This is a genomic window from Plantibacter cousiniae (nom. nud.), assembly GCF_977070315.1.
This window is the reverse complement of sequence record NZ_CDRVEU010000016.1, coordinates 55,983-105,107: the sequence shown is the minus strand read 5'-3', so window position 1 is coordinate 105,107 and position 49,125 is coordinate 55,983. Positions and strand designations below refer to the sequence as shown.

General features: G+C 59.0%; 42 protein-coding genes. 30 read left to right on the top strand and 12 right to left on the bottom strand.

Going from position 1 to position 49,125, the window contains the following annotated elements:
- Positions 1-300: 300 nt before the first annotated feature.
- The 12 genes from rnr to azu all read left to right on the top strand — a co-directional run bounded on the left by rnr (position 301) and on the right by azu (position 17,639).
- Positions 301-2,934 carry a ribonuclease R gene (gene rnr, locus ACW55A_RS25580; protein ID WP_498811977.1) on the top strand — a complete coding sequence of 878 codons (2,634 nt, stop codon included), beginning with the start codon at positions 301-303 and terminating at the stop codon, positions 2,932-2,934.
- On the top strand, positions 2,931-3,692 hold the full coding sequence (gene rlmB, locus ACW55A_RS25575; RefSeq protein WP_003317206.1) for a 23S rRNA (guanosine(2251)-2'-O)-methyltransferase RlmB: 762 nt from the start codon (positions 2,931-2,933) through the stop codon (positions 3,690-3,692). The genes rnr and rlmB overlap by 4 nt, the downstream gene beginning before the upstream one ends.
- Before the next feature lie 214 nt (positions 3,693-3,906).
- On the top strand, positions 3,907-4,332 hold the full coding sequence (rpsF, locus tag ACW55A_RS25570; RefSeq protein ID WP_002551828.1) for a 30S ribosomal protein S6: 426 nt from the start codon (positions 3,907-3,909) through the stop codon (positions 4,330-4,332).
- 28 nt (positions 4,333-4,360) lie between these two features.
- Positions 4,361-4,591: a 30S ribosomal protein S18 gene (rpsR, locus tag ACW55A_RS25565; protein WP_002551829.1), complete on the top strand. Its 231-nt coding sequence runs from the start codon at positions 4,361-4,363 to the stop codon at positions 4,589-4,591.
- Positions 4,592-4,630: 39 nt separating this feature from the next.
- Positions 4,631-5,527, top strand: coding sequence for a hypothetical protein (locus ACW55A_RS25560; protein ID WP_498811973.1), 897 nt, complete (start codon positions 4,631-4,633; stop codon positions 5,525-5,527).
- Positions 5,528-5,546: 19 nt separating this feature from the next.
- Complete coding sequence (rplI, locus tag ACW55A_RS25555; protein ID WP_003317208.1) at positions 5,547-5,993, top strand: 50S ribosomal protein L9; 447 nt, start codon at positions 5,547-5,549, stop codon at positions 5,991-5,993.
- A gap of 123 nt (positions 5,994-6,116) precedes the next feature.
- On the top strand, positions 6,117-7,511 hold the full coding sequence (gene dnaB / locus ACW55A_RS25550) for a replicative DNA helicase (RefSeq protein WP_003366338.1): 1,395 nt from the start codon (positions 6,117-6,119) through the stop codon (positions 7,509-7,511).
- 107 nt (positions 7,512-7,618) lie between these two features.
- A complete protein-coding gene (locus ACW55A_RS25545; protein ID WP_003431932.1) occupies positions 7,619-9,928 on the top strand; it encodes a YgiQ family radical SAM protein in 2,310 nt (769 codons plus the stop codon).
- Positions 9,929-10,282: 354 nt separating this feature from the next.
- On the top strand, positions 10,283-13,561 hold the full coding sequence (locus ACW55A_RS25540) for a transglutaminase family protein (RefSeq protein ID WP_455809388.1): 3,279 nt from the start codon (positions 10,283-10,285) through the stop codon (positions 13,559-13,561).
- A 90-nt stretch (positions 13,562-13,651) separates the two neighbouring features.
- Positions 13,652-16,147: a circularly permuted type 2 ATP-grasp protein gene (locus ACW55A_RS25535; RefSeq protein WP_054081313.1), complete on the top strand. Its 2,496-nt coding sequence runs from the start codon at positions 13,652-13,654 to the stop codon at positions 16,145-16,147.
- Positions 16,147-17,040: a transglutaminase family protein gene (locus ACW55A_RS25530; RefSeq protein WP_498811967.1), complete on the top strand. Its 894-nt coding sequence runs from the start codon at positions 16,147-16,149 to the stop codon at positions 17,038-17,040. Before ACW55A_RS25535 ends, ACW55A_RS25530 begins: the two co-directional genes overlap by 1 nt.
- Positions 17,041-17,192: 152 nt before the next feature.
- Complete coding sequence (gene azu, locus ACW55A_RS25525; protein ID WP_003366351.1) at positions 17,193-17,639, top strand: azurin; 447 nt, start codon at positions 17,193-17,195, stop codon at positions 17,637-17,639.
- A 205-nt stretch (positions 17,640-17,844) separates the two neighbouring features.
- Here azu and nadE read toward each other — a convergent pair whose 3' ends face one another.
- From nadE to ACW55A_RS25510, 3 genes are all read right to left on the bottom strand, one after another.
- Positions 17,845-18,672 carry an NAD(+) synthase gene (nadE, locus tag ACW55A_RS25520; protein WP_455809385.1) on the bottom strand — a complete coding sequence of 276 codons (828 nt, stop codon included), beginning with the start codon at positions 18,670-18,672 and terminating at the stop codon, positions 17,845-17,847.
- 26 nt (positions 18,673-18,698) lie between these two features.
- Positions 18,699-19,922, bottom strand: a complete 1,224-nt coding sequence (pncB, locus tag ACW55A_RS25515; protein WP_024662694.1) for a nicotinate phosphoribosyltransferase — start codon at positions 19,920-19,922, stop codon at positions 18,699-18,701.
- A 99-nt stretch (positions 19,923-20,021) separates the two neighbouring features.
- Positions 20,022-20,927, bottom strand: a complete 906-nt coding sequence (locus ACW55A_RS25510) for a LysR substrate-binding domain-containing protein (protein ID WP_003366356.1) — start codon at positions 20,925-20,927, stop codon at positions 20,022-20,024.
- A 500-nt stretch (positions 20,928-21,427) separates the two neighbouring features.
- On the opposite strand from ACW55A_RS25510, the gene ACW55A_RS25505 reads away from it, so the two are divergent.
- The 6 genes from ACW55A_RS25505 to ACW55A_RS25480 all read left to right on the top strand — a co-directional run bounded on the left by ACW55A_RS25505 (position 21,428) and on the right by ACW55A_RS25480 (position 28,026).
- A complete protein-coding gene (locus ACW55A_RS25505) occupies positions 21,428-22,564 on the top strand; it encodes a branched-chain amino acid ABC transporter substrate-binding protein (protein WP_024662692.1) in 1,137 nt (378 codons plus the stop codon).
- Between the two features lie 161 nt (positions 22,565-22,725).
- Entirely contained in the window at positions 22,726-23,640 is a 915-nt protein-coding gene (locus ACW55A_RS25500; RefSeq protein WP_003366358.1) for an ABC transporter permease subunit, read from the top strand.
- A 2-nt stretch (positions 23,641-23,642) separates the two neighbouring features.
- Positions 23,643-24,956, top strand: coding sequence for a high-affinity branched-chain amino acid ABC transporter permease LivM (gene livM, locus ACW55A_RS25495; RefSeq protein WP_498811963.1), 1,314 nt, complete (start codon positions 23,643-23,645; stop codon positions 24,954-24,956).
- A complete protein-coding gene (locus tag ACW55A_RS25490) occupies positions 24,953-25,828 on the top strand; it encodes an ABC transporter ATP-binding protein (protein ID WP_003431920.1) in 876 nt (291 codons plus the stop codon). Before livM ends, ACW55A_RS25490 begins: the two co-directional genes overlap by 4 nt.
- Positions 25,825-26,541, top strand: a complete 717-nt coding sequence (locus tag ACW55A_RS25485) for an ABC transporter ATP-binding protein (RefSeq protein WP_004407872.1) — start codon at positions 25,825-25,827, stop codon at positions 26,539-26,541. Before ACW55A_RS25490 ends, ACW55A_RS25485 begins: the two co-directional genes overlap by 4 nt.
- Positions 26,542-27,261: 720 nt before the next feature.
- Positions 27,262-28,026: an SDR family oxidoreductase gene (locus tag ACW55A_RS25480; RefSeq protein WP_003431917.1), complete on the top strand. Its 765-nt coding sequence runs from the start codon at positions 27,262-27,264 to the stop codon at positions 28,024-28,026.
- 50 nt (positions 28,027-28,076) lie between these two features.
- Here ACW55A_RS25480 and ACW55A_RS25475 read toward each other — a convergent pair whose 3' ends face one another.
- From ACW55A_RS25475 to yghU, 7 genes are all read right to left on the bottom strand, one after another.
- Positions 28,077-29,246 carry an AGE family epimerase/isomerase gene (locus tag ACW55A_RS25475; protein ID WP_498811958.1) on the bottom strand — a complete coding sequence of 390 codons (1,170 nt, stop codon included), beginning with the start codon at positions 29,244-29,246 and terminating at the stop codon, positions 28,077-28,079.
- A gap of 117 nt (positions 29,247-29,363) precedes the next feature.
- Entirely contained in the window at positions 29,364-31,256 is a 1,893-nt protein-coding gene (gene dxs, locus ACW55A_RS25470) for a 1-deoxy-D-xylulose-5-phosphate synthase (RefSeq protein WP_024662689.1), read from the bottom strand.
- Between the two features lie 162 nt (positions 31,257-31,418).
- Entirely contained in the window at positions 31,419-32,306 is an 888-nt protein-coding gene (locus ACW55A_RS25465) for a polyprenyl synthetase family protein (RefSeq protein ID WP_010407759.1), read from the bottom strand.
- Positions 32,303-32,548, bottom strand: a complete 246-nt coding sequence (locus ACW55A_RS25460; protein WP_002551852.1) for an exodeoxyribonuclease VII small subunit — start codon at positions 32,546-32,548, stop codon at positions 32,303-32,305. Before ACW55A_RS25460 ends, ACW55A_RS25465 begins: the two co-directional genes overlap by 4 nt.
- 102 nt (positions 32,549-32,650) lie before the next feature.
- Positions 32,651-33,817 (bottom strand): cystathionine beta-lyase, encoded by a 1,167-nt coding sequence (gene metC, locus ACW55A_RS25455; protein ID WP_455809377.1) that lies wholly within the window; start codon positions 33,815-33,817, stop codon positions 32,651-32,653.
- A 78-nt stretch (positions 33,818-33,895) separates the two neighbouring features.
- On the bottom strand, positions 33,896-34,912 hold the full coding sequence (locus ACW55A_RS25450; protein ID WP_058397713.1) for a PDDEXK nuclease domain-containing protein: 1,017 nt from the start codon (positions 34,910-34,912) through the stop codon (positions 33,896-33,898).
- Positions 34,913-35,114: 202 nt separating this feature from the next.
- Positions 35,115-35,957 (bottom strand): glutathione-dependent disulfide-bond oxidoreductase, encoded by an 843-nt coding sequence (gene yghU / locus ACW55A_RS25445; protein ID WP_044309280.1) that lies wholly within the window; start codon positions 35,955-35,957, stop codon positions 35,115-35,117.
- Positions 35,958-36,215: 258 nt separating this feature from the next.
- Here yghU and ACW55A_RS25440 point away from each other — a divergent pair, with 258 nt between their 5' ends.
- The 12 genes from ACW55A_RS25440 to ACW55A_RS25385 all read left to right on the top strand — a co-directional run bounded on the left by ACW55A_RS25440 (position 36,216) and on the right by ACW55A_RS25385 (position 47,681).
- Positions 36,216-37,040: an ABC transporter permease gene (locus ACW55A_RS25440; RefSeq protein ID WP_498811945.1), complete on the top strand. Its 825-nt coding sequence runs from the start codon at positions 36,216-36,218 to the stop codon at positions 37,038-37,040.
- A complete protein-coding gene (locus tag ACW55A_RS25435; protein ID WP_003366382.1) occupies positions 37,037-37,741 on the top strand; it encodes an ABC transporter ATP-binding protein in 705 nt (234 codons plus the stop codon). Before ACW55A_RS25440 ends, ACW55A_RS25435 begins: the two co-directional genes overlap by 4 nt.
- Positions 37,742-37,807: 66 nt before the next feature.
- The gene (locus tag ACW55A_RS25430; protein WP_248696368.1) at positions 37,808-38,569 is read left to right on the top strand and encodes a glycosyltransferase family 2 protein; all 762 of its coding nucleotides are present in this window, start codon (positions 37,808-37,810) and stop codon (positions 38,567-38,569) included.
- A 1-nt stretch (position 38,570) separates the two neighbouring features.
- Positions 38,571-39,185, top strand: coding sequence for a PI-PLC domain-containing protein (locus ACW55A_RS25425; protein ID WP_455809376.1), 615 nt, complete (start codon positions 38,571-38,573; stop codon positions 39,183-39,185).
- 7 nt (positions 39,186-39,192) lie between these two features.
- A complete protein-coding gene (locus tag ACW55A_RS25420; protein WP_060708619.1) occupies positions 39,193-39,831 on the top strand; it encodes an HAD family hydrolase in 639 nt (212 codons plus the stop codon).
- The gene (locus ACW55A_RS25415; protein WP_455809375.1) at positions 39,828-40,559 is read left to right on the top strand and encodes a glycosyltransferase family 2 protein; all 732 of its coding nucleotides are present in this window, start codon (positions 39,828-39,830) and stop codon (positions 40,557-40,559) included. The genes ACW55A_RS25420 and ACW55A_RS25415 overlap by 4 nt, the downstream gene beginning before the upstream one ends.
- Entirely contained in the window at positions 40,556-40,876 is a 321-nt protein-coding gene (locus ACW55A_RS25410) for a hypothetical protein (protein ID WP_003317241.1), read from the top strand. Before ACW55A_RS25415 ends, ACW55A_RS25410 begins: the two co-directional genes overlap by 4 nt.
- Positions 40,877-40,950: 74 nt before the next feature.
- A complete protein-coding gene (locus ACW55A_RS25405; protein ID WP_498811930.1) occupies positions 40,951-42,654 on the top strand; it encodes a hypothetical protein in 1,704 nt (567 codons plus the stop codon).
- Positions 42,651-43,256, top strand: coding sequence for a hypothetical protein (locus ACW55A_RS25400; protein ID WP_498811925.1), 606 nt, complete (start codon positions 42,651-42,653; stop codon positions 43,254-43,256). Before ACW55A_RS25405 ends, ACW55A_RS25400 begins: the two co-directional genes overlap by 4 nt.
- A gap of 66 nt (positions 43,257-43,322) precedes the next feature.
- A complete protein-coding gene (locus ACW55A_RS25395) occupies positions 43,323-44,354 on the top strand; it encodes a WavE lipopolysaccharide synthesis family protein (protein WP_498811922.1) in 1,032 nt (343 codons plus the stop codon).
- Positions 44,355-44,538: 184 nt separating this feature from the next.
- Positions 44,539-46,830: an autotransporter family protein gene (locus tag ACW55A_RS25390; RefSeq protein ID WP_498811916.1), complete on the top strand. Its 2,292-nt coding sequence runs from the start codon at positions 44,539-44,541 to the stop codon at positions 46,828-46,830.
- Entirely contained in the window at positions 46,830-47,681 is an 852-nt protein-coding gene (locus tag ACW55A_RS25385) for an alpha/beta hydrolase (RefSeq protein ID WP_455809371.1), read from the top strand. Before ACW55A_RS25390 ends, ACW55A_RS25385 begins: the two co-directional genes overlap by 1 nt.
- Before the next feature lie 92 nt (positions 47,682-47,773).
- Here the strand turns inward: ACW55A_RS25385 and ACW55A_RS25380 are convergent, their stop codons facing one another.
- Both ACW55A_RS25380 and ACW55A_RS25375 read right to left on the bottom strand, forming a co-directional pair.
- The gene (locus ACW55A_RS25380; protein WP_455809370.1) at positions 47,774-48,016 is read right to left on the bottom strand and encodes a helix-turn-helix domain-containing protein; all 243 of its coding nucleotides are present in this window, start codon (positions 48,014-48,016) and stop codon (positions 47,774-47,776) included.
- Between the two features lie 407 nt (positions 48,017-48,423).
- Positions 48,424-49,029: a S24 family peptidase gene (locus tag ACW55A_RS25375; RefSeq protein WP_498811909.1), complete on the bottom strand. Its 606-nt coding sequence runs from the start codon at positions 49,027-49,029 to the stop codon at positions 48,424-48,426.
- Between the last annotated feature and the right edge of the window lie 96 nt (positions 49,030-49,125).

Sequence of the window (49,125 nt, the reverse complement as noted above, 5' to 3'; positions counted from 1 at the left end):
GAAGACTCGAACTTCCACGACCTTGCGGTCACCAGCACCTGAAGCTGGCGTGTCTACCAATTTCACCATCTGGGCAGTATCGACAAGCATCAACCTGTCGATGGCGCGCACTATACGGAGCGCTTTTTAGGCTGTAAACCCCAGCGATGAAAAAAAGTCGAAAAAATTCGCGGGCGGTGTGTTTCGGGTGTTGCAGCGTGGTCAGGGAGGCTTTTTGTCCAGTGGTTTGAGCGTGAAATTTCCCGTTTCATGAGGTCTATGCCAAACTAACCCCTATATATACAAGGTGAAAACTATCTAATGGCCGATTGGCAGTCCCTCGATCCCGAGGCCGCTCGTGAAGCGGATAAATACGAAAACCCTATTCCCAGCCGCGAGCTGATCTTGCAGCACCTTGCCGAGCGCGGTTCGCCGGCCAGTCGCGAGCAACTGGTCGAAGAGTTCGGCCTGACCACCGAAGATCAATTCGAGGCTCTGCGCCGCCGCCTTCGGGCGATGGAGCGTGACGCCCAGTTGATCTACACCCGTCGCGGCACTTATGCACCGGTAGACAAGCTTGACCTGATCCTGGGTCGCATCTCCGGCCATCGCGACGGCTTCGGCTTTCTGGTGCCGGACGACGGCTCCGACGACCTGTTCATGAGCCCGGCGCAAATGCGCTTGGTGTTCGACGGTGACCGGGCGCTGGCGCGTGTTTCCGGCCTTGACCGTCGCGGTCGTCGCGAAGGCGTTATTGTCGAAGTGATCTCGCGTGCTCACGAAACCATCGTTGGTCGCTACTTCGAAGAGAGCGGCATTGGTTTTGTTGTACCCGATAACCCGAAAATCCAGCAGGAAGTGCTGGTGACGCCGGGTCGCAACAACGGCGCCAAGATCGGTCAGTTCGTCGAGGTGAAAATCACCCATTGGCCGACGCCGCGCTTCCAGCCGCAAGGCGATGTGATCGAAGTGGTGGGCAACTACATGGCGCCCGGCATGGAGATCGATGTCGCGCTGCGTACCTACGATATCCCGCATGTTTGGCCCGAAGCTGTCCTGAAGGAAGCTGCCAGGCTCAAGCCGGAAGTCGAAGAGAAGGACAAGGAACACCGCGTCGATCTGCGCCATCTGCCGTTCGTGACCATCGACGGCGAAGACGCTCGTGACTTCGACGATGCGGTCTATTGCGAAGCCAAGCCTGGCAAGCTGCGTCTGTTCTCCGGTGGCTGGAAGCTCTACGTGGCGATTGCCGACGTATCGAGCTACGTGAAGATCGGCTCGGCGCTGGATGCAGAGTCCCAGGTGCGCGGCAACTCGGTGTATTTCCCCGAGCGCGTCGTGCCCATGCTGCCTGAGCAATTGTCAAACGGCCTCTGCTCGCTGAACCCGCATGTCGATCGTCTGGCCATGGTCTGCGAGATGACCATCTCCAAGACCGGCGAGATGACTGACTACGTGTTCTACGAAGGCATCATCCACTCCCACGCTCGCCTGACCTACAACAAGGTCAGCACGATTCTGGAACAGCCGAAAACCGCTGAAGCCAAAAGCCTGCGTGGTGAATACGGCGATGTGGTGCCGCACCTCAAACAGCTTTATGCCATGTACAAGGTATTGCTGGGCGCGCGTCATGTGCGCGGTGCGATCGATTTCGAAACTCAGGAAACCCGGATCATCTTCGGTTCCGAGCGCAAGATTGCCGAAATCCGTCCGACCACTCGCAATGATGCCCACAAGCTGATCGAGGAATGCATGCTGGCCGCCAACGTGGCCACCGCGCAGTTCCTGAAGAAGCACGAAATTCCTGCGTTGTACCGCGTCCACGATGGTCCGCCGCCGGAGCGCCTGGAAAAACTGCGTGCGTTCCTCGGTGAGCTGGGTCTGACGTTGCATAAAGGCAAGGAAGGTCCGACACCGAAGGATTATCAGGCGCTGCTTGAAACCGTTCGTGATCGTCCTGACTACCACCTGATCCAGACTGTGATGCTGCGTTCGTTGAGCCAGGCGGTCTACAGCTCGGACAACAACGGTCACTTCGGTCTGAATTACGAAGCGTACACGCACTTCACATCGCCGATCCGTCGTTATCCGGACCTGCTGACCCATCGTGCGATTCGCAGTGTCATTCGCTCCAAGCAGGATACGCCGCACGTTCGTCGTGCCGGCGCTGCCACGATCCCGAAGGCGCGCATCTACCCATACGACGACGCGCTGCTCGACCAGTTGGGCGAACAATGCTCGATGAGCGAACGCCGTGCCGACGAGGCTACGCGCGACGTGGTCAACTGGCTCAAGTGCGAATACATGAAGGATCGCGTCGGCGAGTCGTTCCCGGGCGTGATCACCGCTGTAACCGGCTTTGGTCTGTTCGTCGAGCTGACCGACATCTATGTCGAGGGCCTGGTCCACGTGACCGCCTTGCCGGGTGACTACTACCACTTCGATCCGCTGCACCACCGCCTTGCCGGCGAGCGTACCGGGCGTAACTTCCGCTTGGGCGACACCGTTGAAGTGCGTGTCATGCGCGTCGATCTGGACGAGCGCAAGATCGATTTCGAGATATCCGAAGCGGCAGCGGCTGCAAAGCCGACGGCTCGCAAGCGTCGTGGTCATGACACCGCGGCACCTGCTGCCACGACCACGGCTGAGAAGGACAAGGCACCTGCCAAGTCCGGACGCCGTAGCGCTTCGACCAAGGAAAGCAGCACCGAAGCGTATCGCCCGAGCGATGCCGCCGCGAAAAACGCAGAAGTGCGTAAAAGCCGCGAGCTGAAAAAAGCGCTTCTGGCAGACGCGAAGGGTGGTAGCAAGGCATCGTCGGGAAAGTCTGACAGGTCGGGTTCTGCGCCCTCATCGGGCAAACCGGCCAGCAAGCACCGTAAAGGCTCGTCAAAAACGGGCTCCGCGCCAGCTGCGAAAAGCAGCGGCGCTCGTAAACCCAAGGCCAAGTCATGAGTCAGCTGGAAAAAATCTACGGCGTTCACGCCGTAGAAGCGTTACTTCGTCATCATCCCAAACGCGTCAAGCACATCTGGCTGGCCGAGGGTCGTAACGACCCTCGCGTCCAGACCCTGGTCGCACTGGCGGCCGAAAATCGCGTCACCATCGGGCAGGCCGAGCGCCGCGAAATGGATGCCTGGGTCGAAGGCGTGCATCAGGGTGTTGTTGCCGATGTCAGTCCGAGCCAGGTCTGGGGCGAGGCTATGCTCGACGAGCTGCTGGACCGCAGTGAGGGCTCGCCGCTGCTGTTGGTGCTGGACGGCGTGACCGATCCGCACAACCTTGGCGCCTGCCTGCGTACTGCCGATGCGGCAGGTGCGCTGGCGGTCATCGTGCCCAAGGACAAATCCGCAACTCTTACGCCAGCCGTGCGCAAGGTCGCCTGCGGTGCAGCCGAGGTCATTCCGCTCGTGGCAGTGACCAACCTGGCGCGTACCCTGGAAAAACTGCAGCAGCGCGGATTGTGGGTGGTCGGTACTGCGGGCGAGGCCGAGGTCGAGCTGTATCAGCAGGACCTGACCGGGCCGACCATTATCATCATGGGCGCGGAAGGCAAGGGTATGCGTCGCCTGACCCGTGAGCATTGTGATTATCTGGTGCGCCTGCCGATGGCGGGCAGTGTCAGCAGCCTCAACGTGTCGGTCGCGACTGGCGTGTGTCTGTTCGAAGCGCTGCGCCAGCGCAGTGTCAAGGCTGCCGGCAAAAAAGCCTGATTGCGGCTTCTGGCCAGAGTGAGCAGGTCGCGCCATGCGATCTGCTCATTAATTCACCAATTGCCTTGCGCCTCCCCCGACCCTTCTCTACAATTGCGCCCCTTGCTGTCACGGCAGGCGCGCATGTGCCTGTCCCTGAGCAAGACCAACAGTGTCATTCACTCCTTGTCTGACCGCTATTTGAGCGGCAGGCTACAACCCGTAAGGAGCATTCATGCGTCATTACGAAATTATCTTTTTGGTCCACCCGGATCAAAGCGAGCAAGTCGGCGGCATGGTAGAGCGTTACACCAAGCTGATCGAAGAAGACGGCGGCAAAATCCACCGTCTGGAAGATTGGGGCCGTCGTCAACTGGCTTACGCAATCAACAATGTTCACAAGGCTCACTACGTGATGCTGAACGTTGAGTGCACTGGCAAGGCTCTGGCCGAGCTGGAAGACAACTTCCGTTACAACGATGCTGTGATCCGTAACCTGGTCATCCGTCGCGACGAAGCCGTAACCGGCCAGTCCGAGATGCTCAAGGCTGAAGAGAACCGCAGTGAGCGCCGTGAGCGTCGTGACCGTCCTGAGCACTCCGACAGCGCCGATGGCGATGACGGCGACAACAGCGACGTTAGCGATAACGCTGACGAGTAATCCACGGACCTTTTGAGGAGCCAATTACATGGCACGTTTCTTCCGTCGTCGTAAATTCTGCCGCTTCACCGCTGAAGACGTCAAAGAGATCGATTACAAAGATCTCAACACTCTGAAAGCCTACGTATCCGAGACCGGCAAAATCGTTCCAAGCCGTATCACTGGTACCAAAGCACGTTATCAGCGTCAGCTGGCCACCGCTATCAAGCGTGCCCGCTTCCTGGCCCTGCTGGCCTACACCGACAGCCACGGCCGCTGAGACCAGGTAGTCGACAAAACGTAACAAAGGATAGAAAGCATGCGTGCCCTGGCTGAATTCATCATGCGCGGCCGTATGCAGGCCACTCTCGTAGTGGCTGGATGTGCGGCATTGCCGCTGTTGTTCTGGTTGAGTGCTGCCGCAGGGTGCCTTGTGCTCCTGCGACGCGGGTTCAGTGATGCCGTTGGTGTCCTGTCCTGGGCTCTGCTGCCGGCTTTGGTCTGGTGGTATTTCGGTGAACCTCGTACAGCCATGGTGCTGGCGGGGTCACTGAGTTTGGCAATGGTTTTGCGTGCCAGCGAGTCCTGGGTCCGTGTGCTGCTGGTCAGCGTGGCGTTGGGTGTGGTGTATGCAGTAATTCTGGGCACGGTTTTTCGCGAACCTCTGGAAGCAATGTCGCAGGAGTTGCAGAAACATCTGCCGACAATGCTGGCCGGGCTCTACGAGCAGTTGAACGTAGAAGAGCGAGCGCGTCTGGGGGCACTGATTGCACCCGTCCTGAATGGCCTGATAGCGGCTGTGCTGCAAATCGTCAGTGTGCTGTGCCTGATTCTTGGGCGGTACTGGCAAGCGATGTTGTACAACCCTGGTGGTTTCGGGCGCGAATTTCGCGCCGTGAAACTCCCGCTGGTGCCGGCGTTGGTGCTGGTGGTGTGCATGCTGGTGGGGCCGAATTTCGGTCCGCAGATAGCGATGCTTACACCGCTGTGCAGCGTACCGCTGGTCTTTGCGGGCCTGGCCCTGATTCACGGACTGGTCGCTGAAAAGCGTCTGTCCAGGTTCTGGCTGGTGGGGATGTACATCACGCTGCTGGTGTTCATACAGCTGATTTATCCGTTGCTCGTGGTAATTGCCATTGTCGACAGCCTGATTGATTTTCGCGGTCGCCGGAGCTCGAAAGATCCCGGCAATGGTCCTGCGAACGGTGAAGGTTAAAAGTTAAGAGGATTTCCACATGCAACTGATCCTTCTGGAAAAAGTCGCCAACCTGGGCAACCTAGGCGACAAAGTAAACGTTAAGGCCGGCTACGGTCGTAACTACCTGCTGCCTTACGGCAAAGCAACCGCTGCAACCGCTGCCAACGTGGCTGCGTTTGAAGAGCGTCGTGCCGAGCTGGAAAAACTGGCTGCAGACAAGAAAGCATCTGCCGAAACTCGCGCTGCCCAACTGGCTGAGCTGGAAGTGACTATCACTGCCACTGCTGGTGACGAAGGCAAGCTGTTCGGTTCGATCGGCACCCACGACATCGCTGATGCACTGACCGCCTCTGGCGTTGAAGTTGCAAAAAGCGAAGTTCGTCTGCCGAACGGCACTATCCGCAACGTTGGTGAATTCGACGTAGCCGTGCACCTGCACAGCGACGTAGAAGCGACCGTACGCGTTGTCGTAGTGGCTGCTTAAGCAACACGTAATCGTCTGGCGGCATTGACGTCAGAGGATTAACATCGGGCACGATCCTGTTCACAGGTCGTGCCCTTTGTCTTTGTGCCATCCCCATTCTGCAAACCCCGAATTGAAGTGGCCATGAACGATATTTCCGCCCCCGAACAATACGATCTGCAAACCGCTGCCCTGAAAGTGCCGCCGCATTCCATCGAGGCCGAACAGGCTGTACTCGGTGGCTTGATGCTGGACAACAACGCCTGGGAGCGGGTGCTCGATCAAGTTTCCGATGGTGATTTCTATCGACATGACCACCGCCTGATATTCCGCGCCATCGCCCGCTTGGCCGACCAGAACAGCCCGATTGACGTGGTCACGCTGGCTGAACAGCTGGACAAGGAAGGGCAGACCTCGCAAGTAGGCGGCCTGGGCTACCTCAGTGAGCTGGCGAAAAACACGCCTTCTGTCGCCAACATCAAGGCTTATGCGCAGATCGTCCGGGCCCGGGCCACGCTGCGGCAATTGATCGGCATCAGTACCGAAATCGCCGACAGTGCGTTCAATCCCGAAGGCCGGACCGCCGAAGAGATTCTTGACGAAGCTGAACGGCAGATCTTCCAGATCGCCGAAGCGCGCCCCAAGACTGGCGGCCCGGTCAGCGTCAATGACCTGCTGACCAAGGCCATCGACCGTATCGATACCCTGTTCAACAGCGACAACGCCATTACCGGTCTGTCGACCGGGTATACCGATCTCGATGAAAAAACCAGCGGATTGCAACCCGCCGACCTGATCATCGTTGCCGGACGTCCGTCGATGGGTAAGACCACCTTCGCCATGAACCTGGTCGAGAACGCAGTGCTGCGCAGTGACAAGGTGGTGCTGGTCTACTCGCTGGAGATGCCAGGCGAATCGCTGATCATGCGTATGTTGTCGTCGCTGGGTCGCATCGACCAGACCAAGGTGCGGGCCGGCCAGCTTGATGACGATGACTGGCCACGCCTGACATCGGCGGTCAATCTGCTCAATGACCGCAAGCTGTTCATCGACGATACGGCTGGTATCAGCCCGTCTGAAATGCGCGCGCGGACGCGGCGGATCGTGCGTGAGCATGGCGACATCGCCATGATCATGATCGACTACCTGCAGTTGATGCAGATCCCTGGTTCCAGCGGTGATAACCGTACCAACGAGATTTCCGAGATCTCGCGCTCGTTGAAAGCGCTTGCCAAGGAATTCAACTGCCCGGTGATTGCCCTGTCGCAGCTCAACCGCTCTCTTGAGCAGCGTCCCAACAAGCGCCCGATCAACTCCGACCTCCGGGAATCCGGAGCGATCGAGCAGGATGCCGACGTCATCATGTTCGTTTACCGGGACGAGGTGTATCACCCGGAAACCGAGCACAAGGGCATTGCCGAGATCATCATCGGCAAGCAGCGTAACGGCCCCATCGGCACCACGCGTCTGGCGTTCATCGGCAAATACACGCGCTTCGAGAACCTGGCGCCGGGCAGTTACAACTTCGACGACGATTGACTTCGGGTCGACTCCATCAAATCCGACCACCGTGGTCGGACTTGATCAAAAAATGTGCTATATTCCGCGCCCGCGATTTTTCCAACGTGCAAACGTAGGTCCTGAACATGCAATCAGCCAAGCCGTTATTTGACTATCCCAAGTACTGGGCCGAATGTTTCGGACCAGCACCTTTCCTGCCCATGAGCCGGGAAGAAATGGATCTGCTTGGCTGGGATTCCTGCGACATCATCATTGTTACCGGTGATGCGTACGTGGATCACCCGTCTTTCGGCATGGCGATCATCGGTCGTCTGCTCGAATCCCAGGGCTTCCGGGTCGGGATCATCGCGCAGCCCAACTGGCAGTCCAAGGACGACTTCATGAAGCTCGGCGAGCCGAATCTGTTTTTCGGTGTCGCTGCCGGCAACATGGACTCGATGATCAACCGCTATACCGCGGACAAGAAGATTCGCTCCGATGACGCCTATACCCCTGGCGGCATGGCTGGCAAGCGGCCGGACCGCGCAAGTCTGGTCTACAGCCAGCGCTGCAAGGAAGCCTACAAGCATGTACCGATCGTGCTGGGCGGCATCGAGGCTTCGCTGCGCCGAATCGCGCACTATGACTATTGGCAGGACAAGGTTCGCAACTCGATCCTGATTGACGCCTGCGCCGACATCCTGCTGTACGGCAATGCCGAACGCGCGATCGTCGAAGTCGCCCAGCGTCTGTCCTACGGCCACAAGATCGAAGACATCACCGACGTGCGCGGTACGGCGTTCATTCGTCGTGACACGCCGCAGGGCTGGTATGAGGTCGACTCCACGCGTATCGACCGTCCGGGCAAGGTCGACAAGATCATCAACCCGTACGTCAACACCCAGGACACGCAGGCCTGCGCCATCGAGCAGGAAAAAGGCAACGTCGAGGACCCCAACGAAGCCAAGGTGGTGCAGATTCTCGCCAGCCCGCGCATGACCCGCGACAAGACGGTCATCCGCCTGCCATCGGTGGAAAAGGTCCGTAACGACGCTGTGCTGTATGCCCACGCCAACCGCGTGTTGCACCTGGAGACCAACCCGGGCAATGCTCGCGCGCTGGTGCAGAAACATGGCGACGTGGACGTCTGGTTCAACCCGCCGCCCATTCCGATGACCACTGAAGAAATGGACTACGTGTTTGGCATGCCTTACGCGCGCGTCCCGCATCCTGCGTACGGCAAGGAAAAGATCCCTGCCTACGACATGATTCGTTTCTCGGTGAACATCATGCGTGGCTGCTTCGGCGGCTGCACCTTCTGCTCGATCACCGAGCACGAAGGGCGGATTATTCAGAACCGCTCCGAAGAGTCGATCATTCGCGAAATCGAAGAAATCCGCGACAAGGTGCCGGGCTTTACCGGGGTCATTTCCGACCTGGGCGGGCCGACCGCGAACATGTATCGCATCGCCTGCAAAAGCCCGGAGATCGAGTCGGCCTGCCGCAAGCCGTCCTGCGTATTCCCGGGTATCTGCCCGAACCTGAATACCGATCACTCGTCGCTGATCCAGCTGTATCGCAGCGCGCGCGCCTTGCCGGGCGTGAAAAAGATCCTGATCGCCTCCGGCCTGCGCTACGACCTCGCGGTCGAGTCGCCGGAGTACGTCAAGGAACTGGTTACTCACCACGTAGGTGGTTACCTGAAGATCGCCCCGGAACACACCGAGGAAGGTCCGCTCAACCAGATGATGAAGCCGGGCATTGGCAGCTATGACAAGTTCAAGCGCATGTTCGAGAAGTACACCAAGGAAGCCGGCAAGGAGCAGTACCTGATTCCTTACTTCATCGCCGCCCACCCGGGCACCACCGATGAAGACATGATGAACCTGGCGCTGTGGCTCAAGGGCAATGGTTTCCGCGCGGACCAGGTGCAGGCGTTCTACCCGTCGCCGATGGCCACGGCCACCGCCATGTACCACTCGGGCAAGAACCCGCTGCGCAAGGTCACCTACAAGAGTGATGCGGTCACCATCGTGAAAAGCGAAGCGCAGCGTCGTTTGCACAAGGCTTTCCTGCGCTATCACGATCCGAAAGGCTGGCCGATGCTGCGTGAGGCACTGGAACGCATGGGCCGTGCCGACCTGATCGGGCCGGGCAAGGATCAACTGATCCCGTTGCATCAGCCGGCTACTGACAGCTACCAGAGTGCGCGTCGCAAGAACTCGACACCGGCGGGCAGCCACAAGGTTGCGAAAAATGCCAAGACCACGCTGATCCAGACCCAGCACACCGGCCTGCCGCCACGCGGAAGCGATGGCAGCAAGCCGTGGGACAAGCGTGAAGAGGCCAAGGCTGCCGCCATGGCGCGCAACAAGCAGGCCGCCAAGGAACGCATGGATGCAGCCAAGGGCAAAGGCACCAAACCGCCCAAGCGCAAGCCAGTAGTGCCACGCTAACGCACTGCGTGAGAGTAGCGGACGCAGAGCGTCCAGAACGGCATGTCGACGCAGAGCGTCGCACGATAGTTGAGACCATCGTTCCTCACGCTCCAGCGTGGGAATGCCGTTCGTGACGCTCCGCGTCACACCACACACCCACGCCGCTCACAATTCTTCACCCCCCACTCAATCCCTCTGCCACACTGTCTGCCTTATTACTGTGCGACCCTTGCACCGTTGGCTTCGGCCGGCACGATTTTGGTGCTGCGCCTGTTCAGGCGGGGAATGCCACTCTCGTTGGCGCACGACTTTGACCGGATGGCATAAGTCTTGCGCGGCTCAATTACCGTTCAGGCTCGCAGGAGGCACGCCGTGTCGATTCATATTGCCTTGCACCATGTCACGCACTATCGCTACGACCGCGCGGTCGAACTGGGTCCGCAGATCGTTCGCCTGCGTCCGGCCGCTCATAGCCGCACACGCGTGCTGTCTTATTCGCTGAAAGTCCTGCCTGAAAACCATTTCATCAACTGGCAGCAGGACCCTCAAGGCAATTACCTCGCGCGTCTGGTCTTCCCGGAAAAGACCGACGAATTCCGTGTCGAAGTCGATCTGGTCGCCGAGATGGCGGTGTTCAATCCGTTCGACTTCTTCCTGGAGCCCTACGCCGAGAACATTCCGTTCACCTACGCCAGCGAAGAGCAGCGCGAGCTGGCGCCGTACCTCGAAAAACTGCCGCTGACCCCGAGATTTCAGGCGTATCTGGACAGCATCAGTCGCGAGCCGATTCCGGCCATCGACTTCCTGGTCGGCCTCAACCAGCGCCTGAGCCAGGACGTCGCCTACCTGATCCGCATGGAACCCGGCGTTCAGACCCCGGAATTCACCCTGGAAAACGCATCGGGCTCGTGCCGCGACTCCGCATGGCTGCTGGTGCAGCTGTTGCGTCATCTGGGCATGGCGGCGCGCTTTGTGTCGGGCTACCTCATTCAGCTCAAGGCCGATGTCGAGGCGCTCGACGGGCCGTCCGGTACGGATGTCGACTTCACCGACCTGCACGCCTGGTGCGAGGTCTATCTGCCGGGCGCAGGCTGGGTCGGGCTGGACGCCACGTCCGGCCTGTTCGCTGGCGAAGGACACATTCCTCTGGCGTGCAGCCCCGAGCCTTCCTCGGCAGCGCCGATCAGTGGTCTGGTCGAGCCGTGCGAAACCGATTTCAGCCACGAAATGTCGGTCGAACGCATCTGGGAGGCGCCGCGCGTCACCAAGCCTTACACCGAAGCGCAATGGCAGGACATTCAGGCGCTTGGTCGACAGATCGACGCCGATCTGCTGCGCGACGATGTGCGTCTGACCATGGGCGGCGAGCCGACCTTCGTGTCCATCGACGACCGCGATGGCGCCGAATGGAACACCGCCGCGCTGGGGCCGCGCAAGCGCGAGCTGTCCGCCGAGCTGTTCCAGCGCATGCGCGGGCATTACGCGCCGCTGGGCATCGTGCATTTCGGGCAAGGCAAATGGTATCCGGGTGAGCAACTGCCGCGCTGGTCGCTGAACTGCTTCTGGCGCAAGGACGGCCAGCCGGTGTGGCGCAATAATGCGCTGATCGCCGATGAAACCCGTGACTACGGTGCTACGGGCGAACTGGCAGGGCGTTTTCTCGCCAGTGTTGCCGAGCGCCTGAAGCTGCCGGCCCGCTTCGTTTTCCCGGCTTACGAAGACAATTTCTACTACTTGTGGCGCGAAGGCGCATTGCCGGTCAACGTCACCGCCGAAGATTCGCGGCTGGGTGACGAGCTGGAGCGGGCCCGTCTGCGCAAGGTCGTCGCTCAGGGGCTGGACAAGATGATCGGTCAGGTTCTGCCGCTGGCTCGCAACGCGGACGGTGACAGCTGGCAGAGTGGCCGCTGGTACTTGCGTGACGAGCATTGCCGTCTGGTGCCGGGGGATTCTGCGCTGGGCTATCGATTGCCGCTGGCGTCGCAGCCTTGGGTCAAGGCGGCGGAATACCCGTTCATTCATCCGACCGACCATAACCAGGACTTCCCCGAACTGGCCGACAGCGACTCGTTGACCTCAGCGCTCAAGTCCACAGACACGGACGCCGAGCGCCCACCGAAGATCGACGAGTCGGCCGACTGGCTGACCCGCACGGCGCTGTGTGCCGAAGCGCGCGAGGGGCGGCTGTACCTGTTCATGCCGCCGCTGCAAAAGCTTGAGGAATACCTTGAACTGGTGGCGGTGATCGAGGCGACTGCAGAGGAACTGCAGTGCCCGATCCTGCTGGAAGGCTACGAACCGCCGAGCGATCCGCGGCTGTGCAATTTCCGGATCACGCCGGACCCTGGTGTGATCGAGGTCAACGTGCAGCCTTCGGCGAGCTGGGACGAACTGGTCGAGCGCACCGAGTTTCTCTATGAACAGGCGCGCCTCACGCGTCTGACCACCGAGAAGTTCATGATCGACGGCCGTCATACTGGCACTGGCGGGGGCAACCATTTCGTGCTGGGCGGCGCAACGCCGGCAGACTCGCCGTTTCTGCGGCGTCCGGACCTGCTGCGCAGCCTGATCAGCTACTGGCACAACCATCCTTCGCTGTCGTACCTGTTTTCCGGCCTGTTCATCGGCCCGACGTCTCAGGCACCGCGCATCGACGAAGCGCGCAATGACTCGCTCTACGAGATGGAAATCGCTTTTGCACAGATGCCGAAGCCAGGCGAGCAGGTTGCGCCGTGGGTGGTGGACCGTCTGCTGCGTAACCTGCTGATTGACGTCACCGGCAATACCCACCGTGCCGAGTTCTGCATCGACAAGCTTTACTCGCCCGATGGCGCAACCGGACGCTTGGGGCTGCTCGAGCTGCGCGCCTTCGAGATGCCGCCGCATGCGCGCATGAGCCTGGCGCAACAGTTGCTGCTACGGGCGCTGGTGGCGCGCTTCTGGCGTGAACCCTACGCACCCGCGAAGCTGGCGCGCTGGGGCACGCAACTGCATGACCGCTTCATGCTGCCGCACTTCATCGAGCAGGATTTTGCCGATGTGGTCGCCGACCTCAACGCGGCAGGCTACCCGGTGCAGGCCGACTGGTTCTCTGCGCACCTGGAATTCCGCTTCCCGAAAGTGGGCGATTACGCCGTCAACGGCATCGAGCTGGAGCTGCGTCAGGCGCTGGAGCCCTGGCATGTCCTGGGTGAAGAGGGCTCGGCCGGCGGCGCGGTGCGCTACGTCGATTCATCGCTGGAGCGTCTGCAAGTGCATATCAGCGGGCTGCCACCGCAACGCTACGTGTTGACCTGTAACGGTGTCGCAGTGCCCCTGCAGCCGACCGGACGGGTCGGTGAGTTCGTCGCGGGTGTGCGTTATCGCGCCTGGCAGCCGGCCAATTGCCTGCAACCGACCATTGGCGTGCATGCGCCACTGGTTTTCGATCTGCTCGACACCTGGATGCACCGCTCGCTGGGTGGCTGCGAGTATCATGTCGCCCATCCGGGCGGCCGTAACTACGAAACCTTGCCGGTCAACGCCAACGAAGCGGAAAGCCGTCGCCTGTCACGTTTCTTCCGCATCGGCCACACCCCAGGCAAACTGGACGTTCCGTCGCTCAACATTAACGACGAGCTGCCGATGACGCTGGATATGCGTCTGCATTAAAAAAAACAGTGGCTCTGTGCGTCAGATGCACACGGACGTGACATCTGACTGCACTAATCTGAAGTCCTTACGTTGCCTGCCGAGCCTTCCATGCCCGACCTGCTTGACCACTACCCGCTGTCCGAGGGTACTTACCACGAAATGCTCGACGCCGACGGAGCCGTTCGCCCGCACTGGCGTCGTCTGTACGAGCACATGCGGCGCAGCAGCGCGGCGCAACTGATCCAGCGCCAGGCCCTGCTGACCCGGCAGATTCAGGAAAACGGTGTCACCTACAACGTGTATGCAGATCCCAAGGGTGCCGATCGCCCGTGGGAGCTGGACCTGTTACCGCACATCATTGCGGCGGATGAATGGCAGCACGTGGCGGCAGGGATTGCCCAGCGTGCACGGCTGCTCAACGCAGTGCTCGCGGACCTTTACGGCGCGCAGACGCTGATCGCCAATGGCCTGCTGCCCGCCGAACTGGTGTTTGGCCACAACAACTTTCTCTGGCCGTGTCAGGGCGTGAAGCCCCCTGAAGGCACGTTCCTGCACATGTACGCCGTCGACCTGGCGCGTACCCCGGACGGACGCTGGTGGGTCACTGCCGACCGTACCCAGGCGCCTTCGGGTGCCGGTTATGCGCTGGAAAACCGCCAAAGCGTCGCGCGCGCCTTGCCGGAGACCTATCGCGACCTGCAGGTCCGGCACCTGTCGGGTTTCTTCGACGCGTTGCAGCAGACGCTGGCCCGTCAGGCGCCCACCAGCAACGAGGCACCGCTGATCGTCCTGCTGACGCCGGGCCGTTTCAACGAAAGCTACTTCGAACACTTGTACCTGGCGCGACAACTGGGCTATCCGCTGGTCGAGGGTGGTGATCTGACGGTGCGCGATGCCACGGTCTACCTGAAAACCCTCAGCGGCTTGCGTCGGGTTCACGCCATCATGCGCCGTCTGGACGATGACTTCTGCGACCCTCTGGAATTGCGTACCGACTCCGCGCTGGGTGTACCGGGGCTGCTTGAGGCCGTGCGTCAGGGCAACGTGCTGGTCGCCAATGCGTTGGGCAGTGGTGTGCTTGAGTCTCCGGGGCTGCTGGGCTTTTTGCCGAAAATCAGTCAATACCTGTTCGGCGAGGATCTGATCCTGCCCTCGGTGGCGACCTGGTGGTGCGGAGAACCGCCGGTGCTGGCCCAGGCGCTGGAAAAACTGCCGGATCTGTTGATCAAGCCGGCGTTCCCCTCGCAACATTTCGCGCCGGTGTTTGGCCGTGATTTGAATGAGGAGCAGCGTCTGGCCCTTGCCCAGCGCATGCAGTCGCGGCCCTATGCCTACGTCGCGCAGGAGCTGGCGCAGTTGTCCCATGCTCCGGTGCTACAGGCTGATGGCACCGGTTTACAGCCGCGCGCCATTGGCATGCGTGTGTATGCAGTGGCCAGCCTTGATGGCTATCGTGTGCTGCCGGGCGGCTTGACCCGAGTGGCCGCTGAAGCCGACGCCGACGTGGTATCGATGCAGCGTGGCGGGGCGAGCAAGGACACCTGGGTGCTGGGCGAGCGCTCGCACCTCGGCGAACCGTGGAAAGGCCAGCGTAAGCTGGGTGTCTACGACCTGATCCGTCGCGACCCTTATCTGCCGTCTCGGGTGGTGGAAAACCTGTTCTGGTTCGGACGTTACTGCGAGCGCTGTGACGACAGTGCGCGCCTGCTGCGCATCATGCTGACGCGCTACGTCGACGATGATGACCCTCTTGCGCTGCAAGCCGCCGTCGCGCTGGCCGAGAGTCTGGGCATGCTGCCCGAGGCGCAGGAAGGCGAAGAGCTGAAGGATCGCCTGCTCGTCGCGCTGATGGGTGACGAGTGGCCGTTCAGCCTGCGCGCCAATTTGCAGCGTTTGCAGTGGGCCGCTTCGCAAGTGCGTGGCAAGTTATCCAAGGAAAACTGGCAGGCGCTGGTCGAGTTGCAGCGCGAGGCCTTGAGTCTGGAAACCGAAGAGCCGGATTTCGGCGAACTGCTGGATTTTCTCAACCGTCTGGTGATGTCGCTGGCAGCGCTCTCCGGTTTTGCGCTGGACGACATGACCCGCGACGAAGGCTGGAGCTTCCTGATGATCGGGCGACGTATCGAGCGCCTGAAGTTTCTCAGCACCAGCTTGTCGGCGTTTTTGCGCGGGCTGGTGGTTTTCGAACAGGCCGGGCTGGAGTGGTTGCTGGAGCTGGGCAACAGCAGCATCACCTATCGCTCGCGGTACATGGCGGTGCCGCATCTGATTCCGGTGCTGGACCTGTTGCTGCTCGACGAGCAGAACCCGCATGCGGTGCTGTTTCAGCTCAAGCTGGTGCAGCGCTCGTTGCGCCGCCTGAACGACGAGTTCGATGCGCCACGTGACAGCAGCCTGACGGTGTTGGCGCAGCGTCTTGCCGCGTTCGATCTGGGCAGCCTGGAGAATCCTTTGTTTGGCCAGAGCAGTATCGACGCCGTACTCGACGGGCTGGCGGACCTGCTGCAGAGCATTGGCGACAGCAGTGGCCTGGCGTCCGATCGCTTGGCGTTGCGCCATTTTGCCCACGTCGATGATGTCAGCCAACGTACGGTGTCTGTCTGATGAACGCTTTCTACCAGATTTTCCATGACACACATTACAAGTACGACAGCCCGGTCTCGTTGGCCCAGCAACTGGCGCACCTGTGGCCGCGCAGCAGTCCCTGGCAGCGTTGCACCGAGCAGGCGCTCGAGATTCTTCCTGAACCCACCACGCGTCGCGATGAGCTGGATGTATTCGGCAACCCGCTGACCCGTCTGGCCTTCGAGCGTCCACATGATGAATTGCAGGTCAATGCGCGGTTGCGTATCGAGGTGATGGAGAAGCCGTTTCTGGACTTCAATCTGTCGCCCGAATGGGAAGTGACCCGCAGCGCGCTGACATACAGCGCCAAGCCGATGACCGAAGATATTCTGGAGGCCTGCCGCTATCGTTTCGAATCCCCCTACGTTCACCTGAAGCGCTCATTCGTCGAGTTCTCGCAGGTCTGTTTCCCGCCGGGCCGTCCATTGTTGCTGTGTGTGCAGGCCTTGATGGAAAAGATCTTCGAGGAGTTTACCTTCGATGAAGAGGCTACTCAGGTCGCCACGCCGCTGGTGGAAGTGCTGGAGCGGCGGCGAGGCGTGTGTCAGGACTTCGCCCACTTGATGCTGGCGTGTCTGCGCTCCCGTGGCCTGGCGGCGCGCTATGTGAGCGGCTATCTGCTGACCCAGCCGCCACCGGGCCAGCCCCGGTTGATCGGTGCCGACGCCTCGCACGCCTGGGTCTCGGTATTCTGTCCGGCCTCTGGCTGGGTGGACTTCGACCCTACCAACAATGTGCAGCCTGCGCTGGAGCATATCAGCCTGGCCTGGGGGCGCGACTTCTCTGATGTCTCGCCGTTGCGTGGCGTGATTCTGGGCGGCGGCACGCATGATCCTGAGGTGAGGGTGACGGTGATGCCGGTCAGCGCCTAATTACCTGCTCCCGTGAATCGTTCTTCAGAAGGGCGCTCCGTCGCGAGCGTCCGCGGGACCATTTGACGCACGTTCTTGGAACCCCGGCCCTGATCGGGCACTCTCTTCTTACATCAGTTTTACGTTAATCAAGTCCTGCCCTGGAGATTCAAATGATTCGCAAGCTTGTAGCGATTTCGCTGTTGTCATTGGCCAGTGGTCAATTGCTGGCTGCCGAGTGCTCGGTCACAGTCGATTCGACCGATCAAATGATGTACGACACCAAAGCCATTGAGATCGACAAGAGCTGCAAGGAATTCACCGTCAACCTGACTCACTCCGGCAGCCTGCCGAAGAATGTCATGGGCCATAACTGGGTGCTGGGCAAAAAGGCCGACACCCAGGCAATCGTCACCGACGGCATGGCGGCGGGCATCGACAAGGACTATTTGAAGCCGGACGACAGCCGCGTCATCGCCCACACCAAAGTCATCGGCGCTGGCGAAAAGGACGCGGTGACGTTTGACGTGTCGAAGCTCGACCCGGCACAGGAATACCAGTTCTTCTGCACCTTCCCCGGGCACATCAGCATGATGAAAGGCGCTGTGACCCTGAAGTAACGACAGGTCCCTTGAGGCGTGTGAGGAGCGTCGCACGAGTTGAGATCATCGTTCCTCACGCTCCAGAGTGGGAATGCCTTGGGTGACGCTCTGCGTCAATCTGCGCCGCGCCCTACATTCCGGATAGGACGCAGAGCGTCCAGAAAGGCGTACCCACGCGGAGCATGGGCACGATAGTGTTGCGGCTCTCTCGTTCCGCACCCTCTCACGGCGCGTACGGCAATTCGCGTTTGTGCTGAGTCTTGGCGTAGGTTTCGCAAATGATCCGGAACGCTTCTTCGCGCACCGGCTCGCCGTGCAGGAAGGCGTCGATCTCGGCGTAGGTCACGCCGTGCGAGGCTTCGTCCGGTTTGCCGGGTGACAGGTCTTCCAGGTCCGCAGTCGGTACTTTCTCGACCAATGATTCCGGTGCGCCGAAATGGCGGGCGATGGCGCGTACCTGGTTTTTCACCAGACCGCTCAACGGTGCCAGGTCGCATGCGCCGTCGCCGAACTTGGTGAAGAAGCCCATCACCGCTTCGGCCGCGTGATCAGTGCCGATCACCAGCCCATGATAGGCCCCGGCGACGGTGTACTGCGCGACCATGCGCATGCGCGCCTTGGTGTTGCCGAGCACGAAATCCACCGAGGTCGCCGGAAGTCCGTCGAACGCCTTCACCTCGGTGGCCAGTGCCTTGACGCTGCTGCCGATGTTGATGGTATGGCGCTCGTCCGGCTCGATGAAATCGACAGAGGCCTGGGCTTCGTGCTCATCGGCTTGCACCACATAAGGCAGGCGCACCGCGATGAAGCGATAAGCGTTGTCGCCCGTGCTTTCACGCAGTTCCTTGACCGCACGCTGAGCGAGCAAGCCGGCCGTCAGCGAGTCGACCCCGCCGCTGATGCCGAGCACCAGGGTCTTGAGCCGTGCGTTCTGCAGGCACTCCTTGATGAAGTTGACGCGGCGGGCGACCTCGGCCTGCAGCGCGTTCTGGTCCGCGAAAGGTGGCTGGACCTTGAGCTGTTCAGCAATCTGGCGCTGTACGGCGTGCATGATTCACTCCTCGTAAATAGGACAATTCAAGCGGGTTTTTCCGGGCTCGGCAAATCCGGCACCTTGAACACATGTCGCAGGTAGGCGACAAAGTTCGGATCCTTGCACTGCGTCTTGCCGGGCTCGTCAGAGATTTTCGCCACGGCCTGACCGGCGCAAGCGGTCATTTTCAATACCATGTTCATCGGCGCAATGCCGGGGATGTCGGCCGTTAGGTTGGTGCCGATACCGAAGCTGACATTGATGCGTCCGCGCAACGCACGAAAGATATCGAGCGCCTTGGGCAGGTTCAGCCCATCGGAAAACACCAGCGTCTTGCTCATCGGGTCGATACCGAGCTTCTGGTAATGCGAGATGCATTTTTCGGCCCACTTCACCGGGTCGCCCGAATCATGGCGCAAACCGTCGAACAGCTTGGCGAAGTACAGATCGAAGTCGTTCAGGAAGGCATCGGTGGTGATGCAGTCGGTCAGCGCGATCCCCAGCAGGCCGCGGTATTCGCGGACCCAGCAATCGAGCGCGGCGATCTGACTGTCGATCAGACGCGGTCCCAGCTGCTGATGGGCCATGATCCATTCGTGAGCCATGGTGCCCAAGGGTTTCAGGTCCAGCTGACGGGCCAGATGAACGTTGCTGGTGCCGACGAACTGACCTGGAAAGTCGTTTTTCAGGACACCAAGCATTTCTTCCTGCACACGATAGGAAAACCGCCTGCGCGTGCCGAAGTCCGCCACTTTCAGCTCGGCCAGTTCATCTGCCGTGGCATGCGTGGTCAGCCATTCGAACTTGTCATACAGACGATCCCGCGCCTGACTGAGCAGGGTATCCGGGTAACGATGTCGGTTGCGCACTTCGCTGACGATGGCCAGCAGCGGCACTTCAAACAAAATGACATGCAGCCACGGCCCATGCAGGCGAATGCACAGTTCGTCATTCTCGATGGTGGTTTTCACGTAGCGGGTATTGAAGCGGAACAGCCCGAGAAAGCGCAGGAAATCCGGTTTGATGAAGGTGATGCGCTCCAGAAAAGCCAAATGTTCAGGGCTTAGCGACAGCTCGCACAACAGCTCGATCTGGTGCTTGATTTCATCCAGATAGGGGCGAAGGTCCTCCCCGTTGCGGCAACGGAACTCCCACTCGACGTCCACGTTCGGGTAGTTATGCAGGACGGCCTGCATCATGGTCAGCTTGTAGAAATCGGTATCGAGCAGGCTTTGCACGATGCGATTGGAAAAGGCGCTCTCGCTCATTGAATCAGGCTCTCCAGAGCAGCCGGATAAAGTGGGGCGCGTGACTTCCTGTCTGTCACCATGGAAGGCTCACGGCCGGATGGGTGTGCATTGTCGCCCTTAAGCGGGGGGTTGATCCAACTGTTCCAGCATCCACTGTAGAAAAACCCGGATTTTGGGCACGTCGGCGGTGTGTTCCGGATAGGACAGGTAGTAGGCGCTGTTAGTGCTGGGCAATGCGTAATCCCAGGCAATCACCAGTTTGCCCTCGGCCAGTTCCTCCTCGACCAGAAAGCGTGGCAGCAGCGCAACGCCGCAGCCAACCTGGGCTGCGCGGATGCACATATAGAAGGTTTCAAAGCGCGGCCCGTGATAGCTGTGGTCGGTGTGATAGCCCTGGCTTTCGAACCATTCATGCCAGGCTTCGGGGCGGAAGGCATTCTGCAGCAGGACCAGCTCGCTCAGTTGGGTCGGGTCGCTGAGCGGCTCGTCCGGCAGGCTTTCGGGGGCGCACACCGCCACCAGTTCCTCGCCGAACAGCTTCACGCTTTCTGCACCGGGCGTGGCGGCCTGGCCGAAATAGAACGACACGTCGCAACGGCCTTTGATCAGATCATCGGATTCCTGCTCGTTGATCAGGTCCAGATGAATGTGCGGGTGACGCAAGCGCCAGCCCTTGAGGCGCGGCACCAGCCAGCGGGCGCCGAATGTAGACGGGGTGGAGACGCGCAGTACTTCGGTTTCTCCGCCGTAGGAGCGCAGGAAGTGGGTGGACATCTCAATCTGGGTCAGGATCTTGCGCACTTCGGCCAGGTACAGCGCCCCGGCTGGCGTCAGTTGCAGACGGCGGCGCACGCGCTGGAACAACAGGTGCTGAACCAGCTCTTCGAGTTGCGCGACCTGCTTGCTGACGGCGCTCTGGGTCAGGTTGAGTTCTTCTGCCGCGCGCGTGAAGCTCAGGTGCCGGGTCACTGCCTCAAAGCATTGCAATGCGGCTATCGAGGGCAGATGACGTTTGTTCAGCATGATGACTTCTCTGTTTGCGGCGCGAAGGGGCTGGCGTAAGCAATATGAATTATCGGAATGATATCTCGCTTAAAGGTCGTTTGTCGGGCGCATGCAGGGAGGTTATTACTGGCGCCGCGTGACGCGCTTTTCAGAATCTGACGATGGCTGCAGCAGGTCCCGTTTAATCCGCTAGCCTCAAATGGTGCGTCTCGTAGCGTTCGCGCACCGGGCGTGTGCAATTCGGTGACGTGTGCTGTTACAGGTGGGTTGCCCATCACGGCATGTGCTGGTTGCTACTCGAGTACGCTTGGGTTGCTCTTTTTTCGTCCGGGGTTGCACCTTGCGTGCTCGAAGCAACCAGAGTGCCCCTGTTGCGCGGCGTTGCATGATGGATCGACACGAAGAACACGACATCTCCCTCAACTAAAAAGCGATGGCACGCGCCTTGCTCTGAGCAACTCTGTATCTGTTTGATCATGAAAGTGCCAACTAAAAAAATATCCTCAGGAGCACCACTTATGTCGCATACGTTTTACAGGAAAGGTTTTCTGGCAATCGCAGTGGCTACTGCATTGGGCGTGTCTTCGTTTGCACAGGCGGACGTGAAAATCGGCGTAGCGGGCCCGATGACCGGCGCGAACGCGTCGTTTGGTCAGCAGTACATGAAGGGCGCGCAGGCAGCAGCCGACGCGATCAATGCGGCAGGTGGTGTCAACGGGGAGAAAATAGTACTGGTCGCGGGCGATGACGCCTGTGAGCCCAAGCAGGCCGTGGCGGTTGCCAACCGTCTGGTGGATCAGGAAAAAGTGATTGGTGTAGTCGGTCACTTCTGCTCGTCGTCGACCATCCCTGCTTCGGAGATCTACGGCGACGCTGGCGTTATTGCCATTACGCCAGGCTCGACCAACCCGGCCGTGACCGAACGTGGCCTGAAAGAGATGTTCCGCATGTGCGGCCGTGACGACCAGCAGGGTGTCGTTGCGGGTGACTACATCGTCGACGTGCTCAAAGGCAAGAAAGTCGCCGTTATCAACGACAAGGACACTTACGGTAAGGGCCTCGCTGACGCAACGGCCAAGCAACTGACCGCGCGGGGCGTCAAGCCGATCCTCGAAGAGGGTCTGACCCGTGGCGAAAAAGATTTCAGTGCGCTGGTCACGAAGATTCGTTCGGTAGGCGCTGACGTCGTGTACTTCGGTGGTCTGCACCCGGAAGCCGGTCCGCTGGTTCGTCAGATGCGCGAGCAGGGCCTCAAGGACGTCAAGTTCATGTCCGATGATGGCGTCGTGACCGACGAGCTGGTGACCACTGCAGGTGGTGCACAGTACGTCGATGGCGTGTACATGACCTTCGGCGCTGACCCGCGCGCATTGCCGGACAGCAAGGCTGTCGTGGACCAGTTCCGCAAGGCCGGTTACGAGCCTGAAGGCTACACCCTCTACGCGTACGCTTCGGTACAGGCCCTGGCGGCCGGTTTCAATGGTGCCAAGTCCAACAAGGGTGACGCAGCCGCCACGTGGCTCAAGGCCAACCCGGTCAAGACCGTCATGGGCGAGAAAGCCTGGGATGCCAAGGGTGACCTGAAAGTCTCCGACTACGTGGTTTACCAGTGGGACGCCGCCGGTAAGTACAAGCAACTCGAAAAACAGAAGTGAGATAGACCTCGCGTCGGCCCTGCGCGTCAGGCGCTGATCCGATGATGGGCTCGCCCAGGAGCGAGCCTGCATCTCTTTTATCGTTTTCGGACCTGTCGGTCATGCCTCACGAGGGCGTGACTGACAGGGTGCTGAGCTGCCTTTTTGTGTGAGCGTGCGTGATGGATGGAATCTTCCTGCAACAAATGGTCAACGGACTCACCCTCGGGTCTGTCTATGGCCTCATCGCCATCGGCTATACGATGGTCTACGGCATCATCGGCATGATTAACTTCGCCCATGGCGACGTGTACATGATTTCCGCCTACCTGGCCGCCATCGGCCTCGCGGTTCTGTCTTTCTTCGGACTGGAATCCTTTCCGTTCCTTATTCTCGGTACGCTGATCTTCACCATCGTGGTGACCGGTGTTTACGGCTTCGTCATCGAGCGCGTGGCGTACAAGCCACTGCGCAACTCGACCCGTCTGGCGCCGCTGATCAGCGCTATCGGTATTTCCCTGATCCTGCAGAACTACGCACAGATCAGCCAGGGTGCGCGCCAGCAAGGCGTGCCTACACTGCTCGAAGGTGCGTGGCGCTTTGAAGTCGGCAGCGGCTTCGTGCAGATCACCTACACCAAGATCTTCATCCTCATTGCCGCCTTCGTCGGCATGGGCGTGCTGACCTACATCATCAAGTACACCAAGCTGGGCCGCATGTGCCGGGCCACCCAGCAAGACCGCAAGATGGCCTCGATTCTCGGCATCAACACCGACCGGGTCATTTCCTATGTGTTCATCATCGGCGCGGCCATGGCGGCGTTGGCCGGTGTGCTGATCACCATGAATTACGGCACGTTCGACTTCTATGCCGGCTTCATCATCGGCATCAAGGCGTTTACTGCCGCCGTGCTGGGTGGGATCGGCTCGTTGCCGGGTGCAATGCTGGGCGGTTTGATCCTGGGGGTTGCCGAGTCGCAGTTCTCCGGTCTGATCAACTCCGATTACAAAGACGTGTTCAGTTTCGGCCTGCTGGTGCTGATCCTGATTTTCCGTCCCCAAGGCCTGCTGGGTCGCCCACTCGTGGCGAAGGTATAAGTATGTCCGTTCCTGTTGCTGTTCCTGTTTCCAAACCTGTCGACATCAAGAAGAGTCTGATCGATGCCGTGGTTGCCGGGTTGCTGGCGCTGATTGTGTTCGGCCCCATCGTCGGGATCGTGCTCGATGGCTACAGCTTCAACCTGCAACCGACCCGCGTGGCCTGGCTGGTGGGCGTGGTCATGATCGGTCGCTTCCTGCTCAGTCTGTTTCTGCAGACGCCCAGCGGCCTGCGTGTTTCCCAGAGCTTCGAAAGCTCCGACTCCGGTGTGCATGTGCTCAAACCGGATCATCGATCGCGCCTGTACTGGATCATTCCGCTGCTGATCGTGATTGCCATCGTGTTCCCGATTTTCGCCAACAAGTACATTCTGACCGTGGTCATCCTCGGTCTGATCTACGTGCTGCTGGGCCTGGGGCTGAACATCGTGGTCGGTCTGGCGGGGCTGCTCGATCTTGGCTACGTGGCGTTTTATGCCATCGGTGCCTATGGTCTGGCGCTGGGCTATCAATATCTGGGGCTGGGCTTCTGGTCGGCGTTACCGCTGGCGGCGATTGCGGCGGCGCTGGCCGGATGCATTCTTGGTTTCCCGGTGTTGCGCATGCATGGTGACTATCTGGCCATCGTGACCCTCGGGTTCGGCGAGATCATTCGTCTGGTGCTGAACAACTGGCTGTTGTTCACCGGCGGCCCGAACGGTGTGCCGGTGCCCGCGCCCACCTTCCTGGGGCTGGAATTCGGCCGACGCGCCAAGGATGGCGGGGTGCCGATCCATGAATATTTCGGATTCGATTACAACCCTGACCTGAAATTCATCTTCATCTACGCCGTGCTGTTTCTGGTCGTGCTGGCGGTGCTGTTCATCAAGCATCGCCTGACCCGCATGCCGATCGGGCGTGCCTGGGAAGCCTTGCGCGAGGACGAGATCGCCTGTCGTTCGATGGGCCTCAATCACGTGCTGGTCAAGCTGTCGGCGTTCACGATTGGCGCATCGACCGCAGGCCTTGCCGGTGTGTTTTTTGCCAGCTATCAGGGCTTCGTCAACCCAACCTCATTCACCTTTTTCGAATCGGCGCTGATTCTGGCGATTGTGGTGCTGGGCGGCATGGGCTCGACCGTCGGTGTGGTGATCGCCGCGTTTGTGCTGACCGTTGCGCCTGAGCTGCTGCGCAGCTTCTCCGAGTACCGCGTGCTGCTGTTCGGGATTCTGATGGTGCTGATGATGATCTGGCGACCACGCGGCCTGATTCGCATCAGCCGCACCGGGGTGAAACCGCGCAAGGGCGCGCTGGTGACTGAGGGGGCTGCGCGATGAGCACTGAAGTGATTCTCTCCGTAGAGCACCTGATGATGCACTTTGGCGGCATCAAGGCCCTCAGCGACGTCAGCCTCAAGGTCCGTCGCAATTCGATTTTCGCCCTGATCGGCCCCAACGGTGCGGGCAAGACTACGGTCTTCAACTGCCTGACCGGTTTCTACAAGGCCACTGGCGGACGCATCGAACTGCACACTCGTGGCAAGACCACCAATGTGATCAAGCTATTGGGCGAGCCGTTCCAGGCGACCGACTTCGTGTCGCCGAAAAGCTTCCTCAGCCGGGTGTACTACAAGATGTTCGGCGGCACCCATCTGGTCAACAGGGCAGGGCTGGCGCGCACGTTTCAGAACATTCGCCTGTTCAAGGAAATGTCGGTGGTCGAAAACCTGCTGGTCGCCCAGCACATGTGGGTCAACCGCAGCCTGATCAGCGGGATCCTGAATACCAGGGGCTATCGCAAGGCCGAAGAGGACGCGCTGAATACCGCGTTCTACTGGCTGGAGGTTGTCGACCTGGTGGACTGCGCCAATCGTCTGGCTGGCGAGTTGTCCTATGGGCAGCAACGCCGTCTGGAGATTGCACGAGCCATGTGCACGCGGCCGCAGGTGATCTGCCTGGATGAGCCGGCTGCCGGTCTCAACCCGCAGGAAACCGAGGCACTCAGCGGCATGATCCGTCTGCTGCGTGACGAGCACGACATGACCATCGTGCTGATCGAGCATGACATGGGCATGGTCATGGGGATTTCCGACGATATTGTGGTGCTCGACCATGGCAACGTGATTGCGATGGGGGGGCCGGAACAGATCCGTAACGATCCGAAGGTGATCGCCGCGTATCTGGGCGCTGATGAAGAGGAGCTGGTATGAGCAAGCCGATCCTCGAACTGAAAGAGATCGATGTGTTTTACGGGCCGATTCAGGCCCTGAAGAAAGTCTCGCTGCACATCAACGAGGGCGAAACGGTCAGCCTGATCGGCTCCAACGGCGCGGGCAAGTCCACGCTGCTGATGTCGATCTTCGGTCAGCCGCGCGCGGCCAGCGGGCAGATCATCTATCAGGGCACCGATATCACCCAGAAGTCCTCGCATTACATCGCCTCCAACGGTATTGCGCAGTCGCCGGAGGGGCGGCGGGTCTTTCCCGACATGTCGGTCGAGGAAAACCTGATGATGGGCACCATTCCGATTGGCGACAAGCATTCGGCCGAAGACATGCAGCGCATGTTCGAGCTGTTCCCCAGGCTCAAGGAGCGCCGCAATCAGCGAGCCATGACCATGTCCGGAGGCGAGCAGCAAATGCTCGCCATCGCCCGCGCGCTGATGAGTCGTCCGAAACTGCTGCTGCTCGATGAGCCAAGCCTGGGGCTGGCCCCGATCATCGTCAAACAGATCTTCTCGACCCTGCGTGAACTGGCAGCCACAGGCATGACGATCTTCCTGGTCGAGCAGAACGCCAACCATGCGCTCAAGCTGTCCGACCGGGCTTATGTCATGGTCAATGGCGAGATTCGCCTGTCTGGCACCGGGCAGGAATTGCTGGTAAATGAAGAGGTAAGGAACGCTTATCTGGGCGGGCATTGAGTTCGTCAAAACCCTGCCGTTTTCTTCGCGCGCCCCGGATGCTCAAACATCCGGGGCGCGGTCGTATGCAATTGTGGAAAACAATTTTGGCGCGTCTGATAAGTGCGACATAAAACCGCTGCAAATAGTTGTTTTGTCACCGTTTTGACTTGTTCAGGTTTACTGTGGAACCGGCTGTTAATAACTTGGGAGTATTTGCCTGCAGCCCTTTATGCATAAGGCCTGTAGAAGAGTGGTTAAATTTCGCACAGTGGTTTTCGACCGGCCTGATGGGGCGTTTGTCAACAGCATGGGGGCTGGTCGTTCATACAGGGTTTTCAGGTGAGCAGCCTGTGGATAAGTCTGTTAACAAGCCTTGGAAAGACTGCCCCGGACGTTATAGGGTCTGGGCTACAGGCCATCACCGTTTTCTGACGCTTTCCGGCCTCTTGTCAGTGTCGGGCAAAGTCAAGGAAAAAACTTCGCCTGATACGCTGCAGGCCCCGAAACACGTGATGTCCAGCGCCACTGACTTGCCCCCAGAGATTGTGGGTCTGACTGTGGATAAGGTGGGCAAAAGTACCTGCGAGGCCCGTGGCGCAAGGCTTGCTCCGGGTTGGTTGTTTTTTGTACAAATGCACTCGGTTGTTGCATCGATGTCCCGCTGACGGGCATTCTGCTGCCCTTGCCAGAAACTTATTAACAGGCAGCGCTGTTTTTGCGCCATGTCAGGAGAATGAAATGACTTCCACTGTATTCATCACGGGCGCCACTTCCGGTTTTGGCGAGGCGTGTGCCCGCCGTTTCGCCGAGGCGGGCTGGTCGCTGGTGCTGACCGGTCGACGCAAGGACCGTCTGGATGCCTTGAGCGCCGAGCTGTCGAAGCAGACCAAGGTGCATACGCTGGTGCTGGATGTGCGTGACCGCAAGGCGATGGAGAGCGCCATCGCAGATTTGCCTGAAGAGTTCGGCACCATTCGCGGGCTGATCAACAATGCCGGCCTGGCGCTGGGGATCGATCCTGCTCCCAAGTGCGATCTGGATGACTGGGACACCATGATCGACACCAACGTCAAAGGTCTGGTCTACACCACGCGTCTGCTGCTGCCACGCCTGATCGCGCATGGTCGCGGCGCGAGCATTGTCAACTTGGGTTCGGTCGCCGGTAACTACCCTTATCCGGGTGGCAACGTCTACGGTGGTACCAAGGCCTTTGTCGGGCAGTTCTCGCTGAACCTGCGCAACGATCTGATCGGCACGGGCGTGAGAGTCACCAACCTTGAGCCAGGGCTGTGCGAGAGCGAGTTTTCGCTGGTACGTTTCGGCGGTGATCAGGCCAAGTACGATGCGACCTACGCAGGTGCCGAGCCGATTCAGCCTCAGGACATCGCCGACACCATCTTCTGGATCATGAACACGCCAGCGCACGTCAACATCAACAGCCTGGAACTGATGCCAGTCAGCCAGACCTGGGCCGGCTTTGCGATTGATCGCAACCGCGGTTGAGTGATGTGCTGATCGGGCCGCGCAGATGCGGTCCGATCAGCTGGGGCTGATCAGCTATCTGCCGGCGTTGGCGGCGGGAATGCGCTGACGAAGCGATTTTCGACGAAATCTGCCAGGCCGATGTAGCAGGTGGCCAAGTGGTAGGGCGTCGTCGACGGCATATCGCTGCGGCTGACCCTGCCATCGGGCTCGATGCACTCGTTCCAGCCCCTGGCATGCAGAAAGCGCTGCTCGAAGGCCGACAGCTGCCGGGTCAAGGCCGCTTCGCAGTCCGGACGCAGGGCCATCGCCCGCAGGTATTCCGCCTGGGCCCAGATACGCTGGGTGGCATCGCGCACCGTACCATCGAGCGCCAGCATCGCCGTCACAGCCCCGCTGTGAGGATCGACACCCTGCGCCTGAGCGTAGACGAACGCGCGGGTCATGGATTCATGCAGCTCGCGCCCGTGCAGTTCCGGGGACGATTGCAGCAGGAAGAACCATTCGAACTGATGACCTGGCTCGTACCAGTTATCCACAGCGCCCAGAGGCTTCTCCAGCATCACGCCGGTTGCCGTATCGACGAAACGGCGTTGCATGTGGATAACCAGCGCGTCCAGTGCAGCCTGTGTGGCAGGGTCGGCACGCACCGACAGGGTGGCCAGAAAGGCCTCTGCCAGGTGCATCAAGGGGTTTTGCAACGGTCCGGTGCCCAGTATCGACCAGTCTTCATCGAGCTGCGCCTCGTACAGCCCGTCGTTGTCGGCAAAGCGTTCGGCCACAACGTTGAGCGCTGCATTGAGCACCGACTCTGCCAGCGGGTCCTGAGCTTTCGCCCAGTAGTGTGCACAGGCAAAAATAATGAAGGCGTGGGTGTAGAGGTCCTTGCGGCGATCCAGCGGCTTGCCCTGTGGATCGATGCTGTAGAACCAGCCGCCATGCTCGGCATCGTGGAAGTGCTGTTGCAGGGAGCGGAACAATTCACCGGCCCGCGCCCGTGCATCCGGCACTTGTGCGTGATCGATGAGGCTGGAAAACAGAAACAGCTGACGGGCACAGGCCATGGCGCGATAGCGTTGCGGCGGCAACGGTTGATCGCCGGCGTCGAGTGCTTCGTAAGGCAATGCCAATTGTGCGTTCCAGCCAGGACCCTGCCACAGCGGAACGACGACCTGCATGAAGTGCTGCTGCAAGGCGGCGAACAACGAGGTCAATTCAGGCGTGGAGGCGGAGCGGGTCACATGAGGCATCGGCTGGCATCGCGGCAGTGTCGAAGTGCGCAGCATGTTATCAGGATTGCTGCACGAGGGCGGGTGATGATCGTTCCTCACGCCAGGCGCGTGAGGAACCTCTGGCAGTCAGCCAATCAGCGCCAGTCGCTCATTGATCGCGGCTTCGATCCCTTGGGCATCCAGGCCGCACTCGGTGAGCATCTGCGCAGGCTTGGCATGCTCGACGTAGACATCCGGCAAACCCAGGTGCAATACCGACTTGAGGATATTGGCGCGCGCCAGGAATTCGCTGACCGCAGCACCTGCACCGCCCATGACGGCGTTTTCTTCCAGTGTGACCAGCAACTCGTGGTTGGCGGCAGCTTCGCTGACCAAGGCTTCGTCCAGTGGCTTGACGAAACGCATGTCGATCACCGTTGCATCGAGCTTCTCGGCCACCACCAGCGCCTCGGCCAGTTGCACGCCGAACGCCAGTATCGCAACGCCCTGGCCCTGACGCCGCACAACGCCCTTGCCGATCTCGACCGGGTCAAGACTGGCCTCGATCACCGCATTAGGGCCGGTGCCGCGTGGGTAGCGTACTGCCGCGGGGCCGGTATGCAGGTAACCGGTGCTGAGCAGCTTGCGCAGTTCGTTTTCATCGCTCGGCGTCATCACCAGCATGCCGGGGATACAGCGCAGGTACGAGAGGTCGAAGCTGCCTGCGTGAGTCGGGCCGTCTTCACCCACCAGCCCGGCGCGGTCGATGGCGAACAGCACGTCGAGGTTCTGTACCGCGACGTCGTGGATCAGCTGATCGTAACCACGCTGCAGGAAGGTCGAATAGATCGCTACCACCGGCTTGCTGCCTTCGCACGCCATACCGGCCGCCAGGGTCACTGCGTGTTGCTCGGCAATGGCCACGTCGAAGTAGCGCTCGGGGAAGCGTTCGCTGAACGCAACCAGGTCCGAACCTTCCTTCATCGCCGGCGTGATGCCGACCAGCCGTGCGTCAGCGTCGGCCATGTCACAGATCCACTGGCCGAACACACCGGAGTATTTCGGTGCGCTGATCTTTTTCTGCGCGGCAGGCGCATTCAGCGGCTCGAGCTTGGTAATGGCGTGATAGCCGATCGGATCGACTTCGGCCGGCGCAAACCCCTTGCCCTTCTTGGTCACCACATGCAGAAACTGCGGGCCTTTCAGGTCACGCATATTGCGCAGGGTGGCGATCAGGGTCGGCAGGTCGTGGCCGTCGATAGGACCGATGTAATTCCAGCCCAGCTCTTCGAAGAGCGTACCCGGGACCAGCATGCCTTTGGCGTACTCTTCGGTGCGCCGCGCGATTTCCCAGGCACCGGGCAGGCGCGAAAGCACCTTTTTGCTGCCTTCACGCATGCTGCTGTAGGTGCGGCTGGAAAGAATCTTGGCCAGATAATTCGATAGCCCGCCGACATTGCGCGAGATCGACATGTCGTTGTCGTTGAGGATCACCAACATGTCGGCCGCCACTTCCGGCGCGTGGTTCAGCGCTTCGAAGGCCATGCCGGCAGTCAGCGCACCGTCGCCGATCACGGCAATCGATTTGCGCTCGCTGCCCTGCAGGCGCGAGGCAATCGCCATGCCCAGCGCGGCGCTGATCGAGGTGCTGGAGTGCCCGACACCAAAGGTGTCGTACTCGCTTTCGCTGCGACGCGGAAAGGCCGCAACCCCGTCCTTCTGGCGCAGCGTGGACATGCGCGCGCGACGGCCGGTGAGGATCTTGTGCGGATAGGCTTGATGACCCACGTCCCACACCAGACGGTCGTCCGGGGTGTCGAAAACGTAATGCAGCGCGATGGTCAGCTCGATGACCCCGAGGCCGGCACCAAAATGCCCTCCGGTCTGGCCAACGGAATACAGCAATTCCAGGCGCAGTTCATCGGCCAGGGTTTCCAGCTCGGCTTCGCCCAGACGGCGCAGGCCGTGCGGGGTGTCGGCTCGGTCGAGCAACGGCGTGACCGGGCGCTCGCGTGGGATCTCTTTGAACGTCGTGGGCATCAGGCGAATCGTTATAAGTAAAAGAGGCGGCAGTTTACCTTATGCATCGCACGCTGCCCATGAAGTGAGTCGGCGGATGACCTGCCGACTGACATGTGTACTCACTGAGACCACGGTGATGCGTGGTTGATTCAGCGGATTTTCCGGTTCGGGTGACAGTGATCAGTGGCGACGTTCGACGATGTAGCGTGCCAGCTGGCGCAACGGCTCTGCGGCGGCATCGAACGGGCTCAGCGCCTGCAGCGCCTGATCACGCAGTTCCAGTGCGTAGTGTTTGGCCGCTTCCAGGCCCAGCAGCGCCGGGTAGGTCGGCTTGTCGCGGGCGATGTCGGCGCCCTGGCGCTTGCCGAGGGTCGCGGTATCGCTTTCGACATCGAGAATGTCGTCCTGAACCTGAAACGCCAGACCGATTGCACGCGCGTAGACCTGTAGGGCATCGAGGCGGGGCTGATCGGCGTGACCGCTGGCCAGTGCGCCAAGGCGGACGCTGGCTTCGATCAATGCACCGGTCTTGTGGCGATGCATGTATTCCAGCGCCGCCTGATCGAGCTTCAGCCCCACTGAACCCAGATCGATAGCCTGGCCACCCACCATGCCCGCCGGTCCGGCCGCCGTCGCGAGGGCCGTGACCATCTGCAGACGCGTCTCGGCATCGCGTGACGTCAGGTGAGGGGCGAGCAGGGCGGTGAAGGCCAGGCTTTGCAGGCCGTCACCGGCGAGGATCGCGCAGGCTTCATCGAAGGCCTTGTGTGTGGTTGGCTGGCCGCGACGCAAGTCGTCGTCGTCCATTGCCGGCAAATCGTCATGGACCAGCGAGTAGGCATGAATTAGTTCAACGGCACAGGCGGCGCCGTTGGCATCCTCGGCTACACCGCCCAGTGCTTCGCAGGCGGCATACGCGAGCAGCGGGCGTACGCGCTTGCCGCCGTTCATCACGCTGTAGCGCATGGCTTCGTAGAGGCGTTCGAGCTCAGGGCCCGGGGCCTTGAACAGCCCGTCGAGTGCTGCGTTGACGCGAGTCTGGCTTTGCGCTTGATAGCTCGCGATCATTCGGGGAGTTCCGCATCGTCGAACGGCTCTTCGCTGAGCTCGCCATCGCGTTCCAGCAATACCTGAACCTTCTGCTCGGCCTGGGTGAGGGCGCTCTGGCAGTCGCGGGTCAGGCGTACACCTTGCTCGAAGGCGGTCAGGGAGTCTTCCAGCGACAACTCGCCATTCTCCAGCCGCTCTACCAGCGCTTGCAGGTCAGCGAGTGACTGTTCGAAATCCAGTGCAGCTTTCTTGCGGGCCATGAGGGCATTTCCGGTAGAGGTTAAACCGCGCGACACTAGCAGAGCGTTGGCGTCTGGGCAAATTGCGGCGACGGACCTGCGCTCTTCAAGCGGCTGCAGGGGTCAACCTGCCGCGAATCCGTTCTGCAGATCCGCGATCAGGTCTTCCGGGCTTTCCAGGCCGACCTGCAGCCGCAGCATCGGGCCGCTACCGCGCTCGGGACCGTGTTGTTCGACTTCCGTGATCAGGCTTTCAAAACCACCCCAGGAGTAGCCGACGCCGAACAGTTTCAACGCGCCGGTAAAGCGATCCAGCACCTGCCGGTCAATGGTGTTGAATTCAAAACTGAGCAAGCCGTTGCAGCCATGGAAGTCGCGCTTCCAGATCGCGTGGCCCGGATCGTCCGGCAACGCGGGATACAGCACGCGGGCAACCTGGGGCTGAGTCTGCAGCCATTGTGCGATCTGCAGCGCGTGACGCTCATGCATGGCCATGCGCGCCGCCAGACTGCGGGCGCCACGCAGCACCAGATAGGCATCGTCGGGGCTGACGGTATTGCCCACGGCGGTGTTCATGGTTTTCAGGGTATGCCAGTGCGCTTCGGTGGTGCTGACGCTGCCCATCATCACGTCGGAGTGGCCGGCCACGTACTTGGTCAGGGCCATCAGCGAAATGTCCGCGCCCAGCTCCAGCGGCTTGTACAGCACCCCCGAGCCCCAGGAGTTATCCACAGCCAGCAGCAGATTCCTTGCTTTGCACAGCTGTGACAGGGATGGCAGGTCACACATGTCGAATGTCAGCGAGCCGGGCACCTCGGCATAGATCATCCGGGTGTTGGCCTTGATCAGCGATTCCACGTTACTGCCGTTGGCCGCGTAGAAATCGAACGGGATGTCGAAGGCGGTCAGCATGGTTTTCGCCAGCCGCCGAACAGGGCCATAGACCGATTCGGTGATCAGGACATGATCGCCGGGACGCAGAAACGATTGAAACATCTGCGCCACTGCGGCCAGCCCGGTCGGGTACAGGCAGGTGCCGTGTGCACCTTCGAGCTCGGAGATCAGGTCCTGCAAGGCAAACGCAGTCGGGTTGCCGTTGGCGCCATAAGTCAGCGAGCGCTCCGGTCCTGCGGTGCGAATTTCCGCCTGCCGCAAGCTTTCCAGACTGTCGAACAGCACCGTACTGAGGCGCACGACGGGTGGGTTGACCGCAATCCCCGGCCCGCTGGCAGCACTGCGACCGCGTTGCGACAGGGCGGTGTGGGCACGAGGGTCTTTGTCTTGCGGCATTGGAGGCTCCGGGTGAAAAGGCTTGCAGGCTGCGGCTCAGGTACCCGCAAGCGTAATGCATCGTGCGCCTGGCAGGTATCACTGATCGTTCAACACAGCGCTCGCGTAGAACTCATGCAGTTTCGCTTGCAGTAACTGTCTGTCCGGCAGGCGGGTCTGGTACTCGGCAATCAACGCGGGTGAAAGCGAGCGGTTCAGAGCGTACTCGACGACTTCGTCGTTTTTGCTGGCGCAGAGTAAGACGCCAATGGCCGGGTTTTCATGGGGTTTGCGTTCGTTGCGGTCCAGCGCTTCCAGGTAGAAGTCCAGTTTGCCGAGGTATTCGGGCTCAAAGCGGCCGACCTTGAGCTCAATGGCAACGAGGCAATTGAGGCCTCGATGGAAAAACAGCAGATCCAGAGCAAAGTCCTGGCCGCCGACCTGCAACGCGTACTCTGAGCCGACAAAACAGAAATCGCGGCCTAGCTCGATCAGAAAGTCCCTCAGGCGTTTCAACAAACCGCCATGCAGGTCCGCTTCGGCGTGCCCCGGTGGCAGCTCCAGAAACTCCACCATGTAGGCATCACGGAATATATCCAGTGCGGCCGGCCGGGTTTCCTTGAGCATCGCCGAGGCTTTGGCTGGCTGGGTGACAGTGCGCTCGAATAGAGCGTTCTTGAATTGGCGCTCAAGTTCGCGTTTTGACCACCTTTCCTGAGTTGCCATTTTCAGGTAGAACTCGCGTTCTTCAGGACGCTTGCTCTGGCTGAAAATGATCAGGTTATGTGACCAGGATAATCGTCGCGCCAGTGGCGCGACTTTCTCTTCTGCACGGTAAATCTCATAGAATTGGCGCATGCGAAAAAGGTTGCTGCGTGTGAAACCACGCAGTCCTGGCTGGGTGGTGGCCAGATGCTCGGCAAGCTGGGTGACCACCGCGTCACCCCATTCAGCGTTTTCAAGCTTGCGACTGATGTAAGCGCCGACTTGCCAGTAAAGCTCGATCAATTGTGTGTTCACCGCCTGTGCGGCCTGCTGTCGAGCGCTCCGGATCATGGCGAGCACTTCATCAAAGCGATCATGTACAGGCGTATGCGGTGTGTTGGGAGTACTCATACTGAAAGTACTCCACTGCGTAGCAACCTGATGGGCGATTGCGAGCGAAAGTCTGGAAGAACGGTTGTTCGGCTCATAAAGGCGCGTCCTTGGGCGGTGGTTAAGGTCGGCTACTTTACGTGCAGATCAGGACGTTCTGTTCCAGAGTTTCCTGTGGGTTTGTAGCATCAGGTTTCTGTCCGCGAAGGACTTGACGTGTGCCTTATTTATCCAGATCGGATGCCTGATGCCGCTCCGGAACCTGATCGGCTTCTTCGCCCCAGGTGCGATTGACCTTCTGGCCTTTGATAACGGCCGGGCGTGCGGCGATCTCTTCCGTCCAGCGAATCAGGTTCGGGTATTCGTGTACCGAGAGGAATTCGGCAGCCGAATACACTTTGTTCCGCACCAGCGCGCCATACCATGGCCAGACCGCGATATCGGCAATCGTGTAGGTATCGCCAGCCAGGTAGCGGTGCTCGCCCAGGCGGCGGTTGAGCACATCGAGTTGGCGCTTGGCCTCCATCGCGAAGCGGTTGATGGGGTATTCGAGTTTCTCGGGCGCGTAAGCATAGAAATGCCCGAAACCGCCACCCAGATAAGGCGCGGCGCCCATCTGCCAGAACAGCCAGTTCAGCGTTTCGGTACGGCCTGCCGGGTCGGCCGGCAGGAAGCTGGAAAACTTCTCAGCCAGGTACAGCAGGATAGAGCCGGACTCGAATACCCGAACAGGTGTTTCATGGCTTCGGTCCAGCAATGCCGGGATCTTGGAATTGGGATTGATCTCGACAAAGCCGCTGGAGAACTGATCGCCCTCGGAGATGCGGATCAGCCAGGCATCGTATTCCGCGCCGCTGTGCCCGAGCGCCAGCAGCTCTTCGAGCATGATCGTGACCTTTACACCGTTGGGTGTGGCCAGTGAATAAAGCTGCAGCGGGTGTTTGCCGACCGGCAGCTCCTTGTCGTGCGTGGGGCCGGCGACGGGCCGGTTGATGCTGGCGAACGTGCCGCCCGCTTTTGTTTCCTGGTGCCAGACCTTCGGCGGAGTGTAGGGCGTTTGCGTCATGAGAAGCCTCGCTTGTTCAAGGGTGATCGCTGGACCGGTCGTGTTGCAAAGGACCATTGACGTTATAGATCAACGCGCGTGCAGGGAAGTGCCTTGCGATTGTGAACGAGTGTAGCGAGGGGCTCAGTTCGCTGCCGTTGGTAGCTTGTGGAATATTCCCACAGGAACTAAGGCGGCGTCCTATAGCTGTAGCTGGGTAAAAGAAGAGAACATGTGTTCGCAGCGTGAGGCCATAAGGTTATCCATTTATGATCTTGGTTGTCAAAGTCGCTCTCTCTGATTTACCTATTAATAGCTGGATACCGTATGCCGTCTTTCTGCAGTCCGGGCGTGATGAAGTGGCGTGACCTGATCATCAATCTTGTTTCCAAGGAAATAAAAATCCGTTACATGGGTGCAACGTTGGGTTTTGTCTGGTCGTTGGGTAACCCATTGGTTGTCACGCTCACGTATTACACGGTGTTCACTTATATTCTGCCCAGTAGTCAGGACCGCTTTGCGCTGCACCTGGTGACAGGGGTTGTCCATTGGATGCTTCTGGCACAAATTGTTTCGCAAAGCGGGGAGTGGCTGATCAATAATGGCAACCTCATTCGAAAGTTGCGCTTTCCTCGTCTTTTACTGCCTGTTTCCGGTGCGCTGGCCATCGTCGTTTTCTGGGCTGGCTGCATGGTTGTGTACGCATCGCTATTCGCCATGCTGGGCGGTGTCTTTTCGCGTGCACTGTTGTTTTATCCGATTGTGCTGATCGCATTCATGGCATTGATCATGGGCGTTGGTCTGGCACTCAGCGTCATCCAGGTCACCGTACGGGATGCAAAGCACTTCACCGATGTGTTTCTACCCTTGTTGTTCTGGCTTACACCCATCGTATGGGTGACCTCATCGCTGCCCGACGGTGTCGCCCGCATTGCGGCCTATAACCCGGTAGGCCTGTACTTCAACAGTTTTACCAGCATTCTGCATGCCGGAATCGTTCCCGAGCCCCGTGATTTGCTGCTGTGCGTGTTCATGGGCGCTGCGTCGCTGCTGGTGGGCCTGTTGATGTTCAGGAAGGTGGACCGCGTGGTGGAATATCTATGAGTCGCGTCGTCATCAAGGCAGAGAACCTTACCAAACAGTTTGTTCTGCGCCATAACAGAGGCGGTTTGAAGAAGAAGTTTCTGGGGCTGTTTGACACTCGATATCGTGAGCGTGCCGAAACATTCACGGCAGTCAGTGATGTCTCGTTCACCTTGCACAAAGGTGAGTCGCTTGCACTGGTGGGGCATAACGGTTCAGGTAAAAGTACCTTGTTGCAACTGGTCTCACGCATTCTTGTGCCCACCAGTGGGCGGCTGACCAGTGTGGGGCGAGTAGCACCGCTAATCGAAATAGGAGTGGGTTTTCACCCTGAACTGACCGGCGAGGAAAATATCTACCTCAATGCCAGTCTGTTTGGATTGAGTAACAAGGAAGTGCGTTCGCGCTTCAACGAGATTGTCGATTTTTCCGGGTTGGGAAACTTCATCGATACGCCGGTAAAGAACTATTCGTCAGGCATGTACATGAGGCTGGGTTTTTCAGTCGCCGTTCATGTCGAGCCTCAGACATTACTGGCTGACGAAGTTCTTGCGGTAGGGGACGAAGAGTTCAAGCGCAAATGCCACGAACGAATTCGCATGATGCAGGATGACGGGATGGCCTTGATTCTTGTTACCCACGCAGTAGAAGAAGGTAAAGAGTTTTGCCAGCGTTACTTGACGCTTGAGCGCGGCCGGATGACCGAGCAGGGTTATTACTGATTCATTGTTTCGTGATGCCATGCTTCCAGTCAACTTGGCCATCACTCAATTCATAAAGGTATTTCCATGTTGCAAATTATCGTTCCGATGGCCGGGGCCGGGAGTCGCTTTGCGGTTGCGGGCTACACCGACCCCAAACCGTTGATCCCTGTACATGGTGTACCGATGATCAAGGTCGTGATCGACAACCTGACGCCGAAGTGCCCGCACAGATTCATCTTTATCTGTCAGTCGGAACAGGTCGCACGTTACGGGCTGAGGGAAAGACTGAATGCCTGGGCGCCCGGCTGCGAGATCGTCGAGCTCGGCGGCCTGACCGGGGGCGCTGCGTGCTCGGTGTATGCAGCGCGGCACCTGCTCGACGACAGCCAGCAAGTGATGATTGCCAACAGCGACCAGTACGTCGATGTGGATATAAACGCCTATCTGCAGGCAATGAGCGAGAGCGATGCAGAGGGTTTGATCATGACCATGAAAGCCAACGATCCGAAATGGTCGTTCGTGGGCTTCAGTGCAGCAGGCCTGATCGACCGTGTGGTGGAAAAGGAGGTTATCTCTGACGAGGCCACTGTCGGCATCTATAACGTTCGCCGTGCAGGTCAACTGATATCGGCCATCGAGGCGATGGTCGCGAAAGATCTTCGCGTCAATGGTGAGTTCTATGTCGCACCGGTTTACAACGAGCTCATCGGGCAGGGCGCCAGGGTCATTCATTACAGCATTGGTGCAGAAGGTCATGGCATGTATGGCCTGGGCATCCCGGCAGACCTCAACCAGTTCCTGTCGTTGCCGCTGAGCAGGCAGGCAGCCTCGGGAAAAGAGGCCTGACATGCAGATCATCAGCCATCGCGGCTATTGGCTGCAAAGGCCGCAGCGCAATCTGCCCGAAGCCTTTCATCGATCATTCGACCTTGGCTTCGGCACCGAAACCGATGTCCGTGATGCGGCTGGCCAGTTGGTCATCTCCCACGACATGCCTGCAGGCGGCGAGCTGACGCTGGACGGCCTGCTCGACATCATGGCGGGCCGCAACCTGCCTCTGGCCATCAACGTCAAGGCGGATGGCCTGGCACAGGCTCTCGCTGCAACCTTCGCCCGTTACGGCCATACCAACTGGTTCGCCTTCGATATGGCGGTGCCGGACATGCGGAGTTACCTCAACGCCAACCTCACCACTTACACCCGTCTCAGCGATGTAGAGCCGTCGCCAGCCTGGCTCAAACAGGCTGCAGGCGTCTGGCTTGACGGTTTTGAGGGTGAGTGGTTCTCCAACCAGATCATTGGCGATCTTCTTTCCCTGGGCAAGCAGGTTTGTGTGGTGTCACCCGAATTGCACGGGCGTGGTCATGGCGCCCTGTGGCAGCAATTGCTCGAGTGCAGGTCGCAGGACCGTTTGATGCTGTGTACTGATCTTCCCGCAGACGCAGCCACTTTCTTCACGTGAGGCAATCATGATCAAGGCAGTGATTTTCGATATGGACGGTGTTCTTATCGACGCCAAGGAATGGCATTACAACGCACTCAACAGAGCGCTCAGCCTGTTCGGTTACAACATCAGTCGCCACGAACACCTCACCGCCTACGACGGTCTGCCCACCTCGCGCAAACTCGACATGCTGAGTGTCGAACGCGACCTGCCGGTTGCGTTGCACGCCTTCATCAACGAGATGAAGCAGCAGTACACCATGGAGATTGTTTACGCCCAGTGCAAACCGACCTTTGTGCATCAGTACGCGTTGTCATCACTGAAAACGCTGGGTTACAAGCTGGCAGTGGCGTCCAACTCCATTCGCAACACCGTGGAGGTCATGATGAACAGGGCAGATCTCGACCGATACCTCGATCTGCGGCTCTCCAACGAAGACGTCAGGCATGCCAAGCCAGCGCCGGATATCTACACCAAGGCCATCAGCCAACTGGGTCTTCAGCCTGAAGAATGCCTCATCGTCGAGGACAACGAGAATGGCATCAAGGCCGCCAGAGACTCAGGCGCACATGTTCTGGTCGTGGCTGAAACCTGCGATGTAAACCTCAATAACATTCTTGGCAAAGTTGAACAGATCAACTTCGACAAGGCGGCAGTCCTGTGAGCGCGTTGAATATCATTCTTCTGACCGGCAGGCAGACAGAGGCGCCGCATGATGAGGGCGAGTACCCGCACTACCTGTGCGAACACAAAGGCAAGCCGCTGATTCATACGCTGATAGATAACTGCGCAGTACTTCAGCCGCGCAGGATGATCTGCACATTCTCGAACAACGATATCGCCCGGCTGCACCTTCGCAACATGGTCCCGCAAATGCACCCGTCGGCCAGTGTTCTACCGGTCCACAACATCACCCGTGGTGCGGCTTGCACAGCGCTTCTGGCGAGCGAAGAAATCGACAACGATGACGAACTGCTGATTCTCAGCATCAGCGACTTTCTGGATATCCAGCTGCTGGATGCAGTACGTGCGTTTCGGCAACGTCATGAGGATGCCGGAGTGGTCATCTTCAATTCTCTGCACCCTCGTTATTCATTCGCGCGCCTGGACAGCGACTGCCGGGTTATCGAAGCAGCCGAAAAGAACCCGATCAGCTCAAACGCCATTGCCGGTGTGTACTGGTTCAAGTCCGGCTCGCTATTCGTATCGGCAGCCAAGGAGATGATTCGCAAGGACGCCAGGGTCAACGACAACTTCTACATAGCCCCCGCTCTCAATGAGCTGGTGCTGTTGCAGAAGAAGATCGGCGCCTACCGGATCGAACCCAATCAGTACCGGCCACTGAAAACCGACAGTCAGCTCCACGCTTTCGAAGCAGGAGAGATGCGATGAAAACGGCAAGACTGGAAGACATGGTCAAAGGCTGGTTCGTGGGTGGATTCGAACCTGCAGTTTTCAGTACCGAGTCCTGTGAGGTCGGGGTCAAGACCTACAAGGCAGGTGAAAAGGAAGCGGCTCATTACCACAAGGTCGCCACCGAGATAACCGTACTCATTGCCGGGTCGGTCAACATGCGCGATCAGGTCTGGCATGCCGGCGACATCATCGTTCTGGAACCGGGCGATATCACGGCGTTTGAAGCGCTCACCGATGCGACCACCGTTGTCGTGAAGGTGCCGGGTGCGCTTGCTGACAAGTACGTCGTCTGACCATGAAAACGACCCATCTCCAGCACCACCCAAGCCTCGGTTACATAGCGGCGGGCAGTCTGCGCAGCCTCCCGGTGGGGCTACTGCTGCTCCATGAGTGCTCCAGCTTCATCTCGTTCCGCGCGCATCCGTTTCGCAAGCCTGAACGGGTGATCAGGAAACTGCATGCCGCACGGCGTCCGTTGTGCTTGTATGGGGCGGGCAGCTACTGTTTTTATGGTGTTCAGAGTGATTCACCGCTGTCTCCGCTGCTGCTGTGGGACGGTGCGCACTTTCTGAATGTTGGCGAAAAGATCACGGTTATCGAAGACACGCCAATCGAGTGTTATCTGGATCGTGATTACTTCGCGGGATCGCTCAAGGTCATTGCGCGTTCGGCCAACTCGGTCACTTACAGGAAAGTATCCAGGCTGACTGCGGAATCTAACGACGATCTCGACAGCTGGACCTTCGGTATTCCTGTCGGTCCAGGCGACGCCACTGTTCTCAATGCCGTCGTGAAGCGCATTCTGGAAATTGACATCCTGCAGAAGGAGATACTGCTGTGCGGCACACCGGGAAGTAATTTCGCCTATTTCGACAAGGTCCGCATCGTGGGGGAGGACATCACTGCCCCGCCCGTGCAGATCTGCAAGAAGAAAAACCGTCTCGCACTGGAGGCCAGACACAGCAATCTGGTGATCCTGCACGACCGCGTCTTTCTGCCAAAACACTTCGGGGAAGTTGTTCGCCGCTTTGGCCCGCGTTATCCGTTGATGACCTTGCAAAGCATGTTCTTCGATAACCGAATCAGCATGCATCCGCGGCGTTACTCGGATTACGGCATGGCTATGAACGAGGTCGCGCAGGGGCTGCTGGGGCTGCACCGCACCAGCGGTAATGCCCAGTCCATTGCGCCTTCAATATTCCCGGACGTCGACCGGACCGGGTTCTGTTTCGCCAGCCCGATGCGCTACAACAACGATGCAAGTTACCCGACAGGCAGCCTCTACATTTGTCGCAAGGATGTCTGGAATGCCTGCCCGCTGGACGAGTCCCTGCACTGGGTGGAGTACGAAGACATTGAGCATGCGTTGCGAGCGTCGCGCTCGGGTATTCCAAACCGTATCAATCCCTTTGGCATCACTCAGTCGATGACCTCCCGGGCGCTGCTGGGTGGCAATGCTCCGGTCGAATCCGTTGACGGATGTCTCGGAATATCCGGGCCTTGTTATGTGTCCCTGCTGGAAAAGAAACCTCTTTTGAACCTGTCTGCCGAGACCGCACTGGCCAGATTGCGGCAGTTCGCTGACAAATACCTGGCCAACCCGTCGGCGGTCGTTATTCCAACCGGTCTTGATCACCTCCCTGTTCGAGCCTGGATCGAACTGATCGATAATGTAGTGCAGCAGTCCACGTTCAAAAACGACAGTGAGACGGTCAGAGCGTTTATCAACGACTTCGAGAGGCTCGTGTTGCTCGACCAGCTACCGAGCATGCGTCAGGAGTTTCTGGTCAATCGCTTCCTCACAGACCCTGTGCTGGCCAAACAGACACTGATTACACAGAGCTCCGAGGTGCGCAATATGTTGCGTCAACGCGGCACGCAGACCTGGTTTGCCCGCCAGCAGGATGATTACTTTCACCACAACCTTCTGTCGCTCCCCGGCATTTTGATTTCGGCCATTCGGGCTTATCGAAACAACGGGAAAAGTTTCTATTTTGAAAGCCTGTGGGCTGCTGTGAAGGCCATCTACAACTCGACTCCCTTTATGTCCTACAGCAAGGGGGCGAAGTGAAGGTATTCGTCGTTTCTCATTTGAGCGCCAGCAACGCCAGCCATCAGTTGATCTGTCAGTTGGCGCGCATTCAGCACGAGCATAGGACGACCGTTCCCGTCCTTGTGATTGATGACCGTTACAACCTGGCCGAACTACCCGCCAGCGATTCATCGACCGAACACGCTTTGTTCAGCCTGGATGATTTTCTTCACTGCAATGCTCTAAGCGGCATCGTGGCAAACAGAGTTGCCCAGCACATGGATAAAGTCGAAAGCGACTGGGTGCTGATCGATTTTGGCCAGCATGACTCTGCTACCTGCGTGGACTTCATCCAGAAAATTGCTCGCTACAACTATCTGAGCACCAAGCTGCGAAAGCGAAACCTCGTGATCATGGTGCCCGCCATGCACCTGGGCATTTATTCGCGAACCCTCAATGCGTCGTTCAACAATTTGCCGGCAAGCACAACAGCCTCAGCCCGTTCCGTTCAGATTGGCAGGCTGTTCATGGTCACTCGTCTTGAAAGAGTACTGATAAGTCTTCCATTGCTGGCGGGCATCCTGCGTCGAATGCGGCGTGTTGCTCTGCGCGTCTTTCGGCGTGTTGCAAGATCCCATTGACCGATCTGCCGCTAGCCGTCGGTAGCAGGCGCTTCTCATTACAAGGTTAAACACATGCCTCATCTTGTGGCCGTCGACTCCAGAAAAATCAGCGTGGTTATTCAGGGTCCCCTGTATCGCAACCTGAGTTCCAAACGAAATATCTTCGCCTGCATCGCATCGATCCGTACGCACCTGCCAGATGCCGAAATCATCGTTTCGACCTGGCGTCATGAAGATACGTCCGATGTGAAGGCGGACCAGATCGTCATGTCGGATGATCCGGGTGCCTTCGTTGATGACGCCGGTAATCAGATCAACATCAATCGCATGCTGCGGTCGACGCTATGCGGTATTCAACGCGCTTCAAGACCCTATGTCATGAAAATGCGCGCCGATCACAACCTGACCAGCGCTGCGCTGGCTGTCATAGGTCAGTCCGATGATACCGAGCCGGGGGAGACACAGCTGTTCGACACGCCCATCACCACCACGACGCTATATATTCGCGACCCTGAACGGTTGCCGATGTTGTTCCACATATCGGATCTCGTTCAATTCGGCACGCGCGAAGCAATGCTCGCCATGTGGGAGCAACCACTGTTCGAAAGGGACGCGCTTTTCAACGACAGGCCGTCTCGCAACCCGTTTGGAAACTTCATTGGCTACACGTCCGCGCGCCTGGTGAGCGAGCAGGCACTGATGCTGGGTGTCATGCGCAGGAAGGGCATCGACGCCCGGCTCGCACGACCCTGCGAGGTAGGGCTGAGCAACCTGAAGTTATGGGACAACGTCTTGAGACGCAACTTCAGAGTCCTCAACCACTGCGAGGCTGGCGTCGACTTCCCGGAACGTTTTCTGACCAGCCCCCGCGTACTGACCACACTCTACAAAGCCTCTGCGATAGAGCAATTGCAAAGGCTTGACCCGAAGGGCTACAGGCTGAGAATAGCGCGCATCTGGCTCAATCAATACCTGCTGACCTGCCTGCGCCCCGGCTGGTGGGTGTCCTTTGCGACCATCGTACTGTTCAGCAGCTCGCCGACCCTTGCCAAGCGCATTCGCTCGTACTGGCGCACGCTGAGGAACGTGGCGCATGCGGAGTCGTATCGGGTCTAGCAATCTGACCCGAGTGCTTAAACGATCTTAACGAAGTGTAACTGTATCGATAATATTTGATGTTATTTCAAGTCGGTTACTTTATTCTCGCCGCGCTCTTCTGTGTGGCCAATCGCCACTTTTTGCTGCGGCATGTTCTCGCTACGCATGGAAGCGCCCCCCCCCCCCACATAAGGAATGAATCGTGAACTCTGTGATGTTTCGCAAGACCCTTCTCGCCATGGCTGTAGCTGCAACTGCTGTTCCTGCTTTTGCTGAAACAGTCGAACTGACCAACGCTGGTTATAAAAGCGAGGGTCAGACCCATACCGGCAACCTTGAGATCAACGGTGCCTATACGGGGAGTGCGGTTAAAGATGCGATTCAGCTAAGTGGTTCGACCATTGAAAAGAATCTGATCCTCAACGCGAATATCAGCGGTTCCGGCACCTTTGCCAATGGTGAAGTAGTCAAAGGCATCAGCCTTGAGGGCGGCAAGATTAGCGGCAACGTTATCAACCGAGGTCTGGTTGACGTTACTGGTCAAGGCGCGACGGCCCTGGATGTCGCCACGAGTCTGAGATATTTCGAAAACCATGGCGGCCTCTCCGCTAGTGGCGCGGGATCTCAAGGTCTTCGAATCGACGGGGCCACCATGATAGGCAATAGTGCGGACATAACCAACACCGGGACGATCCGCGGCGAGAGCGCTGCTATTGTGATGGGCACCACTAAGTTCGCTATGATCGGCGCTCAGCCTTGGTACATCGAACGGGGCGACTTCAATATCTATAACGAAGGTTCGATCATTTCTGCTGACAGGGCCATCGACGCTTCTGGAAGCAATCGTCCGATCGAGCTGATCCTGAGAAAGGGCAGCATCGTTGTCGGTAACCTGATCGACGTGAGCAATATCGAGCTGGAAGGGGATACTTCCTTCACGGGTACTGACAGCCGTAAAGATGGCTACAACATTCGCCTGAAGAGCGGCGGATCGGTTTACGTTGGTGGCACCTCCGACAGTCCTACTACCATGACTTTCGAGTCCGCACACAGCAGCATTGGCGGCGATCTGTATGTCGACGGCAATTCGGCGCTCGGTCTGAATCTGAGTAAGGCCACTGATGCTAAAACCGCGGTGCTGAAAGTTACCGGCACTACTCAGTTCGAACCGGGAGCGCAAGTAAAGCTCGCGGCCAAGGGTGACGACTTCAATGCCAACGGCACTGCTTACACGCTTATCGAATCAGGCAAGATCGAACTGCTGACCAAGGATGGAAGCGCGGTCGACCCTGCTGGCAAACTGGATGTAGTCAGTACTTCGGCGCTGCTTAAAATCGACAGCTATACCGTTGACGGCAAAGACGTTGTGGCTGTGGTCACCGCCAAGGGCAAGGAAGAGGTCGCTCAGGTAGTTGCCAACAACGGTGGCTCAGTCAATGAACAGGCCACACTGGTCAACCTGACCGGCGACAGCATCATCAGCAAGCTGAACGACAGTGATGCGTTCAAACAGCTTTTGTTGAACGCTGACGGTGGGCAGCTCGCCAAGCTGGCCTCGCAGCTGTCGCCGGAGGTCAACGGCGGGGCCAGAAGCGCCGCTACTACCAGCCAGGGCCTGATCAGCAACGTGACTGGCAGCCGCACCAGCTCGATACGCGGTGCTTCTTCTGGCGAAGGTTTCAAGAATGCCGGGGTTTGGGTCCAGTCGCTCTACAGCGACGCCACTCAAGGCCAGCGTGACGGAATTGCTGGCTATAACGCGTACAGCAGCGGAGTCGCGGTGGGTGCTGACGGCAAGCTCAACGACAACCTGACGCTGGGGCTGGCGTACAGCTTCATCAATACTGACGTGAATGGCAAAAGTGGCAACAAGACCGAAGTCGACAGCCATGCATTCACACTGTACGGCGGCTTCGAACAAGGCAATTACTTTGTCGATACAAGCCTGACTTACGGCCTCAATGACAACCAGGGCAAACGCAGCATTGCAGGTACGCGTGCCAAGGCAGATTACGACAGTGACCTGCTGGGCCTGAATCTGGTGGGTGGTTACACCTATCACGTCAACCCGCAAGTATTGGTCGAACCACGCCTGGCGGCGCGTTACAGCCAAGTGAACATCGACGGCTATCGTGAGAAAGGCTCGTCGGCTGCGTTAAAGGTTGAAGATCAGCGTTACGAAACCATTGAGCTGGGCGCAGGCATGCGCGTGGCTGGCAGCTTCCTCCTGGGTGCCGGAACGCTGGAGCCACAGGCCAAACTGATGGCCTACCACGACTTCGCCGCCGACGAAGCGCAGAGCACGTCCACCTTTCTGCTCGGCAGTACACCGTTTGTTACCAGCGGCGCCAAGGCCGTGCGTGACAGTTACGAAGCGGGTGTGGGTGCCGATTACAAGCTGGGGGCCGTCACACTGGGCGTCAACTACGACTACATCGGTAAATCGGGCTTCGATGCCGATGTGTTCTCTGCAAAAGTGCGTTACGACTTTTGATGTGGAGTTACCGCCTTGGTCGAAAACGCGTGGGCGGTACCCTTGCAGTCGTGATGGCGCTGCTGTTGAGCGGAGCCATCGCCGGTTGTCAGTCGCCGCGCGCTGATCTACAGCAATTGGCCGACCAGCATGGCCGACAGATGCAGATTCTGTCGGCACAGCCCTTTCCACTGGAGGCGCTGTTACCGCCAGAGACCTTCAGAGCGAACCGTCTGCGGGTCTATCTGGAAGGCGACGGTCATGCCTGGGCCACCACCACTCAACCCAGTCTCGACCCGAGCCCACGTAAGCTCCTCGTGCCGCAGCTGGCAGTCAACGACCCGACGCCCAGCGCCTATCTGGCACGACCTTGCCAATTCATCACGGCTCCGGCCTGCAACGCTGCCCTCTGGACCAATCGCCGTTTCTCCCAGGCAGTGGTCACCAGCCTCAGCAGTGCGCTGGACCAGATGAAACAACGTTACGGTAATAACGAGTTCGAGCTGATTGGTTATTCAGGCGGCGCAACCCTCGCGTTGCTACTGGCTGGACAACGAAACGACATCACCCGGATCCAGACCATCGCTGGCAATCTGGCCCCGAATCAGTGGACAGCACTAAAAGGACTTTCGCCTCTCAATGGATCGTTGGACCCACTCGATTACATTCAGCGCCTGGCATTGATACCTCAGCGTCACTTGTCGGGCACGCGTGACGAAATGATCCCGACTGAACTGGCAAAGGGTTACAGCAGGCAACTGGGCAACGGTGCGTGCAGCCAACTGATTGTGGTCTCGGGGCCGAGTCACGAAGACGGTTGGGAACAGGTCTGGAAGCTGTGGAGAGGGCGGGACGTAGTAGGCTGTCCGTGATCGTCCTATATCTGACCAGAACGGACTGCATTGAATCGCTATGAGTCATTCCTCTCGCAAGCGCTCATCCAGCAAAGCTTCGCGATTGTCGATCATGGGCGAGTCATCGATTCCAGCTTGCTGAGCAACGCATATGGATTAGCCCCGAGTCCCTGACAGATGTCCATGAACTCAATGGCATCGAGCCTGCGCTCGGCATTCTCTGTCTTTGAGACAAACGAATGCGGTCGCCCTAGCCGGACCGCTAATTCTTTTTGCGTCATACCGGCTGCGTTGCGCGCTTCCAGCCAAAGATCAAGCAACACCTGATAGCGAGCGTTATGGATGGTTTTCACTTGGCAAACCCTCTAATAGTCCGGTTACCTGAATAAACCTGACTTGGGATTATCCTAAAGTGGGTTTCGACCGGGACAACCAGCAAGGTGCTGCCAGCGGCTGATTTGGCGGGAAGCTTCTCAAGCAGATGATATCCACTGCCCAGCCGCAGGAAGAAAGCAGTAGGCATTAAAAAGCCGGCTTGTGGCCGGCTTCTCGTAGGCGGTTCTGATCTATTTTTGATAGACCGCAATCGCCTTCAACAGGTACGCCTCTTGAAGAAGCGCGAATAGACAACAGGGCAAACAGATCACATGCCCCGTTCAAACACCGCATCGCATGACTGCGTCAGGCGCTCTGGATGGCGAACAGGATACTGAACTTCGCCTCCCATGCCCAGCCCGAATGCCTTTCAGCCGTAAACACCTCATAACAGCAGCATGGCATTGCGTCGGCTGTTCAGGGTCGACCACCAGAATATCCAGCCCAGAATCCGTATTTTCTCCCGGTCGATGTCTTCGGCGCTGAACAGTTCGTCCGGGTATTCGGCGTCGTTGTGGCTGCGCAGGCGCAGGCCGCCGTTGGGCAGGCGGTAGAGGTAGCGGACGCGCAGGATGCCGCCGTGTTCGAGGGCGTAGATTTCGCCGTCGATGACCTGGGTCAGTTCGCGGTCGACGCCGAGGATCGAGCCGTCCTGGATCTTGTCGGCCATGCTGTTGCCGACCATGGCGACGCACATGCAGTTTTTCGGGTCGATGCCCATGTTCTGCAGGACTTGCAGGGGCCGGCGGATTTTCTGTCCGGGGGCTTCGGCGAGGACGGTCTTGCCGAGGCCTTGGGTGGATTCCGCTTCCATGAAAATCTGGATTTCCACGTCGCCGCGCGACACGTTTCTGGCCTGATGAATGATGACGCGGGTATTGCCGCCGGTGTTTTCATTGGCGCATTCGTTAGGGTGTTTGGGGCCTTCGCCGGTGCGCAGCCAGCGGGCGTTAACGGTCAACAGTTCAGCCACCTCGTCAATCCGCGCCATGGGCACGCCACGCTTGAACCAGTTATTGACGTGTTGCGGCGTGATTTTGCGGTTGGCGGCAAAATCAGTCGCTGTGAGATGGCACTCCCGAAGGAG

Coding starts and splice junctions, on each gene's coding strand:
- rnr (WP_498811977.1), top strand. CDS start 301: ATGGCCGATTGGCAGTCCCTCGATCCCGAGGCCGCTCGTGAAGCGGAT.
- rlmB (WP_003317206.1), top strand. CDS start 2,931: ATGAGTCAGCTGGAAAAAATCTACGGCGTTCACGCCGTAGAAGCGTTA.
- rpsF (WP_002551828.1), top strand. CDS start 3,907: ATGCGTCATTACGAAATTATCTTTTTGGTCCACCCGGATCAAAGCGAG.
- rpsR (WP_002551829.1), top strand. CDS start 4,361: ATGGCACGTTTCTTCCGTCGTCGTAAATTCTGCCGCTTCACCGCTGAA.
- ACW55A_RS25560 (WP_498811973.1), top strand. CDS start 4,631: ATGCGTGCCCTGGCTGAATTCATCATGCGCGGCCGTATGCAGGCCACT.
- rplI (WP_003317208.1), top strand. CDS start 5,547: ATGCAACTGATCCTTCTGGAAAAAGTCGCCAACCTGGGCAACCTAGGC.
- dnaB (WP_003366338.1), top strand. CDS start 6,117: ATGAACGATATTTCCGCCCCCGAACAATACGATCTGCAAACCGCTGCC.
- ACW55A_RS25545 (WP_003431932.1), top strand. CDS start 7,619: ATGCAATCAGCCAAGCCGTTATTTGACTATCCCAAGTACTGGGCCGAA.
- ACW55A_RS25535 (WP_054081313.1), top strand. CDS start 13,652: ATGCCCGACCTGCTTGACCACTACCCGCTGTCCGAGGGTACTTACCAC.
- ACW55A_RS25530 (WP_498811967.1), top strand. CDS start 16,147: ATGAACGCTTTCTACCAGATTTTCCATGACACACATTACAAGTACGAC.
- azu (WP_003366351.1), top strand. CDS start 17,193: ATGATTCGCAAGCTTGTAGCGATTTCGCTGTTGTCATTGGCCAGTGGT.
- nadE (WP_455809385.1), bottom strand. CDS start 18,672: ATGCACGCCGTACAGCGCCAGATTGCTGAACAGCTCAAGGTCCAGCCA.
- pncB (WP_024662694.1), bottom strand. CDS start 19,922: ATGAGCGAGAGCGCCTTTTCCAATCGCATCGTGCAAAGCCTGCTCGAT.
- ACW55A_RS25510 (WP_003366356.1), bottom strand. CDS start 20,927: ATGCTGAACAAACGTCATCTGCCCTCGATAGCCGCATTGCAATGCTTT.
- ACW55A_RS25505 (WP_024662692.1), top strand. CDS start 21,428: ATGTCGCATACGTTTTACAGGAAAGGTTTTCTGGCAATCGCAGTGGCT.
- ACW55A_RS25500 (WP_003366358.1), top strand. CDS start 22,726: ATGGATGGAATCTTCCTGCAACAAATGGTCAACGGACTCACCCTCGGG.
- livM (WP_498811963.1), top strand. CDS start 23,643: ATGTCCGTTCCTGTTGCTGTTCCTGTTTCCAAACCTGTCGACATCAAG.
- ACW55A_RS25490 (WP_003431920.1), top strand. CDS start 24,953: ATGAGCACTGAAGTGATTCTCTCCGTAGAGCACCTGATGATGCACTTT.
- ACW55A_RS25485 (WP_004407872.1), top strand. CDS start 25,825: ATGAGCAAGCCGATCCTCGAACTGAAAGAGATCGATGTGTTTTACGGG.
- ACW55A_RS25480 (WP_003431917.1), top strand. CDS start 27,262: ATGACTTCCACTGTATTCATCACGGGCGCCACTTCCGGTTTTGGCGAG.
- dxs (WP_024662689.1), bottom strand. CDS start 31,256: ATGCCCACGACGTTCAAAGAGATCCCACGCGAGCGCCCGGTCACGCCG.
- ACW55A_RS25465 (WP_010407759.1), bottom strand. CDS start 32,306: ATGATCGCGAGCTATCAAGCGCAAAGCCAGACTCGCGTCAACGCAGCA.
- ACW55A_RS25460 (WP_002551852.1), bottom strand. CDS start 32,548: ATGGCCCGCAAGAAAGCTGCACTGGATTTCGAACAGTCACTCGCTGAC.
- metC (WP_455809377.1), bottom strand. CDS start 33,817: ATGCCGCAAGACAAAGACCCTCGTGCCCACACCGCCCTGTCGCAACGC.
- ACW55A_RS25450 (WP_058397713.1), bottom strand. CDS start 34,912: ATGAGTACTCCCAACACACCGCATACGCCTGTACATGATCGCTTTGAT.
- yghU (WP_044309280.1), bottom strand. CDS start 35,957: ATGACGCAAACGCCCTACACTCCGCCGAAGGTCTGGCACCAGGAAACA.
- ACW55A_RS25435 (WP_003366382.1), top strand. CDS start 37,037: ATGAGTCGCGTCGTCATCAAGGCAGAGAACCTTACCAAACAGTTTGTT.
- ACW55A_RS25430 (WP_248696368.1), top strand. CDS start 37,808: ATGTTGCAAATTATCGTTCCGATGGCCGGGGCCGGGAGTCGCTTTGCG.
- ACW55A_RS25425 (WP_455809376.1), top strand. CDS start 38,571: ATGCAGATCATCAGCCATCGCGGCTATTGGCTGCAAAGGCCGCAGCGC.
- ACW55A_RS25420 (WP_060708619.1), top strand. CDS start 39,193: ATGATCAAGGCAGTGATTTTCGATATGGACGGTGTTCTTATCGACGCC.
- ACW55A_RS25410 (WP_003317241.1), top strand. CDS start 40,556: ATGAAAACGGCAAGACTGGAAGACATGGTCAAAGGCTGGTTCGTGGGT.
- ACW55A_RS25385 (WP_455809371.1), top strand. CDS start 46,830: ATGTGGAGTTACCGCCTTGGTCGAAAACGCGTGGGCGGTACCCTTGCA.
- ACW55A_RS25375 (WP_498811909.1), bottom strand. CDS start 49,029: ATGGCGCGGATTGACGAGGTGGCTGAACTGTTGACCGTTAACGCCCGC.